Source organism: uncultured Merdimonas sp. (assembly GCF_963929015.1).
GTDB lineage: Bacteria > Bacillota > Clostridia > Lachnospirales > Lachnospiraceae > Merdimonas.
Genome location: NZ_CAWVHE010000018.1, coordinates 169,863 through 227,413, shown reverse-complemented (window position 1 = coordinate 227,413; position 57,551 = coordinate 169,863). Strand labels below are relative to the sequence as shown.

The following is a 57,551-nucleotide window of genomic DNA, read 5'->3' as shown; positions in this document are numbered from 1 at the left end:
CTTTCCGGTTTCTGCTGCTCTTTCCCGGCCGGCATTCCCGGTTTCTCCGGCTCGTCCACTCTTTCCACGCTCTGGCCAAAGCAAAGCTCTGTCCCCGCCTTTCCATAGGCCGTGTCTTCCGCCAGCACCATAGAAGCGGTCCGCACATACTCTCCGGGTTCCTCCGGAAGCACCATATCACAGGGAACTCTGGTCACCTGGCCGGGCGCCCCCTGGAACCGGCAGCTGCCTTTCGCAATGACCTCTCCCTCTTTTTCCAGCTGCCACACAAGGTGGAATCTGCTGCCATCCTCAAACAACTGCAGATTCTCCACCCGGATTTCTTCTGCCTCCGGATACAACCGGAAAGGCTGATAAAGATATTTAACTTCCTGCATTTTAGGAGACGGCGTCCTGTCCCCGCATATTATCCCGTTCGTGCAGAAATTTTCATTGCAGGGGCGGTCGCCAAAATCCCCGCCATAAGCCAGGTACTCCCGGCCTGTGCCATCTTTTTTATAAAGAGACTGATCGATATAGTCCCAGATAAATCCGCCGCAGTACTGAGGATACCGGTCCAAAAGTTCCGTATATTCGTCCAGATTCCCACAGGAATTCCCCATGGCATGGGAATATTCACACAAAAGATACGGCTTTTTCGGATCATTTTTCAAATACTCCTCCGCCTGCGCCGGCGTAGCATACATCCGGCTTTCAAAATCCGTCGTAGCCTCCCAGCGCCTGTCGTGACACACATTTTCATAGTGGACCGGGCGGCTTTGATCCCGATTCCGGAAATACATACTCATGTCATACAGATTCTGGCCGCTCCAGGATTCATTTCCCACGCTCCAGGAGAAAATGCAGGGATGATTTTTGTCCCGTTCCAGCATCGCTTCCGCCCGGCTCATGACCGCTTCATGCCACTTAGGGAAATCTCCCGGCAAAGTGTGATCATATTTCCCCAGATGCCAGGTCCCGTGCGTTTCCAGATTCGTTTCGTCCATCACATAGATCCCAAACCGGTCGCACAGTTCGTACCAGTAACTCTGATTGGGATAATGACTGGTACGGACAGCATTGATATTGTTCCGCTTTAAGAAACGAATGTCCCACTCCATTTCCTCTTTTCCAATGGCCCGGCCTTTTCTTGCAGAAAACTCGTGCCGGTTCACCCCGTTGATCCGAAGCCTTTTCCCATTAAAATATAGAACCGCATCCCGGATCTCCACCTGCTGGAAGCCCACGTTCTGGGCCGCCGACTCCAGGATCCGTCCCTCTTCATCCCGGACAGCGATCACCAGACGGTAAAGCCACGGGATCTCGGCACTCCACGGTTTCACCTCCGGTACGTTCAGGGCAAACTGTACAGTGGCCATAGATTCCGTCATCGAAATCCGTTCCTCCCCGGACAGGATACATTTCTCCTCTGCCGGGGCTTCCATCCGGATCCGTCCGTCATAAAGCTCCCATGAAACTTTTGCCTTTTCTGCCCCCGTCCCGTCGAGAGAAAGCTTCACGCAGGCTGTCCCCGTGGTATACCCCTGTGCCAGCCCCGCCCGGATATCCATATCCCGGATATGAAAATCCGGCAGCGCCCGGACCGTGACATCACGCATAATGCCACCCATTCTCCAGAAATCCTGATCCTCCAGCCAGCTTCCGCTGGAGAACCGATACACTTCCAGGGCAATCTTATTTTCCCCTTCCCGCACCTTCTCTGTAATATCAAAAACCGCCGGCGTATAGCTGTCTTCGCTATATCCCACATAACAACCGTTGATCCAGCAGTGAAACGCCGTCTCCACACCCTCCAGGTGCAGCTGCAGCCGTTTCTCCCTCATATGTTCCGGCAGCCGGAAACTTCTCACATAACAACCGGTAGGATTCGATTCCTCCGGGATCTGATGAGGCGCAACAGCCTCCCGCCCATCCCATGGATAGTCCGTATCCGTATACTGAGGAAAGCCATATCCGGACAACTCCATGTGGGCCGGCACCTGGATCGTGTCCCACCCCAGGCAGGAAAATCCCGGCTGTTCAAAACCTTCCGGCACAGACTCCGGATTCGGCACATATAAAAAACTCCAGGTTCCGGAAAGACTCACAGAAAGCCTCATATCCATCCCCGCCAGAGCCTCCGCCTCCGTCTCGTACCAGAAGTGATCCGAAACCGGAGCCAGCCGGTTCTCCTGGAAAAACTCCGGGTCAGTTAAATGCTGCAAAACAATTTCTCTTTTCATCACGTACTCCTCATTCTGTTGTTTGTTATTATGTTAACATAGGACGTAGACCTTTTGCAAAGGTCTACGTCCCAATTTGCATTTTAGGGTGTACCAAATTGAATTTCAGGGTGTACCCGGTACCGGTTGCTTTCCTCTCCGCCTCATGCTACGCTATACTCAAAAGCAATAAAGAAAGGACGGATTTACTATGAAAATCATTACTACAGACAAAATTGCTGCCTCCAACGGGCCTTACTCACAGGGATATACACATAATGGATTCTTTTTTACTGCCGGCCAGATTGGTGTAGAACCTTCTGACGGGGAGCTTCACGTCCACACCATCGAAGAGCAGACAGACCGGGCCTGCCGTAATATCGGCATCATGCTGGAAGCTGCCGGTACTTCTTTTGACAAAGTTATCAAAGCCAACTGCTTTATTGCTGACATGGATGATTTTGACGCGTTTAACCAGGTATATGCAAAATACTTTATTTCAAAACCGGCCAGAACCTGCGTCGCTGTGAAAACACTGCCCAAGCATGCGTTGTGTGAGATTGAAGTTATTGCTGCACTATAAAATATCTTAGGATATTAAAACATTTCAAAATGTGAACAAAGTGTGAATGGGGACGTAGACCTTTTGCAAAGGTCTACGTCCCCATTCTATTTTTCTATCTCCCACCGGTCCAGTACTTTGCTGATCCGTTTTGCGATCAGTCCTACCAATACGGCCGCCGCCACCGTGCCTTCCCGCACGCCTTCCAGGTGTCCGATAAATACAAACGACAGCACGCATGCCGTAATGACGAGCGTCACATCGAACCCCACCTTCATGTAGCCGAATTTGATCTTTGGAAATGTTTTGCAGATGGCCAGTACCACGCCTTCGCCGGCCAGCACCACCACGCCGGCCTTCACCTCCAGGCTGACGCCAGTGGCTACCAGCAGGATCCCGATGAGGCAGACGATCCACTGCTGCCAATAGGCGGTGCAGCTGATCCCCTGTACAGCCCACACACCAAAATCCGTCAGATATCCAAAGAAAAATGCCACCGGCAGCTGCATCAGCTGGATCGGGTGATACTGTCTCCTCAGAATCAGAATCTGCAGCAGGATAAACACACAGTGTATAAGTATGGTAGCCGTCCCGACCGTCAGCGGGGCAAACAGGCTCACCACATAGGGTACACTGGAGATGGGAGAGGTGCCAAGTTCCGCCTTAATCGAAAACGCCACTCCAAAGGCCATGATAGAAAGGCCCAAAAAAAGAAGCAGATACCGCTTCAGAATGTAAACAGATATACGATTCAAAGTTCTCATCCCTTTCTTCTTCCTTTCTATGATAGCAATCCTCGTTTTCCCTGCGTATTCTCGTTAAAACGTCGGAAATATCATGCTGTCTGTAAAGATCCTCTCGTAATTTTCCGTTTCTGCAAGCTCCATATATTCCATTTCTTCTGCCAGCTTCTCCATCTCCTGCTTCGCCTTTTTGGACATCAGCGCCATGTAGGCTCCTGTCTTGGAAGAGTTGCCCACATACACCAGCTTATCCTTTACCGCATCCGGAAGGATTCCTGTCCCAATCAGAGAATCCTCCGGAAGATGGGCGCCGAACTGGCCGGCGATCATCACCTTATCAAGATCCTCCATGCCGATCTGCGCTTCCCTAAGAAGAGCTGTGAACCCGGACAGGATCGCGCCTTTCGCCAGCTGCACCTGTCGCACGTCTCCCTGGGTCACCAGAATCTGCGGCTTCTCATGAAGGATGAATTCCCGTTTGGTCCCGTTCAGCTGAAGCAGCGGAAACCGGTAATCCTCCGGGGAGAGCTTGTCCTTCTTGATAAAGGCTCCCGTCTTTTTCACCAGTCCGGTACGCAACAGTTCTTTCACCACTGCCAGGATCCCGCTTCCGCAGATGCCTGCCGGCTCCTGTCTGTCGTCCTCCCGGTCGCCGATCACCCGGATCTTCACACCTTCTTCTGTGATCTTCACATCCTCAATGGCGCCCTGCGCCGCCCGCATGCCGGCGCTGATGTTCATGCCCTCCAGGGCCGGTCCTGCCGCGCAGGAACAGCACAGGAGCCGCCCGTTGCTGGCCAGAACGATCTCTCCGTTGGTGCCGATATCAATAAACAACACATGCCCCTTTTCCTTTTGCAGTTCACACACATAGGTTCCCGCCACAATATCTGCCCCGATGTAAGCCGACACCTGGGGAAGACAATAGAGAACCGTATCTTTTCCGGCTTCGATGCCGATCTGGGATGCAGGAAGCTCCTGCGCCTTCGTAAACTTTGGCCGGTACGGGGACCTGCCGATGCCTCTTGCGTCTACTCCCAGCAGCATATGTGTCATGGTACAGTTAGCCGCCACTGCGATTTCCCGGATCTCTTCTCTGGAAACGCCCGCCTCTTCGCAGACCTCCCCGATCATGCCGTTCACGGACTGTACGATTGCTTCCTGAAGATCTTTCACTCCGGTCTCCGGGTGCTCATATTCATAGGTGATCCGGGTCAGCACATCCAGCCCGTAATGCTTCTGGGCATTAATCATGGATGCGCCTGCCAGCTCCTGTCCGGTGGAAAGCTCCACCAGCGCCGTCACCACCGTTGTTGTGCCAATGTCGATCACGATGCCGTATCCTTCGTCAAAATGGTCTTTTTCAAATGCCGGGAGATATCCCTTTGTCAGTACTTCGTGCTTCCGTTCTTTTTTCAGAAGCTCCACTTCCATGGTCCCGTTCACATCGATCATGCAGGACAGGCGGATCCCGGCTTCTATCTCTTCCGGTTTCAGAAGCGCCCGCTCCGTCTCAGACATGGCAGGCAGTTCCCCCTGGCAGATCCGCACTTTACATTTGCCGCAGATTCCCTTGCCGCTGCAGGGATTATCCACAAATGCACCGCCCTCCAGCAGAACGTCCAGGAGATTGGCGCCCTCTTGGCAGGAAATGCTTTTTTCTGTCTGTCTGATCCAAATCCTGGCCATTACTTTTCGCCCTCCTGCATACAGGCAAGGATCGCCTGAATATTTACAAGCGGAGATTTCATCCCAAGGCCGCAGGCCGGGGCGATAATATCCGATCCGCTCTTGATACAGCTCTTTGTCAGCATCTTCACCCGATCCGGATCGCCAAACTCCAGAGCATAGGTGCTGACATTTCCCATCAGCACGCGGTCCGGAAGGTGTTTTCTTGCCTCCTTCATCGGCACGACGGAATCAAAACTTAAGGCGCTGCTCTTTACCTCGTTAATCTCCTGGTATACCGGGCCCATCTGCCCGCAGATATGGACGATGGTCCCCAGCTTTTCCTTCTGAAGTCCCTGAAGCAGCCGGTTGATATAAGTGACCGCAAATTCCTTAAAATATTTCGGCCCCAGAATTTCTCCCGTCCCACTGGGATCGGAGATGGCGATCACATCTGCGCCCGCCTCGATCTGCGCCCGCCCAAAAGCAATCAGCTGATCGGTGATAAATTCCAGATACCGGTGGGCCTCTTCATTCTTTTTCCGCAGCTCTTTGTAGAAATTAACCGGCTCCATCACAGAACTTGCCGTACTCACCGGCCCGGTCAGATTTCCCACGATGGGAACGTCCTTTGTCTCTTCCTTTAAAATGCGGATCGCGTCCGTCACCACTTTGGCACGGCCCCTGGTGACGTCTACCGGCGTCAGCCTGTCCACCTCGCTGACAGAATCGATCACATATTCCACCACATGGGGCTCATAGATGTTGGTGCCCATATCCACTTTCGCGCCCATTTCCCCGGCTTCCACCGTCATGCAGAAGGGAACGCCGACATTTTCAAAGCATCCCTTCTCATAGACAGCCTTTGCAAGATCCGCCATCTTTCTTGCGTCCGTATGGGCCTCCGGCAGATAGACCTGTACTTCTTCCATCAGATCCTTTGTTACCATGTTCATCATGCCTCCGGGACAGATACATGCCGGCCGGTCCGGACGCCCGCCTTCAAAAATGAGTTTTAGTCTTTCTTTTGGTGTCAGCATTTCTCGTTTCTCCTATGCAATCTTCATCAGGCGTTTCGCCAGTTTTACGGCTTCCACCGCATTCTGCGAGTAGCCGTCCGCACCGATCTTATCCGCATATTTCTGGGAAATCGGTCCTCCTCCGATCATGACCTTGACCTGATCGCGGATCCCGGCCTCCTCCAGTAGATGGATCACCGTCTCCATACCGCCCATGGTGGTAGTCATCAAGGTGGACATACATACAATATCTGCATGCTCTTCTTTGGCTGTATCCACAAATTTCTGCAGTTCTACGTCTCTTCCCAGATCAATCATCTCAAAACCGGCGGTTTCCATCATAATCTTCACCAGATTTTTTCCGATATCGTGGGTATCGCCCTCCACTACGCCAATGACGGCCTTCGCTTTGTGGTCGTCCTTCGTTTCCGGCAGATAAGGCCGCAGAATATCCAGGCCCACATACATGGCGTCAGAGCAGAGCAGCACATCGGTTACGAAATATTCCTCCTGCTCATACATCTCACTGGCCCGGTTCATTCCGTCTACCAGTCCGTCCATGATGCCGTCAAAAGCGGGATAACCTGCATCCAGATATTCCCGGGCCGCTTCCGCCACGTCGTCTTCCTCCATCTCAAACACGCCGTCCGACAGCCGTTTCAACAAATCTTCTTTTGAACTCATCGCAGTTCCTCCTGATCCTAGATTAATACAAGTTCTTTAAAAACACCGGTTTCCAGTTTATATCCTACATTTTTGATGCACATCTGGCCTGCGAACTTTGCCTTGCCAGTCATCTGGATGCAGGCCTCGCCGTAGCGGATCCCCGGCGGAACCGGATGCTCTTTCAGTTTCCCGTGTCCGGTTCCCAGTAGTGCAAATGTGGTCTTGGGGCAGAGCAGGATCATGGTATGTTCATCCGCCAGCCTTTCCGCCTGCTTTAAAAATTCATAAGTGAAATCCTCTACCACCTGTCCGGCCATCTTTGGCCCCAGAATATTCACCCCGCCGGTGGAATCTGCGTAACTGATCAGATCCACTCCATATTTTTTCGCTTCTTCCATAAATCTTAGTATTTCTTTTCCCAGTTTCCAGAATACCTCTTTCATCAATTCCGGCTGCTTTCTCATGGCCTTAAAAACATACCGGGCGTCGATCAGTACGTTCAGGATGGTAAATGGACCGGATACCTGCAGCACCACATGCTCGCCCTGCTCCCGGAGCATCCGGCAGGCCAGCAGGACTTCATGGATCCTTCCTTTGCTAAAATCTATGGGCTGCAGCTCCAGCAGTTCTTCCGGCTTCGTGCAGAGATACTCCTTTGCCCGGGGCCCTGTCTTATCATTTCCGTAATTCACCAGGCCTCCCATGGCTTCCGCCTCTACTGTATGGCAAAAAGGCAGTTCACAGAAAGCCGCGCCGTCATGCGCTTTCAGAGCCCTGGACAGTTTCGCCATGGCGTCCGCATGGAGATAGGCATCCGGAAAGGTAAGGCCAAGACCTTTCGTCACCTCAGCGTTTATCCCGGCTGAATTATCATAGGTACAGTTAAAATCTTTGATCTCTCCCAAGGTAAGCCCTCCTTTTTCATCTCCCTATGCCCATGGCAGAAGTATAACACAAAGCAGAGCTTCCGGCTACCTTAACCCGCTTTCTTAATCCAGCGGCAGGGATCCTGCTTCTGAAGTTATAGACATATTCTATTGCTGACTTTGTACATTAGAAAAAGCAATTTGCCATCTAAACGACAAAAGACTATACTGAATAACAGATATGAATAAGGAGGTAATCACCATGTCTATTACTGCAGAAACTGCGAAAGCACATGCAAATGATCCGGCCGTATTGTGCTGCCGCGCGGAAGCCGGCATCACCATCGAAGCTGCCAATCTGGAGGATCCGGCCATCTTTGATGAACTGGTAGATTCCGGGCTCCTTACCCTGGACGGCTGCCTGACGATCGGACAGGTACTGGGCGCAACGTTGACCAGAACCAGCGATTCTTTATCCCCATTAACCCCAGACAATGTTGAAGGATACAAAGATTCCGTACCGGAAGAAGAACCGGAAGCTGATCCTGTCGAATCCTCTCAGCCGGCAGCGGTCAGTGTCTCAGGCGCAGTAGCACAGATCCAGCATGGAAAAGTCGTTATTTCCATCAAAGAAGGAAAGGACATCTATCTGGAGCTTCCGATATAAACAGGACTGATACCTTTTTATGACATATTTTCCCTTTTCAATGAACGCGCAAACGAAAGAGAGACAGCGGCATATGCTGCTGTCTCTCTTTCGTTTGCGTGAAATGGCCAGACTCCTGTATAACATCCGGCCGCCTCGCATGATTGTCTCACAGACTTTCACTTTATAAGATTTTGGATAAAAATTCTTTTAACCGGGGCTCCTTCGGATGAGCGAAAAACTCCTCCGGAGGCGCTTCTTCTTTAATCTGTCCGTCGTCCATGAAAATGACTCTGGACGCCACTTCTCTTGCAAATCCCATCTCATGGGTGACCACCACCATGGTCATTCCATCCCGCGCCAGCTCCTTCATCAGTTCCAGCACCTCTCCTACCATCTCCGGGTCCAGAGCGGAAGTCGGCTCGTCAAACAGGATCACATCCGGATTCATGGCCAGGGAACGGATAATCGCAACCCTCTGCTTCTGTCCGCCGGACAGAGTAGACGGATAAACATCCGCCTTATCGTCCAGGCCGATCCGCCGCAAAAGCTCCATGGCCTGCTCTTTCGTCTCCTTCATGATCTCTTCTTTGGTCGTATCAACCGGCATAAGTTCCAGTTTATCTGCGCCGCGGAATGTATTTTTCAGACGGATCATCCGGTTTTTCCGCTTCGCTTTCTTCAGGTCCTGACATTTCAGGTATGCAGGCGCCAGCATAATGTTCTGCAGCACCGTTTTATTCTGAAAGAGATTAAAATGCTGGAATACCATGCCCATATGGCGGCGGTGCACATTGATATCCACCTTCATATCGGCAATGTCCACGCCATTAAAGATGATGCTTCCGCCGGTCGGGTCTTCCATACAGTTCAGGCACCGGAGAAAGGTACTCTTTCCGGAGCCGGAAGGTCCAAGCACAGCCACGATATCCCCTTTATTGATGGTGATATTGATATCTTTCAGCACATCTGTGCCGTCAAAGCTTTTCCTGAGGTTAATTACTTCGATCACTCTTCTTCAGGCTCCTTTCCAATAATTTGATCAACAGCGTGATGATCAGTACCAGCGCAATGTAGATCAGCGCCATTACCAGATACGGAACCATGAACTCATAGCTGTTGCTTCCAATGTAGTTAAACGCCACATACAGATCCGCCGCTCCGACAAAGCTGACTACGGATGTCTCTTTGATCAATGCGATAAATTCATTTCCCAGCGTAGGCAGGATATTTTTCACCGCCTGGGGGATCACGATCTTCTTCATGGTCGTGCCAAAGCCGAGTCCCACCGCACGGCCTGCCTCCATCTGTCCGGGATCCACCGACTGGATTCCGCTTCGCATGATCTCAGATATGTACGCTCCGCTGTTCAGTCCGAATACCAGCATCGCCACCTGGACTCCCGTGATCTGCCAGCCGATCAGCGGCAGCAGCACATAGTAAAATACCAGCAGCTGAACCACTGTCGGCGTTCCCCGAAACAGCGCCACATAGAAACTGCAGATCCCGTTCAGGATCCGGGGCAGCCGCTTATACTTGGGGATCACCCGCACGGTCGCGATCAAGGTTCCGATCAGGATACCGATCAGCAGGCCAGTAACCGCGATCAGCAACGTATTCTGCAGACCTTCCACAACTCTTACATAGCCGTTCTGGTCCAGAAATATCTCGATAAATCTCTCTACTTTCTGACTAAAATTGCCCATTGCTTTCCCTTCTTAAAAGAAGGAAGGCGCTGTCAGACCAACTGCCGCCTTCCTTTTCATTTTCTTCTTACTGAAACGCTTCTTACTGCACTTCGTTGATAGCTTCTGTGATCGCTGCTGCCGGAGCCGCGTCGATGATCACATACTGGATCTTGCCCTGAAGCATATCCTGCACTGCCAGAGAACCATTCTTATATGGTACACATTTTGCCGGAAGTCCTTCAAAGCCCCAGTCTGCATCGCCTTCTACATAGAACTGTCCGGTAGTTCCCTGCTGTACGCCAACGGAATCGGAAGAGTCAAGCTCTGCAAGCTTTGCTGCCACCGCGTCCGCATCTGCACAGTCATCAAAGGAAGTATCTGTGCTTGGCACGATCAGACGCTGAGATGCCTGATAATAAGAGTCCGTAAAGGTTACCAGTTCTTCTCTTTCCTCATTGATGGTAAGACCGGCCATTGCGATATCACATTTATGCTGTCCGACAGACAGACATACCGCGTCAAAATCCATGTTCTGGATCACCAGTTCCTGTCCAAGCTCTTCTGCAAAAAGGGCTGCCAGTTCCATATCGATCCCGTAATAATTATCGCCCTGTGTATATTCAAAGGGTTCAAAAGCCGCATTGGTAGCTACCACAAGCTGATCCTTGGAAGTATCCAGCTCAGCAGACTGCACTGCTTCCGGCTCGCCGTCGCCAAAATACTTATCGCAGATCTCATCAAAGGTGCCGTCCTCCAGAACCTTTGCGATAAATGCGTTCGCCTGCTCCAGAAGTTCCGGCTGATCTTTGTCCACGCCGAATGCATATTCTTCATCCGTCAGATCAATATCGATCACTTTGGCTGTCGTTGCTCCGCTTTCTGCGCCGTCCTTTCCTTCCTCTGAACTTCCGCCGCATCCGGCAAGTGTCCCACAGGCCAGAACCAGCGCCAGGCCTAATGCTAATTTCTTCTTCATAATTCCTGTCCCTCCATTTTCCTTTCAGATGCATACGGGTGCATAAACATGCAACCGTTCTCATAATTATAACACGTTTTTTTCAAAAAGCAAGACCTAAGCCGCAATCGCCGACACCAGAGACACCAGAAGGATCAGCGCGCCCAGAACAATCCGGTAATAGCCAAAGATCTTAAAGTCGTTTTTCTTGATGTAGCCCATCAGGAATTTGATGGCTACGATGGACAATCCAAAGGAGACCAGACAGCCAAGAAGCAACAGGCCGAATTCCTCCGCCGTAAATGCAAAGCCGAATTTTGCCAGCTTTAACAGGCTTGCGCCAAACATGGCCGGGATCGCCAGAAAGAAGGTAAACTCTGCAGCCACCTCTCTGGACACGCCGATGATCAGCGCTCCTACAATGGTAGCTCCGGACCGGGAGGTGCCGGGGATCAGAGCCAGCATCTGGAAAAAGCCGATCCACAGAAGCATCCGCACCGTCAGCTCCGAGATCTTGGTGACACCGGGCTTTTTCCCTGCATTGTGATTTTCCACAACAATGAACAGGATACCATAGACGATCAGCATCACTGCCACCGGAAGGGGCTTATAAAACAGCCGGTCCAGCACGTCGTCAAAGAGGAGGCCCACTACGCCGGCCGGGACGGACGCGATCAGCACCTTGATCCACATCTGCCAGGTCAGCATTTTCTGCCGCTGCGTCTTTTTTGGTGAAAATGGGTTCAGCTTATGGAAGTACAGAACCACCACCGCCATAATGGCGCCCAGCTGGATCACCACATTGAACATTTCCATAAATGCATCGCTCATGCCGGGGGCCAGGAAATCCCCTACCAGGATCAGGTGACCGGTACTGCTGACCGGAAGCCACTCAGTGATACCTTCTACAATCCCCAGAATGATTACTTTTATAATGTCTAACATTTCTTTTTTTCCTCCGTTATTCTACTCCTCATATACCACTAATTCTCTTCGGTCTGCCAGAAAACAGAACTTCTCCATGCCGATCCGGTCCGCGCTCTGGTCCCAGGCCATCCTGGCATGTTCTTCCATCTTTTCCACTACCTGCGGCTGTCCCGCCGGAGCAAACAGCACCGTATCCTTGGCAGGCAGCATGATCACCAGATCGTCTTTGAGTTTATCTACGCAAACCTGCCAGATATGCTTTAAGCAGATGGCCGTGGCTTCGTTATGACCGTCTGCCAGGATCGCAAAGGCGCCGTACCAGGTATTGCCGATCACAAACTCCACGTCCCGCACCAGATTCTCACAGGCTGTGTGATAAAGCTCCTCGATATCACATCCCGGCGGCAGCATGGAATCCTTCAGCACTTCGTAAGTATCCCCCTGTCGCTTTATTACAAATATAATCTTCAGATCTCCCAGGAATGCCACGACCGGGGCGTCTTTTTCAGAAAAATGCTTCCCTCCCAGCGCATGGGTATCTGTAAGTTCCTTTTTGATCCACGGATAAATCTTCTCGCGGATTTCCTCCCACTGATAGCGGGATTCTTCGTACTTTTTCATACTTTCTCTCCCAATCTTTCTTCTCTTTGCCGCCCGGCGGCACATTTCTTTTCTATTCTAGCAAAAATCTCTTTATAAAGCAATTTAATAATGCTATGATATCTTAAGATATCCGGTTCTGATACCGGAACCGGAAGGTACAGGAAATTATCAGAAGATAAAACACATGGGGGACTATGGTATGAGCACAGAGAGCAGGACTTCGAATCCGATTACCGAAGGCGTGATCTGGAAACAGCTTTTGATTTTTTTCTTCCCGATCATGGTAGGAACGCTGTTCCAACAGCTATATAATACGGTAGACGCCGTGATCGTGGGCCGCTTTGTGGGAAAGCAGGCCCTGGCAAGCGTGGGCGGATCCGCCGCCGTACTTTCCAACTTTGTCATTGGCTTTTTTACCGGCCTGTCCGCCGGAGCCAGTGTGATCATCGCCCAGTTTTACGGCGCAAAAGATGAGAAAAACCTGAATAAAGGTCTGCATACAGCCTATGCCTTTTCCATCGTCGCAAGCATCCTGATCTCCATCATCGGATGGTTTGCCACGCCGGGCCTTTTGCGGCTTCTGAAGACGCCGGAAGATACCATCGCAGATTCCACGCTGTACCTTCGGATCTACTTCCTGGGCATCATTTTTACCCTGATCTACAATATGGGATCTTATATCATGCGGGCTCTGGGAGATTCCAGGCGTCCGCTTTATTACCTGATCATCTGCTGTATTTTAAATATCATCCTGGACCTGGTTGCCGTTGTAGGCCTTGGCATGGGCATTGCAGGCGCCGCTATTGCCACTGTGATCTCCCAGGCAGTAAGCGCGGGGCTAGTGTCCCGGGCTCTGATGAAATCTTACGATATGCTGCGCCTGCGGCTTCGGGCCATCCGGATCCATCCGGATCTTCTCAGGGCAGAATTCCGCATCGGCCTACCGGGCGGGCTCCAGTCCTGCGCATACAGCATCTCCAATATCATCATACAGACCGCCATCAACAACTTTGGAACAGATACGGCGGCGGCCTGGGCGGCGTTTGGAAAGGTAGACGCCATCTTCTGGACCATTACCGGCTCCTTTGGCATCACCATCGCCACCTTCGCCGGCCAGAATTACGGCGCCAGAAAATACGAACGGATCCAGCGAAGTGTACGGGTGTGCCTTGGCATGTCCCTGGCATTGTGCGGCGGACTTCTGGTCTTCCTTTTCGTCTGCTGCCGCCCCCTCTACTATGCCTTTACTACAGATCCCAACGTAGTAGATATCGGAGTATTCATGCTGCGGACCATCGCTCCAAGTTATGTAATCTACATCTTTGTGGAAATTTTCTCCGGCGCTCTTCGCGGCATCGGCGACGTACTGATCCCGGTATGTATTACCATGGGCGGCGTACTGATCATCCGCCTGTCCTGGATCTTGTTCGTCACCCCCATGACCGGAGAATTGTCCACCCTGCTGTACAGCTATCCCCTGGCCTGGGGAGCGACACTGCTTTTGCTGGCGCCTTATTACTGGCGCAGGAAGAACCGGCTCCTTGTCTCAGGTGAAGCGGGCCGATAATTCCCACACTTTCCCCCTGCAAAGATTACGGGGCAGGAAGCGGCTTTTTCCAGTCGCTTCCTGCCCCGTTTCAAATGAGCGGTTTCGCACTTCTAAGATTTAGAATTTCTCGTAATGTACCTTCTCCATCGGCAGCTTGTCAAGCTCATAAGCAGCCGGTTTTGCAGCAGGCATACCAAGAGACAGGATAGCCTGGAGTTTGTAGTTCTCCGGGAATCCAAGTCTTGCGCGTACATACTCCTCTGTAGTCGTATCCGCGTCAGCTTTACGCAGTCTTCCCTGGATCCAGCAGCTTCCCAGTCCCAGATGATCTGCCATCAGATGCATGTTGGTCATAGCTACGGAGCAGTCTTCTACCCATACGTCCTGCTTGTCAGCGTCTCCGATCACAACGATGGCGCATTTTGCTTCTTTGAGCATGGCAACGCCGCCTTCCCGGCATCCGGACAGTTCATCCAGCATAGCCCTGTCTCTTACTACAATAAACTCCCAGGGGCGGATCGCTTTTCCGGATTCTGCAAGAAGACCTGCCTGCAGCACTTTGGTAAGGCTCTCTTCCGGGATATCCTCTTCTGTGTATTTGCGGATGCTTCTGCGGTTTCTCATGATGTCTAATAATTCCATAATGATTCTTCCTTTCTATTGAATATAAATAATTTACTTTCTGACCTTTTCCACGTTCAGAAGGATTGCCGTCATATACAGTATAACAGCAATCCTTCTTTTTTGCATTATATATTATGGGGGGACTACAACTCTAAGTATGCTTTCAGCACCTCATTTAAATCTGCCGCGATTCCATAGTCGGCAATGTTGTAAATCGGCGCATTCTCATCTGTGTTGATGGCAACCATCAGCCTGGTATCCTTGATGCCTTCCGTGTGCTGGATCGCACCGGAAACTCCCAGTGAGATACAGATCTTCGGACGGATGGTAAATCCAGTCTGTCCGATCTGGTTCTGGAATGGGATCTGGCCTGTATCTGCCAGCGGTCTTGTTCCACCGATGGCAGCCCCGATCTTGTCCGCAAATGCTTTCAAAAGTGCAAAGCTTTCCGGCTCTTCGGCCCCTCTTCCGCCTACGACTACCACTTCAGCCGCAAGGATGCTGTCTGTTTCTGCTTCTGCAGGAACTGCTCCGACCACCTCAACCTTGGAAGCCGGAAGTGCGATATCATCAAAATACGTCACTTCTGCAGATCCTTCTCCTTCATAAGGAGTATAAACGCCCGGTCTTACTGTCATCATCTGGGGATAATAACCTTCTTTGGTCACGATGGTAACGAATACATTCTCGCCAAAGGAAGGCTTGTTCTGTTTGATATAGTAAGTGCCGTCTTCTCTCCTGGCCACCAGAAGTTCTGTACAGTCTGCGGTAAGTCCACAGTTCAGCTTCACTGCCACTCTGGAGAAGATGGAGCGTCCCATGGGTGTTGCCGGTACCAGCACGCTGGAAGGATCGATCTTCTTCAGCATATCGGCGATCACCTGGCTTAACGCGTCATCCTGAAATGCACAGTCTCTGTCTGTCTTGACTGCATAAATTTCATCTGCGCCTGACTGTTTTAACTGATCTGTAAGAGCTTCACACTTTTCTCCGGCAACGATCACCTGGATCGGTTCGCCTGTTGTTTCTTTGATGCTGTGTGCTGCGGAGATCAGTTCTGCTGTGACAGGCTCAATTTTTCCATTATAATTTTCTGCGTATACGCAAATTCCCTTAGCCATTACTCTTTTCCTTTCTCCGTCTCAATTAACTCTTTCAGTTTTTCAGCCAGTTCTTTCGGTGTACCCGTCAGGAACTCTGCCTTCCTGTCGCTTTCAGGCTCAAAGGAGTCTGTTACGATGGTCGGAGATCCTTTCAGACCAATTTCCTCAGGATCCATGCCCATCTCAGCATTGGTATAGGTAGCCAGCGGTTTGGACTTTGCCGCACGTTTGGTACGAAGGGTGGCAAGTCTTGGCTCATTGGCTCCGAAGTTTACGCTTACCAGCGCCGGCAGCGCCGCCTTGATGGTCAGATCCAGTCCCTGGAACTTCTTCATAATTGTTACCTTGTCCGGCTCGCTCTCGTCATAAGAAACAGCCTGGATCTCTGTGACATGCGGAATATCGAGGTATTCTGCAACCATGGCTCCTACCTGGCCGGTAGCGCCGTCTGCTGACAGCGCTCCGCCCATGATGAGGTCAAATGTACCATATTTCTTAATTCCTTCTGCCAGAACCTTCGCAGTCGCGATGGTATCTGCACCGCCGAATACACGATCGGTGATCAGGCAGCTCTCGTCACATCCAAGTGCCATAGCGTCTCTTAATGATTTTTCCGCATCCGGAGGTCCCATGGTAAATACCACTACCTTGCCGCCTGTCTGTTCTTTCAGGACAAGCGCCGCCTCGATGGCGTTCAAGTCGGAAGGATTGATCATTCCTTCTGAGCTTGCGCGCACCAGGGCATGTGTTTCGGGATCTACAGACACATCGTTTGAAACCGGAACCTGTTTAATCAGAACTGCTATATTCATATCTATTCTTCTCTCCGTTCCCTTTTACTTATTTCATCAGACGCTTAAATGCCCAGTCCTCCAGAAGTGGAGTAGACTCTCCGCGCATGATCAGTTTCGCAAGGTCTCTGCTGGATGCAGGAGCTTCGATCACGCCGTTTCCGCCGTATCCTGTTGCCAGGTAGTATCCTTCTACCGGAGTCTCGCCCAGGATCGGAAGGAAGTCTTTTGGCTCTGCCCTGTAGGACAGCCAGGAGGAAACCAGTCCGCTGTCTACGATGCCCGGAACCTTTGCTTCCAGCTGGTCTAACAGGAAGTCGATGAAGTAGTCATCGGTTCCGCCTGTTGCCGGCAGCTTGTCCGGATCCCACTGACCTGCATGCATCGGGTTGTTCAGATCCATGGACAGGTGGGACTTGCAGATGAAGATGTTGTCTCCTGCTCTTAAGGCGTAGAACTCAGGATATTTCAGTACCGGGAAGGTGTAGCTTAATTTCTTTCCCGGAGGACACAGGAAGAAGGCTTCTGCCTTGGTATGCCAGATCGGAACATCCAGTCCTACCATATCTCCTGTGAATTTGCTCCACGGTCCTGTACAGTCTACTACAACGTCAAAGTCATAGGTAATGCCTTCGTCTGTCTTCAGGCCTGTAACCTTGTCGCCTTCTTTGATCACTTCGGTTACCTTCACGCCGGTCTTGATCGTGCCGCCGTTTTTCTGCATTTTCTTTGCATAGGTGTTGGAGATCATGGTTCCGTCAAAGTATCCGTCATCCTGTGTGTATCCTGCTCCCAGGATGTTCTCTGTGGAGATATCCGGAAGGATCTCTTTGATGCGGTCTTTGTCAGTGATGTACTCGCCGCTGTAGCCGGCTGCTTTTGCAAGCGCGATCCCGGTCTTGATGGTAGCCTCTACCTTCTCGTTGGTGGCAACAACCAAGGTACCAGTCTTGTCAAATCCTGCGCTTCCTTTTTCCTCTGCTTCCATCTTCAGATAGGACTCAAAGCCGTAAAGTCTTACGTCCCAGTATCTGTTTCTTAAAGAATCATCAAACAGACATACGGTTCCTGCTGATTTTGCTGTGGAAGCTCCGCCGATGGTATCTTTCTCGAATACGATCACCTCTGCGTTATCATAGAGGCTTAAGTGATATCCGAGACATGCTCCTGAGATTCCTCCGCCGATAATACCAATCTTTTTCTTTTCCATACTATTACCTGCCTTTCTTTTTCTTCTTTATTTAACATGGTCATCCATGTTATCTACTTCTAAAATGGTCTGTAAAAGGAGCTGCGCTCCCTGTTCGATATCTGCGTCTTCCGTAAATTCATACCTGGAGTGGCTGATGCCGTCCACGCTTGGCACAAAGATCATGCCGGTAGGAAATACAGCTGTCATAATGAGAGAATCGTGGAAGGCTCCGCTTGGGACTACCTTGTAATCCACGCCCATCTTCTGCACCTCTGTCTCAATCGCGGCTTTTACCCATTCGGACATGGGCGCCGGCTCATGATAGGAGATCTGGGTAAATGTGTACTCCTCGCCCATCTCCTTACATACCTGTTCCAGACATGCTTTCGCATGGTTCTCAATGCACCCGATCACTGCCGCGTCCTGATCGCGGATCTCCAGGTTGAAGGTACAGCTTCCGGGAACCACATTTACGGAGTTTGGCTGGACTTTGATAGTTCCCACGGTTGCCACCGTGTAATCGTTGCCATTTGTCTTTACGATCTCCGGCACTTGTGCGATAAATCTGGAAGCAGCCACCAGCGCGTCTTTCCGGTCCGCCATAATGGTACTTCCTGCATGGTTGGCCTCGCCTGTAATGGTGATCTCATACCGGCTCACACCTGCAATAGACGAGACCACTCCGATGGGAGTCTTGCTTTTATAAAGAGAAGCGCCCTGCTCTACATGAAGCTCGATAAAGCAATGTACATCTTCTGGTCTGATCCTGGCCTTTGGTGCATCTGCCACGGTGATCCCGTAAGACTTGATGACCTCGCCTCTCTCATTTCCATAAAGATCCAGGTCTGTCTCCCGGATGTCCAGATCCTGTCCGCAGATCGCGCCGCTTCCTAAAAGTCCGCTTCCAAAGCGGAATCCTTCTTCATCGGTAAATACGATCACTTCCAGGGGGTGGCGGAGTTTCTTTCCGTTTTCCACCAGAGTTTCCACTGCCTCCAGGCCGGATACACATCCCACCACTCCGTCATACTTTCCGCCGTCCGGAACGGTATCCAGATGGGATCCTGTCAGGATCGCCGGAAGGGACGGGTCCTCTCCTTCCAGTCTGGCGTGGATATTTCCGGCCTCGTCCACTCTTGGTTCGATCCCGAGTTTCCGGAAATAATTCATAAATGTTTCTCTTCCCTTTACATCTTCCGGTGAATACGCCATACGGGTAAAGGTTCCGTCTTCTTTTCTGCCACACTGATAGATTTCTTCCAGCCGGGAGTGGATCCGTTCGATGTTTACTTTCATAGTCACCCTCCATTTTTTAAATTGTTTGAACATTTTGCACAATTCTAACGCTCTATTTCTGGATTTCTTCTCTGTTTTGTCTATTATTATAGATAATAATTTAACAATCCGCATCGGCGGATGGAGATAAAAAAAAGAAAGACAATTTATCTATTTTGGATAAATTATCTTTCTCATTCATATTTATACGCGTTTCTGCGGGATATCAGGATCCGAAAAGCAAAGCGCTGTCTTCGCGCCAGGCTTCCAGGGTTCCTATATAAAGTCCCGGTTATACTTCTCAATCATCTTGTAGACCACCAGGCCGATCCGAAAAGCCAGCACTTCATTGGCATTGCTGAAGTCCACGCCCGTGATCTTTTCAATTTTTTCAATCCGGTAAGAAGCTGTCTTATAATGTACATACAGATCCTGAGCCGTCTTGGACAGATTCTGGTTCCTGTCCAGGTAGGTCTTTAAAGTAACCAGAAGATCGTCTCTTTGCGGCTTCTTGTAGTTATACAGCTTTTGCAGCCCTTCCGGCACATACTCCAGCAGCTGTTCCGGATCGTCCAGCTGGCACAGGAGTTTGAAAATGCCAAGATCGGAAAACAGTGTCACCTGGGTATTACCGTCTTCTGAGATCTCCCCGGCAATATCCACAAATGTGAAGGCTTCCGTTGCCTCTTTAAAACTTTCCGGCAGGTTGATGATCCCTTCCACCACTTTTCCCACACCGGCTTTTATCTGCATCTCTTTGTGCGAGCGGCTCACATAAGCCTGCACTTCCTCCACCACGGCGCGGATCTCTGCCCGGTACTCCTCCTGTGTCTGCTCTCTTGGAACTTCTTTGATCACCACGATCCGATCCAGATCATTGTAGATCTTCACATTTCCTGCCTGACAGGCGATGGCGTCGCTTAGAAGATTCGTCTCGCTGATCTTGGACTTAAAGTCCTTTTTCTCTCTTTCGTCTCCCTTTAATCCAAAAACGATCACCCGGAAACAACCGTTGACAGGCACGCCCAAAAGGCTAGTGTTTTTCTGCAGTTCTGAGACAGAATCAATCTTTCCGTTCAATATATTGTGCATAATATCGTTCTGGAACTTCTTTTCCAGTTCCGCCACCGAATACTGGCGCACCAGTTCAAACTGCAGGGCCCAGATCGCGCTTTCCGCAGCGATGCAGTCCATCACGTCGAGGGGCCGGTTCTGTTCCGTGATCACAAGATACAGCCGTTCCCTGAGATTCAGCTTGACTTTGATGATATACTGGTCTTTGTCCCCGTCCCCGCTTTTTTGGATCAGATATTCATAATTCGAGTAAATATCCGGCTGATAGGGTCTTGCCTCCCTTAAGATCTCAACCTCCCGGTCCGCCCCGTCAGAGGCTCCGATGCAGTTAAGCTGCCGGTTAAAGGCAGCTACGGGATTGCCGATCAGCTTGGCCAGCACCTCCAGAATGTGGTCAATCGCCACGTCCACATTCTCCGAATTCAGCACCAGGGCCGAAAAGTTGTCGTGAGTCGTCTTAAAATACTTCAGCTGGGTAACTTCTTCGTTGAAGAGCCGCTCCATCAGCCAGCTCATCACATCCCGGAAGGAAATCTCAAAAGGCATCTCCAGCACAGGGATCTGGTGTTTTCTGGAAAATTCCAGCAGATATCCGATCTTTTCCTCCGCTCCTTCTACCGGTTTACCCCGCTTCAGGATCAGGGCGCTGATCTTTTTATTTTCCAGCTCGTCGATATAGCTTTGAAACTCTTCCATCGTGCAGAAGCGAAAGGCATAAAGACCCGTCAGAAGCACCTCGCCTCCGTTGATCCACTTTACAATGTCCGGAGCTTCTATGATGGTTACGCCTTTGATCTCATTATCCAGTCCTTCTTCCCCGCTGATCAGCCGTGCTCCGTTGATCGCTTCTTCCTTTAACAGGTCTTTTACATACAACGCCATTCTTTGTCTCACCGCCATTTTTCTAAAACTCCCTTACCGATTACTTATCCATTATAACATAAAAAACGTGCGGCCGTACAGTACAAAACCGTACGACCGCTCCAGCTGTGTCTCATGTAACGCCGATTCCCGGATTCCCGGAATCCGGCGTCAGATCCGGTCCGTCTTATTTCTCCAGATAGTGCTTCGCAAGATCCTTCATGATCACAGACGCCTTGGCAAACTCACTGTATTTGGTAAACTCTACCGGGCAGTGGCTTCTGCCGTCTTTGCTTGGCGTAAAGATCATAACAGTCGGAATGCTCTGACCGATTTCCAGAGAGTCATGTCCGGCTCCGCTTGGCATTCTGCGGTATGTATAGCCTCTCTCCTTGCAGTCTTCTTCCATAAAGTCCAGCATCTCGGCAGACAGGTGTACCGGCGTGATGGTCAGTTTGTTGTCCATCTCATAGCTTCCGCCGTACTCTGCCACTTCTTTGTCCAGAGCCTTGCGGATCCGGTTGGTGATATCGTTGATGTTGTCGTTGTTCATGGAACGAATGTCAACGGTAAATTCCACCTTCTCTGCCACAATGTTCATTCCGCCCGGAACAGTGTTGATATACCCCACTGTAGAAACGGTTCCGTCCGCTTTCTCTCTTGCCCAGTCGGCGATCTTGGAAATCACCTTTGTGGCTGCGTCTACGGCGTCCATTCTCATATCCATGGGTGTGGTTCCCGCATGGTCCGCTCTTCCGTGAACGGTTACCATGTATCTCTGGATCCCGACGATCCCTTCTACCAGGCCAAGCTCTGTGCCTTCTGCGTCCAGCACCGGTCCCTGCTCAATGTGCGCTTCCAGGAAGTGCCCGATGGATCCTTCCTTCCATGCAGCCTCGCCGATCTTTTCCGGATCCAGGCCATAGCCCTTCATGGCCTCATAAATGGTCACGCCGTCGGTATCTGCAAATTTCTTAGTGTACTCTACGTCTCTGTGTCCCAGCATTGCTCCGGATCCGAAGTATCCGGTTCCGAAACGCATACCTTCCTCGTCGCAGAAGCCAACCACAACAAAGTTTCTCTTCGGAACAAATCCTTCTTCTTTTAAGATTCTTGCCACTTCAATGGCGCAGATCACACCGGCGATGCCGTCATAGTCTCCGCCGTTTACAACAGAATCATAATGAGATCCCATCATAACGCAGGGAGCGTCCGGATCCTCCCCTTTGAGGGTTCCGATCACATTGCCTGCCGCATCTTCCGTAACTTCCAGACCTGCTTCTGTCATCAGTTCCTTCAGATAGTTCACAGCGTCTCTTGCTTCTTTGGTAAACGGCAGTCTCGTACAGCCATTGCCCGGAGTTGCCGTGTACTGTTTTAAATGCTCCAGATCTCTTGCAATTCTTCCGGTTACATCTTCAATTCCCATATGCTACCTTCCTTTCCCGCAAAGGTTCCGCTCCTTTTGCGGTTCTTATTTTTTTCTGTCTATGATAAACACCTTGACCGGTGAATATAACATAGAAATGATCACCAGAACAAGTCCCAGATACGCCAGTCCGTTCATGCCTGCGGCAAGTCCGCCCTGGATCAGGAAGAAGGATATCATGATGATGATAAATGCGATCGTAAGTCCGCCTTCTTTTGTTTTAAAAAAACTGTTTTTCACCTTATCTGCCTCCTTTTATCCTGCTATCCTTATAATACCGCTGTGGCAAATACCACCAGACCGATCACGATCGTCGTCCCGATGGAAATGGGCATCAGCTTTTTCAGTACTTCGCCTTCTCTTCCCAGGATCCCCGCTGTCGTTGTACCCAGAATGATCTTGCTGGGGCTGATGGCCGCGCCGATGGCGCCGCCTGCGGTCTGCGCTCCCAGAACTGCCGCCTCGTTCAGTCCCAGAAGTCCCGCAGTCGTAGACTGGAATGCGCCAAAGAGGATGTTAGAGGACATGTTGCTGGCTGTCATAAAGGTTCCGATCAGTCCCACTACCGGTGACAAGATCGCATAAGCCTTGCCCAGCACACGGGAGATCCCGTCCGCCAGGACGTCCGTCTGTCCGGTGCCGCCCATGATCCTGGACATGATCACCAGTCCGATGACTGCGATGCCTGACGGCATGGTCATTGCCACGGATTTTGCAAACACACGCCCTGTGCCGCCCTTTTTGATCCATCCGTGGCTGCCGTAATAGATGAGTCCGATGATGGAGGACAGGAACAAAAACATGCTTGCATGGGTAAACGGAACCAGCGGAGAAAAGCTCTCCACCGCCTGATTGACAAATCCGTAACCTGTGGAGGTCTCCGCAAAGGAAAATCCGATGGAGAACTGTCCCAGGAACTCATTGATGGGTTTTACCACCAGGACAATAATGGTCAGGGCTGTCAGGATAAAGTAGGGAACAAATGCCTGAAGAAGGGACATATCGGAGGGACCCTCTTCTTCTTTGGCAGTGGTTCCGGCCCGGTTCATGATCGGGCTGTCTTCCAGTTTCCACTCCTCGCGGTACATTTTCATTCTTCCGATCAGGAATAATGCCACCAGAGATACGCAGGACGGGATAAAGCAGGAAAGTGTAGTATTTACCTGGCTTAACAGAAGTTCTCCGCCGCCCTGAATCACTGCAAGGATCAGAACTGCTGGAAGACCTTTCTTCACGCCCGCGCCTTTTCCGTAGAACCAGCACATGATGAGGCCTGTGATCACATCCCATACAAACAGGAAGGCGCTGGCCCACAGAGCCGCAGCAAAATATTCCGGACTTCCTGTTGTTAGGCCGGAGGTGGAAGCAAGAGAATCCCATGCCGCCGCCAGTGTTCCAAATGTATTACCCCAGGACTGTCCCAGAAGGGGCAGGATCACCGCCCACATAGGGTGCATACCGATCCCGATCAGAAGCGGGGCGCCTACAGCAACCGGTACTCCAAATCCAGTAATGCCCTGCAGGAAACTTTCCAGGATCCAGCCAAGTGCCAGCACCAGCAAAAGCTCATTGGGAAGAAGCTTTCGCATGCCGTTCCGGATCACCAGAAAGGCTTTGGCTTCATCCGCCACCTGGTACAAAAGGATGGCCGTCCAGACGATCAAAAGGATCGGAAGCGCGCTCCAGATCCCCTTTGCTGTCTCGGACGCCAGCAGGGTAAAGTCCGCCTTATAAAAAGCCACCGCTGTAATGATCGTGATCAAAAGCCCAATAGGGGCGGCCTCAGTGGCGCCCCATTGGAACTTGATCAAAAGGAGTAATAGTACGATAATCGGCAGACAGGCCATTATCCACATAAACAGATTTGTTGGTACGTTCATTTTCTCTCTCCTAAACTACTTGTGTATTACCGTTCCGGTCTCACCGGCGATTCCGGCCGCAGCTTTGTCGAGAAGGGTGATCAGCGTACGTCTTCCCTCTCCAGACTCTGCGAAGCGGATCGCTGCTTCGATCTTCGGAAGCATGGAGCCTTTGGCAAACTGTTCCTGTGCGATGTATTCTTTCGCCTGGTCAACGGTAAGATCACTTAACCATTCCTGGTTCTCTTTCCCGAAGTTGATCGCCACCTTCTCCACGGCTGTCAGTATGATGAGGTAATCCGCGCCAAGTTCAGCGGCCAGCAGGCTGCTGGCATTATCCTTATCAATGACTGCATTGACGCCGGATAATTTTCCGTCCTCATCTACAACGGGGATGCCCCCGCCTCCGCAGGTGATCACGATATGTCCCGCGTCCACCAGCGTCTTAATGGTCAGAAGCTCCCGGATCTTCTTTGGCATCGGGGAGGCAACCACCACGCGGTATCCTCTGCCTGCGTCTTCCATGCAGGGAATACCGTTCTCCTGGTTTCTCTTTGCCTCTTCCTCGGTCAGGAACCGTCCGATGGGTTTGGTCGGATTCCGGAAAGCTTCGTCGTTTTTGTCCACCTCTACCTGGGACAGGATCGTAGAAACTTTTACGTCCATCCCTCTGCGGTGTAATTCATATTTGATCGCATTCTGCAGATCGATACCGATATATCCCTGGCTCATGGCCACACAGGTAGGAAGCGGAGTCTCCATATAATTATCGGTATAATTGGTAGCCAGCTCGTCCATCGCCTTCTGGATCATGCCCACCTGGGGGCCGTTGCCGTGGGTTACCACAAGCTCCAGCCCCTGGGCTGCCAGGTCGACGATCACCTGCGCTGTCTTTGCTACCGCCTCTTTCTGCTCCTGGATATTATTTCCCAGAGCATTTCCGCCTAATGCAATGACAACTTTCTTTTTTTCCATAACCTTGTCCTCCGTCACTCTCTATTCGGGATCGTAGCCAAGCTTCTTTGCGTATGCTGTGATCGCTTTCTCGAAGCACTCGATCGGAGGATGAACCGTACCTGCGCCGATCTGTCCGTATCCGGCGATCTTGTGCGCGATACCGGTGTTGATCACAGGCGTGATGCCTTTCTCTACCACTTTTCTTGCGTCGATGCCAAGGCAGATTCCCTGGAAGTTCCAGGTCGGAACCGTAAAGTTCGGGTTTCTGTCGATGACGATCTCCATCATCTCGTTGCTGGTACGAAGTGCATCTTCATATCCGCCTGCTCCTACGAATCTGGTAACAGCCGGAGCCGCGATCATAGCCATACCGCCGACGCCAAAGGTCTCGGTGATGGCGCTGTCGCCCATATCCGGGCAGGCGTCCTCGCCGTCATATCCGGTAAAATAAAGTCCCTGCGGAGTATTAACAGGACCTGTGAACCACTCGTCGCCCATACCTGCGATACGGATACCGAACTCATAACCATTTCTGCACATAGCGGTTACAACGGTACCATCGGTTCCGGTACGTGCGTCGTCCATTACTGCCTTGCCGGTAGCCATCATGATATTTAAGAAGAACTGATCGGTATCAGCCAGGAACTTGATCACGTCGTAACGGTCTTTTTCGTCCATATCCATCTTGGTGATGATCGGAGCCATCTCTTTTAAGAATGCAAGAGAAGCTGCGATATTTCTCTGATGGAACTCATCGCCCATGGCAACAGCCTTGGCGATCAGCGGGTTGATGGCAAGTCCGTTCTCCATGGAACGAAGGGCTTTGCCAAGTGTCGGTCCAAGGACGTCTCTCATCCAGCGCAGACGATCGATAACTTCTTCAGAATATGCACCGAAACGGAGCACTTTTCCGATCCCTTCGTTCATGGTACAGTAAGCGCGGTTTCCGCCGGTTACATTTTCTACAACAAAGACTGCCATATTCGGAGAAGTGATACCGCCCATCGGTCCTACCGCATTGACATGGTGGCAGGGGATGAATTTGATCTCGCCGTTCTCCAGCATCCTTCTTGCGTCTGCTTCATTGTCTGCCCATTCCTCGAAAAGGACTGCGCCTACACAGGAGCCCTGCATGGGATCCGGCATGTTCTTGTACTCTACCGGAGGACCTGCGTGAAGGATGACTTTTCCTTCATTGAGTTCCGGAATGACTTCTTTTGCACGGACATTGTCTCTTAAGATCGGCTGGCTTGCAACCACCTTTGCGATCACTTCCTGGTTCTTCTCGTCGATTCCCTCGTAGTTTCTCAGGAAATTCAGAACCTTGATCAGCTTCACATCTCCACCTGCCGGCGGCATCCAGTCATACTGAACCACCTCGCAGCCAAACTGCTCTACCACTTCTGCAAAGCTCTTCAGACCGATGTTGATGATCTTCGGCTTCTCGCTTAAGAGCTGACGAAGCTTCTCGGACGGAGCAGCCTTCGGGAAATCTACCACCTGTTTCGGGCGGATCTCCTTTGCAGGCTCATTAAAGTCTCTGCCGATGGCACGGATCGCGGTGCGGCATGCCAGTTTATTATTTTCACATACGATCACGCCTGCTTCTTTTAATTTATTGACAGCGTCATCGTATCCCTGGAAGTCTCTTCTGGTTCCACAGACGGTAGCGACAAAGAATACCTTTCTTCCCTGTCCCTCTGCCTTTGCCATCAGTTCCTTGATGGTCGGGAGCAGCGCGCCTGCCATATCTGCGTGTGAACCGTATCCTAACATAATGTCAAAGAGAACGGCTCCTGTAGACTCGTCGTCTACTGCTTCCTGCATACACTCAATTCGTTTTGCAGGGTCGATCATCGGGTGCGGTTTGCCCTGTGTATAAGCGTCGTCGCCCAGGTCCACAACCACGTTGCCGTCCAGCTGCAGCATATAGCCTTCAATATCTTCCGGCGGAACTTTTACGTCCATGGCGTCTTTGATCAGCATAGCCGCCTCATTTGCCAGTGTACCGCCTGAATAATATGCCTTGATGGTCTTCTTGTCTTCTGCCTTGTAGAAGGAAGACTCGTCTACTTCTACGGAAGCCTCCGGGATCTCTTCGCCTCTTACCAGGCCCACTGCCAGGCGGGCAGCCTCGTCCAGTGTATAAGCATGATAGAAGTTCTCCTCGTGATATTCCGGCTTCTCTCCAACGAACAGGGTTACGATCGGTTTGCTGAAATTGCTTAAGCGGGCCGCGATCTTATCCCGTACTTCTTTTGCCGGCGGCTTGGAAACGATCACCAGTACCTTCACTGCGTCGTCGTCTTCCATTGCGTCGATCATGTCCATCATGGTAATTCCGCCAACAGCCGCGTTCAGGTCACGTCCGCCGATTCCAATGGCGTTGGTCACGCCTTCGCCCAGTCTGTCGATGATCGTTGTCAGTTCCTGGATACCCGTACCGGAAGCCCCGATGATTCCGATCGAGCCCGGAGCCACATTATTGGTAAATGCGATCGGCACACTCTGGATAATGCCGGTACCGCAGTCCGGTCCCATCACAGCCAGTCCTTTTTCGTGTGCTTTGTTTTTCAGTTTTACTTCGTCCTCCAGCGTTACGTTATCGCTGAACATAAATACATTTAATCCCTCGTCCAGCGCGCGGTCTGCTTCCAGAGCCGCATATGCGCCAGGGATAGAGATCACTGCCAGATTCGCATCCGGCTGTTTTGCAAGAGCCTTCTCCCAGGATTTTACGCTCTCTGCGCCTTTCTTATCAGCGCTTTCGGTAGACTGCTTCTTAAAGAACTCTTCCATCTCCGCTTCGATAGTGTCAAGAAGGCTGTCATCGTCGATATCCGCAACGATAACCAGGTCGTTTGCAGATGCGGCCTCCAGTTCTTCGGTAGCCAGTCCGCTCTGTCTGTAAATATCTTTATTTGCCGGTGTCGCCATCATGATGGATACTTTCTTAACGCCCTCGATCGTAGAAATCTGGTTGGTCAGAAGCATCAGAACAACAGAATCATGATAGCTGCCCTTTTTCACAACTGTTTTTAACATAGGTTCTCCTTCCTGAATCTTCCTGATCTATTCAGCGAAACGATTCTTATGGTCGTAGCGGTCAAAATGAATATCATCGCTCTTCAGATACTCATAGATCTCATCTACGATCTCCACGCCGCCGGTCGCATATGCTTTTTCTTTTCTCAGCATTGCACGCTCGCCCGGATAGTAAACTTTGTCGTATCCTTCAGCAGTCGGCATCTCGCCCAGTTCGTCGATGGATGCAGACATAGCTTTCTTGAATTCCTCTGCTCCCACGAAACGGGCCGGATCGATCACGATGTGCATCTGTCCCAGTTCTCTTCCCTTGGAAAGGTCATGATACATGGAGCTTACGTGTTTTCCAAACGGTACGCCAAGAAGGATACCGGAGAATACGTCTACCATCATCATCAGGCCGTATCCCTTTGCTCCCGCGATCGGAAGCAGCGCATTTACATGGTTGGGGTCTGTGACCGGATTGCCCTTCTCATCTACTGCCCAGCTGTCCGGGATGCTCTCATGTCTGGAACGCTTGTCCAGGATCTTGCCCCATGCCTGTACCGTGGTAGCCATGTCAAAGACAACGGTTCTGTCGTCTGCTGTCGGCGCCGCAAAGGAAATGGGGTTGGTTCCGTAGTAGGGTTCTGTTCCGCCTACCGGAACTGCCATCGGGTCAGACTGGCAGAAGGAGATTGCAAGAAGTCCCTGCTCTGCTGCCATCTCTGTATAATATCCGATGGATCCGCTGTGGGACATATTTTTCATACCCACAACAGCGATCCCGTTCTTCTTTGCCATCTCGATGGCTTTGTCCATGCCGTATTTTGCAACCGCATATCCGCACCCGTTGTCTCCTTCGAACACGCCGGAGCAGGGGCCGGTCTCTTCCCATTCAAATTTCGGATCTGCAGTGATACCGCCTTTTGCGATACGCTCTGCATAGTATTCTACGCGGACCGCGCCGTGAGAGTGGTATCCTCTCTCGTCAGACCAGGTCATAACTTCTGCCGCGATGTCTGCGTGATCCTCATTCAGACCAGCTTTCATCAGCTTATTTTTCATCAAATTCTTTAACTCGTCATGTGAAAGCTTCATTTCAAATTTCCACCCTTTACTCTTTTTTATAACTGAACGTCTCTGTTGCAGTCTTTGGAATAAATATAAGCAAAATCTTCTTCACGTCCTATTGCGTAGCAGGCCTGCGGAACATATGCATCCAGGAATACATAGTCGCCTTTCTTCACCGGAACCCACTCGTCATCCAGTCTGTACATACCTTTACCGGACAGGAAGTACATGCCGTGCTCCTGGATGTGTGTCTCAATATATCCGTGGGAAGCGCCCAGTTTGAACTTCAGGATGTGCATGTTCATGTCAAATCCGAAATCGCCTGCTGCCGGCAGAAGGTCTTTGATATGGCAGTTGTTCATTCCTTCGTACTCTACCCACTCCATATCGTTGACATTGTTCACTACTGTGTGTGCACTATAGCCCTCGATACGGTCGTATCTTCTCTTGTAAACATACAGTTTTGCGTCTGCTCCGCTCTTGTTCTCAAATGTGATCGCATTGCTCTCAGGCGAGAAGATGTATCCGCCCTCTGTAAGCGTTGCTTCCTGATCATCATTTTTAACGGTAACTTCACCGGAAATCACATACAGGAAGGACTCGATCCCTTCTCCGCCGATGCCGGTGTTCTTGCCGCCTGCTTTTGCAGTTACCAGATAATCTGCGAAAGTTGCTCCCATGGAAGGAGATCCAAGGATCGTTACGTCGCAGTTCTCATATCCCGGTACCGCGTTCTTTACCAGTCCGTCTGGCTCAAGGAGAACATAGTTCTCTTTCTTCACAACAGAACGTGTCATCAAAAGTTCATCACGATAGCCTACCTGATTGTTTAAATAACTCATACTAAAATCTCTCCTTTTCTTATGGCTGGTCGACCATTTACTCTATTATTCATTATGACAATGAAACTGCTTTTTTTCAATTAATATTTTAGACAAAACATAGAAAATATTTTTATCCACTTTCACCCCTGATGTTAATTTTTTCACATCACACCTTTCCGTTTGTCTATGTTATAATAGATTTTGTGTATAGTATATATTTCGGGAGGTAATCAGATGTTTGAGCAAAAAACCATACCCATCGCAGACGCATCCTATGATAAATCAGCTATTATCTATTATGACCAAAAAATCACCCCAAAAGCATGTATCCTGTATTTCCATGGAGGGGGACTTTTATACGGTCACAAAGAGGACCTGCCGGAAGGGCATCTTATAAAACTGACCGAGGCGGGATATGTTATCGTTGCCTATGATTATCCCCTGGCCCCGACCGCAAAACTTCCCATGATCCTGGATGATGTGCGGGATTCTATCCATCACTATATTGACCACGCCGAAGACTACTGTGGGCAGAAGCTTCCCTACTTTCTCTGGGGACGTTCCGCCGGCGCTTACCTGTGCCTGATCGCAGCCGCCTACGGCTACTTTGAGACGCCGCCCGCGGGGATCCTGTCTTATTATGGTTACGGCTTCCTCTGCGACCACTGGTTCCAGACTCCCAGCGCCTATTATAAGACCCTGCCCCCGGTGGACGCTTCCTGTCTTGGCCGCCTGCCCTCCGGCTACGAGACAAACGGCGATCTTAACACCCACTACAGCATCTACGTCTACGCAAGGCAGACCGGCAAATGGTTCTCCCTTCTCTACGAAGGACGGGAAAAATACTTCTATCTGGACTACACCCTGCGGACCTGCCAGAGCCTGCCATGTCCACTGTTCGCTGCCCATGCCACCAACGATACCGACGTCCCCTTTGATGAATTCCGGGAACTGATCACCCGTTACAATCCCAGGACCTTTATCGCAGCCTGCAATGTCCATGACTTCGACCGGGAAGCAGACAACCAGTTCACCCCCAGGCTTCTGGACGCCACCGTTGATTTCCTGGACAAACACCTGTAACCCTTCCGGGTGCAGGGAACTGATAGCACGGCGCTCCATAAGTCCGGCAAAAAACGGCTGTTTCAGAATCTCTTACATCTGAAACAGCCGTTTTTTCAGGAATCTCCGTGTCTTTTGGTTCCCTTTCTGCTTAATACAAGCCTCTGCTTTTATTCTACTCTATAGGACGGCCGGAAGATTTCCTCTTCAGGCAGGTGCTGGTAATCTCTTTCCATATATCCATATTTCATCTTGTCATAATAAGCCTGTCCCTTTGCTTTTAATTCCGCAAGGTCGACTCCTTCCAGCTTCCGGTCCTTCATGACGGTCCGTCCGTTAATGACAGACATTTTCACATCGGTTCCATTGCCGCACATGAAAATAGTCCGTATCGGGTCGTCCACTGCGCCCATATGGAACGCATCCAGATCCACCACGATCATATCTGCTTTTGCGCCTTTGCACAGGCGTCCCAGATCCGGTCTTCCAAGCATCTTCGCCCCGCCTAAGGTAACCGCACGGTAAATATCTGCGTATGTAGATCCTTCTGCCGTTCCTTCCTGCATCCTGGAGTACATACTGGCAGTACGGATCACACCGAAAAAGTCGGGCGGGAAGGTGTCTGTTCCGATCGCTACGTTTACATTTCTCTGACAATAACGGCGGAACGTGTTCAGATGACGTCCGGTTCTTCCGATAATGATCGGGCAGTGGATCACAGTTGTTCCGTGTTTCGCCAGTATAGCGAGATCGTCTCCCTCATCCTGCACCCACTTGGTCCCCTTCAGCATAAAGGCATGCGGAATCCCTACGTCTGCGCCCAGAAATCCGATGCTCTCCAGGTATTCTACCGGTGATTTTCCTGTTCTCTCTTTGATATAATCATACTCAAATGGATTCTGCGCCGCATGAAGCTTTAACGGAACCCCAAGCTCTGTTGCATACTTGCGCGTATGGATCAGATTTTCTTCTGTCTGCATCTCTATTCGTTCCGGTTTCAGACAGCCTCGGATCAGTCCATCGTAAGCTCCGTCATATTTCTTCACAAATTTTACCGCACGTTCCAGTCCTTTTTCCCCTTCTCCCTCTTTAAACCGAACGGTCAGATTGCCGTCCGGTTTTGTGCAGGTTAATCCGCACTGATAACTGGGAGACATATAGAGGCGCAGCCCCAGATCGCCGGCATGTTCTACTGCAGCTTCCGCCTCTTCGTAAGTCTCTGCCCAACCTTTATAAAAGACAGATGTAATCGGCAACGCAGTTGTGACTCCATTCATGATCAACTGTGCATAGGCGAACCGGGACTTAAAAGCCTCCTCTTCCGGCGTCATCTTCTCATATGTCCCTTTCAGCACATACTCTTCCGATGGCCACAGACTGTTCAGTACATGATCATAGGCTTCAAAATGAATGATGTCATGGTCAATGTCGCCCAGGGCGTTCAGATCAATAAAACCTGGCATGATCACAGAATTTCCAACGTCTTCTGTCATGTCTACGTCGCCGTCATAATTTTTTCCCACATAAATAATCTCATTCCCGTCATATACTACTTCTCCATCACGAATAATCACATGATCCGTTCCGTCAAATCCGATCACAAATCTGCCTTTTAGTTTTTTCTTCATTCGTCGTGCACCTCATTTCTGTCATAATAGCCAGGAAGGGGAGAGGGAGATATCTCTCCGCTCTCCCCTTGTTCCCTCAAGAAAAACGTACCGTTTATTTGTCGAGCGTCGTTCCGGCTCTAAACGGAGCCGCGCTCTTCATGTATTTCATACAGAAGTAGAAAATCAATCCTGTCGGGATGGTTGCTGTAAAGAAGGAAATATCTACATTCACCAGTCCGATTACCACGCCAACGCACATTGCGATGATCGCTGCCCAGTTAATGCCTGCATGTTTTCCCTTTGGATCATACAGATCTTTCAATGCAGCTTCGCTGAATTTTCTTCTATGTAAAATGAAGAAGTCTGTGATCAAAATCGCAAAGATTGGTCCGAAGAATGCGGTGTAAATCTTGGTAAACAGCGCAAGTCCTGCTGCAGAGCTGTCGTCTGTCAGGATCCACGGACAGGTACATACTGCCAGGATACCGATCAGGATAACTGCTGTTCTGTGTTTCATCTTGAAAGCATCCATAAAGGCGTATGCAGGCGGGATGACGTTACTTGCCAGGTTGGTGGTCAGCTGTGCGAAGATAATAAATCCTAACGTAACAATCATAACAATCTTGTTATCAACCATCTGTGCAAATGCGTTGATCGGGTTTGCAAGACCGGTTGCCGTAGAAGCCATTGCACCGATAATACCAAGCAGCACCGTTGCCGGAACCATTGCCAGGAAGTAAGAAACTCCACGCTTAAAGCTTGACATTCCATCTTTCATCTCACGGGAATAGTCGCCGGCATTTAACATAACCGGTGTACTGTTTCCAAAGAAGGCAATAACAGCCGCTATGAACGGCATGCCCCAGGTACCGGACTTCTGCATAAGATTTTCGTTTACCACATCGCCATACTGCGTAATACACAGGTACAGCAGGTAGATCATTGCAATGGAGATTACCACGCCGCCGATATTTCCAACCCACTTTGCTCCCTGGAATCCCTTGATAGACAGAAGGATCTGAACGATCTGGAATACGATGAACCAAAGCCAGATGTTGTCAAATCCAAAGAGGGCGATGGAAATGTTGTTGATCGCAGCGCCTCCAAGCCAGGTCTGATAGCCGTACCACACGATCGCCGGCACGCCCCGGATCAGACTGGGAACAATATTACCTTTGGTACCAAACGCGCTCCGAAGCTGTACTGCATAAGGCGCGCCGGTTTTGTAACTGAACTGGTCGTTTAAGGCAATCCCGATAACCAGAATGACGGTTCCGATGGTAACTGCCATAAACAACTGGAACAGGTTCAGGCCCGCTTCCAGCTGTGCAGATCCCTGTGCCAGGGTACCAATGGAAATACATCCTCCCAGCCAGAGCATGGTATTGGATCCCCATCCCATAATTCGCTTATCCTTGGAAATCGGTTCCAGAGAAGCGCCTGACTGCTGTGTTTTTTCGTTTGTGTTTACTTCACTCATCTCTTTACTCCTTCCTTTGATGTATTGCTATTTTACCGGGGTGATATACTCACCATATCCGATAGCATCCTCTTTGTAAGTCTCTCCGTCAGCAACAACTTTTCCACGGATCACGGTGCAGACCGGAGCGCCTTTGCCTTCCAGCCCGTCGAAGCAGGATACATGACCTTTGGTCAGAAGCTTCGTCTGGTCGCACTTCCATGCCTTTTCAGGATCAACGATCACGATATCACCGTCAAATCCCAGCTCAAACGCGCCTTTTCTTCCGTACAGCCCGAAAATCTTCGCCGGATTGTAATCCATAACTTTTGCGATCAGGCTGGGGCTTAAGCCCTTCTGATTCACAACCATATCAAACATCATCGGCAGGAAGAACTGAATAGAGTTCAGGCCGCCCCATGCATGCCAGATATCCTTGGTCGCATTGTCTTTCTCTTCGTCAGCTGCCGGTGAATGGTCGCTGCCTACGCAGGAGAGTGTGCCATCCAGCACGTAATCCCACAGCTTCTCCATGGCTTCTTTGTCTCTCATCGGAGGCGTACATTTTGCCGGAGCTCCCTTTTCAAATACAAAATCTTCTGTAAATCCAAGGTAATGTGGGCAGGTCTCTGCTGTGATCGGAAGGCCTTCATGGATCGCGTCTTTGACAACCTGCGCTACCATCGGATGGCTGACATGGCAGATATGCACGCGTCCGCCGGTGGCTCTTGCCATATCAATGACATTTTTGGTAGCCACATACTCGGTCCATACATCATGGGAATCCAGAAAATCCCGGATCTTTTCCTCATTTGTCCGGCCTTCTTTGGCTTTTGCTTCTTTTTCTCTCTCCAGAACCTGTCCATACTCCTCGCAGTGGAATCCGCAGAGTGCATTGTACGGTTTCAGGGTCTCCAGCGCTTTCCGCACATTTCCAAGATTCACGGTGGGGAAGAGATCACCGTTGGGACAGGTAAAGCCCTTAAATGCTGCAACGCCGCAGTTATGAAGATCTACCAGATCGTTCATGTTATTTTTGACAGAACCCGGCTTGTCGTCAAAATCGCCGACCAGGCCGCCCCACAGAGCGTAATCTACCAGGGAGTGTCTGCTGATCTTGCTCATCTTCAGATCAAAGATCTCTTTGTTCATCAGAGACGGATCGTTGTTCAGAGGCATGTCGATCAGACAGGTGCATCCGGCAACCACCGCAGCTCTTGAACCGGTCTCAAAATCTTCACGATACTCAAATCCGGGCTCATTGAGATGAGCATGGCAGTCAATGATGCCAGGGAACACATAATTTCCTTTGGCATCGATGACTTCTTTTGCTTCCGCTTCCGTTCCTTTAGCAAGAAAAGCCGCGTACTTTCCATCCTGGATGGCGATGTCTGCTTCATAGATGCGGTCAGGAGTAACGAGTTTACCATTTCTTACCAACAAATCATACATAAAAAACTTTCCTCCTATTAAATTTTCTGAAATTTAGTTTAACACAAATTAAACTATTAAAAAACAGGTCGACCAAACCATTTTTATAAAAAATATTCTATGCTAAATTAAAGCGAAAAACAATGGAATAAAAAAGGGAAAAAATAAAATTTTTTTGTCTAATATGTATAAATTTATTTTTTTATTTCTCCGTTTATTGTAAAAAATCGCCTTTTTGTAAATGCCTTTGTATTTTTGTTTTTTTCCTGCTAAAATGTGTATGCAGGAGATCTTCTCCTTTCGTTTACGGAATTATTATACAAGATTATGAATAAGGAGCATTCGTTTATGCAGATTATGATCACAGACCTTTCCCTATACGCAAAAACGATCCTGGAGCAGCACTTCTCCTGGGCCATCCATTCTGTCTACCGGAAAACCATCAATCTGCAGTCCGGGGATTTCCTTCTGGCTCTCCAGACAGCCGGTTCCCCGCTTTCCCCCATCAGCCTGATCACAGATCTTTCTGAAGCCGGAATGGACGCGCAAAAAGCCGTGCCCGGGATGGAGATTCCTTCCTCTGCCCTTCAGACGGACCAGGCAGATGTCCGGAATCTGTTCCTGCCCCCCTTCTCCGGCAGTTTCGGGGAATTGTCCGCCTCTATCCATCAGGCGCTCTGCCAGGCAGATGACCAGGGCTTCCGGCTCCTGTTCCTTCCAGACCGGCAGGAAAATGCTTCCCTTATCATGGAAGCAGCCAAAAAAAGCCTGACAGACTGCAGGCTTTTCCTTCAAAAACAGGAGGAGGAAGCCGCGGCTGCGGCTCTTGTACGTCTGACCGGGCTTGGTATCGGTCTGACCCCTTCCGGCGACGACTTCCTCTGTGGCATGCTGGCAGGGCTGATCCTTACAAATAGTTGGGATCTCCCCTTCACCACAGCTCTCCGGCAGGAAATTTGTGCCCATCTGCATGATACCAACGACATCAGCCGGACATTTCTTTCCTGCGCGCTGGAGCGGCAGTTCAGCCTGCCCGTCGTGTCCCTTGGAAAAGCTTCCGGCGCGGTTTCTTCCCGTGAGATCCTGACCTCATTTTCAGAGATCGGACACTCCTCCGGGATCGACACTCTGTGCGGGATCTATTACGCACTGCGGTCTTTCCCCGAAGCTCTTCCTCTCATTCCCCACTAATACTTAAACATTTCAATTTTCACGCATCCCGGCATGCTGTACATCATCGTTACGATCTTCTCATCCCCGTTCTGACGCTGTATACACTGCCACTCTCCATCCCGGAATGTTCCGGTTTCTTTTGTCAGAAAATCCGATTTCCTGTGGTCTCCGGGCTTTGTATGAAACTTCACACTGCACATCATTCCGATGATTAGAAAACGGTTTTCATCCAACTCAAAAACTGCACCTGCGGATACCGGCAGCTTCCCGCCGGGATTATACGCCCCCAGCAGTACATCCGCCACAGCCTGTGCCCCGGACTCGGCCGGACTCGGAGATGGCTGCCTGGAACGGCTTCCCGTATATCTCTTACTTTACTGATTTTATTTCTTTTTGTAAAAAGCAGAAGATAATCGGTCACGCTGACGAAACCAAAGTTCAGATTATGATGTCGTCTATGGATATCGCATAGCGGCGAGGAATTATAGGACACCCCTGTAAATAACGGGGTGTCCCATTTTTTTGCACTCTTTTAGATTATTTCAGGCTTTGCTTGGAGATCAGATTGCACCAATGAGGAAAATGAGGCGAGTAACGCCGATTTTCATAATTGGTCTATTGCGCTACTTCTGACATAGATGTTTCTCCTCGCACCGTTTTTTCTTAGAGGTGACACGAGTGTTTTTGCACAATAGAAAAGCACCATATCCGTTTCTGAGCAAGATGGATATGGCGCTTTATGGACTTCATCTTCGGTTATGAAAATTTCTGCTGTCTGGCAATAGCGTGGGGCGTCAGCACAAAGCGGCGTTCATTTTACCATTGATTAACTCGGCTGACTTTGCTATTTATCAACTTTGCGTAGCAATATGCCACATACACAAATAGCCAAAATAAGAATTACTACCAGCGGCAACAAATTTTCAAGCTGAAATACGCTGTCTGTCATTACTTTGTACCCCCATGTGGCTGGAAAAATCTTCCCTATTGCCTCAAATGCCTTTGGCAGCAATTCAATCGGAAACATAATTCCAGAAAGCATGATAGAAGGCAGAAAAATGATGATAGAAACCATTGAAGTTTTTGCCTGGTCTTTTACTACTAAGCCAATTATGCTGGCAATACTAAGGGATACAGCAATAAAAATAGCAAGACTGGCAAAGTACAACGCCGGATTTTCTGGTATCTCAGCATTAAAAGCAATCGGTGCGGCAATGTATAGAATTATACTCATAATAAACAGGTGTATATATGCGGAAATATTCGTCAAAACAAGACCAAGATATAGTGGCACACCATTTGCCTTATAAACTTTTTTAATATCGCTGCTGTAAATTTCAACAAGAGAGGGCGGCAAGCCAATTAACGCACCCATTGTTACTCCGAAAACGGTCATAGACTGAATGAGTGTGTATCTTGCTTCCGGCATAACAGATGTAAATATCCCACCCATAATCGCAAAAAACAGGAGAGGAACAATATAGCAGGTTATAAGTAGTGTTTTGCTCCGTATATCTAACTTCCATTGCAGGAAAATCCCGTATAAAAAAGCACCCATCTATTATTCTCCTTTTGTAATCTTCATAAAATGTTGTTCCAGAGTACCGCGGTTTATCTGTATATCTACAATAGATTCTCCATTTTCTTTATACTGTGTAAGCAACGACAGCAATGTTTCTCCGATATTATCAGATTCGTATTTTTTGGTGCTGTTTTCTGTTTGAATTATGATGTTATAATGCCTTCCTACGGTTTCCCCCAATTGTCCAACGGTTCCAATAAAAACAATCTTCCCCTCGGACAAAATAGCAATCCGGTCACATAAATTCTCTACTTCAGCCATGTCATGGCTTGTCAATATGATTGTTTTCCCCATTGCCTTTAATTGTCGAATTTGTTTGTGTAAAGAAAGCCGTCCTTCCACATCAAGACCAGCTGTTGGCTCATCCAGAAAAAGAATGTCTGGATTTCGCGTTAGAGCGAGTGCTAAATGAAGTCGCCGCTTCTGACCTGTCGATAATTGATAATACTGTTTCTTCGCAAGGTTATAAATGCCGAGAGCCTCAAGCATTGCTTTATCAAGGGGATTTTTGTTCCATTTAGCAAACAATTTAGCCGCTTCCAATGGTTTAATATGTTCCGGCAAAGAAGCTGACTGTAATTGGATGCCTATTCTACCGTGGATTGTAATGTTTCCACTATCATATTTTCTTAGACCTTCGATACATTCAAGAGAGGTAGTTTTTCCTACGCCATTTACACCGAGCAGCGCGAAAATCTCCCCTTGCCGTACACAAAAATCCAAACCGTTCAACACAACATGGGCTCCGTAGCTTTTCTTTAAACCACTGACTTTTATAGCCTCATTCATTTCGTTCCCTCCTGAAACGGGTCAACTCCTGATTTAGAAAAATAGAAGCCCAATGCTTGCTCAACATAGCTGTTGGCAATACTTTGCTTTTCTTTCCATTCCTGCTTGGCATTTTGAAATTGCCCTAATTCAATGAGTTTAGGGAGCATACTCATATCTCCACCAGTGAAATCATTTATCATATTCCAATAGGCTTTTGCAAAATTCTGTCCCTCATCACTGTCTGCGGGAACACCTGCATTTTGAAGCCTTATCGCGTCGTCTTGAAGCTGCAAAAAAGTGTCCATAAATGCCTTTCCGCTGTCTTTGTCAAAATGGCTGCGGATATGGTCAAGGGTCTGGTCATCGAAATGCTTGATAAGCCAGTAGAAATCATTTTTCATCTGCAAATTAACAATAATGTCAGCGTATTTTTTGAAGTCAACGGACTGCATTTGAAGGACTTCCTCACGCAACGCTTCCAGTTCTCTCAACGATTCGGACAGGCTATCTATTTTTTCTTTAATGGTTGCGGCCTGTTCCGCTAGAGCAGCAGCAATTTCAGCCGGCGTGTCTAGAGGAATAAGCCGATTCTTAATATCGTTCAGGGAAAAACCTAAATGTTTGAGGGACAAAATCTGATGAAGTTTAACGATGTCTTTATCCGTATATAACCTACGCCCTCCTTCGCTTATAGCCGAGGGAGAAAGCAAGCCTTCTCTATCGTAATGTTGTAATGTCCGTACAGTGACATCCATTTTCTTTGCTACTTCGCCAACTGTCATATAGCCCTGTGGTATAGCCTTATGTTTATCCATATCGCACCTCCTGCTTATAGTATATCTTATTACGTTGCGTCACAAGCAAGTGTTTTTTGAAAAAACTCCAAGAAAAAACCATGGAACAGTGGGGCCGCCTATAAATTTTTTCATGTCACTTTACGGCACATGAATGTTTTGCTGTGATATATTAATGGCCTTAGAGTGTAACCTTCACAATCCTGTCATCCGTTAAGGCGAAGATCAGGTGGCCGCCCCGGCAGACCTTAACGGACTCTACTAGCTCAGTCCATTTCTCGTCGGTATAGACCGGATTTGGGTCGCCACACTTTTGCAGCGTTTTCTCAAAGGCCGCCTTCGTCTGGACTGATGCTGTGCATTGCCTGTTTCGCCGCAGCAATCTTTTCATCGCTTCGTTCCCGGTTCATTTCAATCATCCTGTCGTATTTGTTCATATTCTTCACCCCATCCATCTAAATTTGCCAGTAGGATTCTGGTCTGTTGCTCCCGTGCCTTCCGGGTTTCTTCGGCAAGGAGTTGGTTGCTCATTTTTCTGTAATGCTTTACTGCGCTGATATTTTTATGCCCCAGGAGCTTTGCTATCGTCCAGTCATCCAAATGCAGTTCTGTCAGCTTAACTCCGTAAGACCGCCGGAACATATGGGAGCTGAATTTGAACAGTTTCCCCTCATCATCCCGCAGATCTTCGCTTTTTATCAGTCGCAGCACCTTATGCTTTATGGTTGTATATTGAAGCGGGCGGCTGGGATCTTTGGCATCCACGAAGATGTATTCCGTTTTGGGATGCTTACTTTTGGGGACCTTTTGTGATACTTTCATTTTACTGAAAACAATCTAACGGATGAGGACAGGCCTCTGTTTGGTTGGTTTTTATGAAAGAAAAAACCAAAAATAGACGAGATTTGTTGTTGTTTCATTTCAGACTTTTGTTGTTGTTTCATTTCAGACTTCTCATTGACAAACAGTGAAACAGATGTTATAATAACATCATTATCGATTATGCCGTTATCGTAATTTGGGGAGGTCAACACATGGCCAATAGGGATCACTCCCTGGATGATGGGATCATTCAGGCTGCTTATTCGGAATTTCTTGCTTACGGCTTTCAGAAAGCCTCTCTGCACAAGATCGCCGAAAAAGCCGGTGTTACTACGGGGGCAATCTACACAAGATACAAGAATAAAGACGCGTTGTTTGCCAGTCTGCTTCAGGATTTTTTTGAGACGATGCAGGTTCTCTTTACCCCCGTTGCGGAAGAATACGAAAAAGCAAAGTTCAGCGCACAACCGGAAGATATCCTCCGCGCTATAAACGCCGAGGAACAAGTATATTTTCGGCTCCTGACCGATCACCATGACGACTGCACTTTATTTTTCTGCCGCAGCGATGGCAGCTCCATTGAAACCGTGCTGCATGAACTGATGAACCGTAAAGCGGAACAAACGGTAGAGTTCTTTTCACATATCTATGGAAAAGTGCCAAATGCCGATGCGATACGTCTTTTGATGGGCTCACAGTTCTGGTACTTCCGCCAGCTGCTGGATCAGCATATGGAGGAAGGCAGAATGCTTACCTGCTTACAGACAGTCCTTGATTTCACCAACGCTGGCTGGCGGCAGCTATGCGATACCTTGCAATAAATCCGAAAAGTTGATTCGGACGGTCCATCCGTCCGTTTCTTACGACTGTTGGTTAGAGACGGCTAACTAATAAGAAAAGAGTTTGCGATGATAGATTTTGAATTTGAATTCCAATATGCGGAGGCAAAGCTGCCCATCCTCCGACAGGTCGGCGGCGGCATCCCGGCGGGACGCTGCGTGGTGCTCTGCGGAGGCAGCGGATGCGGAAAATCCACGCTGCTGCGGTGCATCAACGGACTAATCCCACAATTTTACGAGGGAGAGCTGAAGGGCTTCTGCCGCCTGAACGGGCAGGACACCGCCGGGATGCGTATCGGCGAGATCGGTGAGCTGGCAGCATCGGTATTTCAGGATCCGCGAAGTCAGTTTTTTACCGTGAACAGTTCCAATGAAGTGGCCTTCGGTCTTGAAAATCACGGTCTGCCGCAAGATAAAATCCGACGGCGGGTAGATGAGGCCTTCCGGATCTTTCATCTGGAGCGGCTGAAGGATCGCAATGTCTACGAGTTGTCCAGCGGTGAACGGCAGCTCATCTCCATCTTGTCCGCGTGGGCAATGGACACAGATATTTTTCTGCTGGACGAGCCCACGGCCAATCTGGACTTCGCAGCCACGCAGCAGTTAAAAGAGATTCTGCTTGCCCTGAAAAAGCAGGGCAAAACGCTGCTGCTCAGTGAGCATCGACTCTATTATCTTGCGGATATTGCCGATGAATATTGGGTCATGGCAGACGGCGAGATCAAAGGAAAATACACTGCCGCAGAGACAAAGGCGTTCTCGGCGGAGCGGAGACAAACACTTTCTCTGCGCACGCTCGACCTTGCGGAGATCACCGTGCCGGAGAAAGAGCTGCTGCCGAAAACCGCGCCGACGGCGCTTGCCGTCTCAGATGTCCGCTATACATACGGCAGGAAGGCCGGAGATACCCTCTCTGGTGTCAGCTTTTCCGTCCATGAGCATGAGATCGTCGGCCTTGTGGGCGCAAACGGCTGCGGCAAAACGACCATCGGTAAGCTGATCGCAGGGCTTTACCGCCCCTCCGGCGGCAGGATAATGCTTTTCGGAAAGCCGCAAAATCTAAAGCAGCTGCAAAAGCAAGTGCTGTTCATCCTACAGGAGGCGGAGTTCCAGTTCTTCACAGGCTCCGTCTTGCACGAGCTGCAATATGGACACAAGGTTACGCCGAAATTTGAGCAGAAGACGGATGCGCTTCTCAAACGCATGGATATGTGGGACTGCCGCGACCGGCATCCCTTCTCCCTCTCTGGCGGGCAGATGCAGCGTCTGACGCTGATGATGGCGTATTTATCCGACAAGTCAATCGTCATACTGGACGAGCCGACAGCAGGACAGGACGCGGAAAGTCTGGAGCGGTGCGCGGAACTGATCCGGGAGATGCGGAAGGAAAAGACTGTTCTCATCATCACCCACGACCCTGAGCTAATTGCAGGTGCGTGTGACCGCTGCATTGGGCTGTCGGATGGGCATGCAGAAATAGAATTACCCGTTCATTCGGAACGAGATTTGCAAGCAGCCCAGCGATATATGGAGGGCTTTCATCCTTCCGATGCTCCGGCGAATAAACAGCATAAAGAACGATTCCACCCGGCGACGAAGCTGCTTTACTGGCTGGCCCTGCTGGTCGTGATCTCCATGTCCAACAACCACTTAGTTTATGCCGCATATGCGGCACTGATCCTGCTGACCGCAGCGGACGGCTGGTTCGGAACGGCGCTGGCAGGCGGGATGAGCTTTGGGCTGCTGTGGGCGGCAAACGCTCTGCTGCCGGGCACGGTGTTTTCCTTTATGTTAGTGCTGTTCCCGCGCATCATCGCCATCGGCATTTCCATGCGGACGCTGATTGGACGAAATGAAGCCAGCCGCACCCTGGCAGCGCTGCGCAATCTGCACCTGCCGGAGCGATTTATCATGATCGTGGCAGTGATCTTCCGCTTTTTTCCGGTGTTGTCCGGGGATATGAAGCTGCTGCGGCAATCCATCCGCACCCGGGGCGTGTTCACATCGCCGCTTCAGAAACTGCGAGCACTGTCATCCTATATCGAAATACTGACCGTGCCGATGGCTTTGCGCGTTATCCGCATCGCCGAGACGCTGTCTGCCTCCGCCGAAACACGGGGCATCGACTTAACCCGCCGCAAAAGCAACTATCTGTCGCTTCGGTTTTCTGCGTGGGATGTTGTGTTCTGCGTCCTGCTGGCAGCATCGATCGCCGCCGGCCTTATCCTGTGATCGCCGTCTCTGCGATGTTCAACCATATTTCATTCAAAAAGGAGTCTTTACCATGAGTACTGCAAACCCCAATAAACTGAAAGTCAAGGACATCATCACCGTTGTCCTGCTGGCTCTGATCAATGTGGTCATTTTCTTCGCCAGCTCCGTCCTGTACGCAACGCCCATTACCATCATTCTGATGCCGGTATTTTTCGCCCTGCTGGAGGGCATCGTCTACTTCATCATCGGTACGAAGGTGAAAAAGCCCGGTGCGATCCTGATTTACAGTATCGTCCGTGCCATTATGGGCGGATACCTGCCGTACATCATCCTCTTTATTCTCTCCGGTGTCATTGCCGAGCTGCTGCTGTGGAAGATGGGCTACGGCAATGCGAAGGCGCTGACCGTCAGTTATATCATCAATCAGGTGCTGGCCGCATTCGGCAGCACCATCATTCCCTACGCCATCGCAGCCAAGGCTATGGCGGATCAGATGGTCACCGATGGCCGTCAGGACGCCATCCTTGCCGCATCCCAGATGCTGCAGTCCTGGGTGTCTGTGGCGCTGGTGGCCGGCGTGATCGTGGCGGCCTTTATCGGCGCAATGATCGGCAAGCGGATCGTGAAAAAGCATCTTGCTGCGTAATGCAGCCGAAAGGAGTTCACCATGAAAGAAATTGAGCCAAAGCGCTCTGCCGCCTCGTGGCTGGCAGAGCTGGCAAAAGGGCGGTACGGCGAGTACGCTTTGAGCGTCCTTACGGCGCTGCTGGGCGTCGCCTGCTCGCTTATTCCGTATTTCATCATCATCCGGCTTATCACCGCACTGGTAGACGGCACGGCGGAGCTGATGTACTGCCTGACGCTCTGCGCGTGGATGGCGGGCTTCTGGGTGCTGCGCTATTTGCTGCACAGCGTGTCCACCTCGCTTTCCCACCATGCGACGTTCCATGTGCTGGCCAATACCCGCGTCCGGCTGCTGGACAAGCTGGCGACGCTGCCGCTGGGTACGGTGCTGGATCGTTCCTCCGGCTCGTATAAGAACATCATCGTTGAGCGGGTGGATTCCATCGAGACCACCTTGGCCCACTTGCTGCCGGAAATGACTGCCAACATTGTGGGCGCGCTGGCGGTGCTGGTGCTGTTGTTCCTCGAGGACTGGCGCATGGGGCTTTCCATGCTGATCGTCGTGCCGCTGGGCATTATCTGCTTTATGTCCATGTTCAGCGGCTATCACGAGAAGTTTCAGCGCACGGTCACCGCGACAAAGGCGCTGAACGACACGGCTGTGGAATACATCAGCGGCATTGAGGTCATCAAGGCCTTCGGTCAGTCCAAAACCAGCTACGCAAAGTTTGTCTCCGCCGCAAAGGAGGGCGCAGACTGCTTTATTGACTGGATGCGGGGCAGTTTGTTCGGCCAGGTGGCGGGCATGGCGATATTTCCCTCTACGCTGCTGGGCATTCTGCCGGTGGGGTGCATGCTCTATATGCACGGCACACTGCCGGCAGAGACATTCCTGTCGATCATTGTCCTCTCCTTTGGTGTTATGCAGCCGCTGATCACCGCCTTTTCCTACACAGACGACATCGCCCAGGTAACGACCATCATCGGCGAGGTGGCGGAGGTGCTGTCCGGTGAGGATATGCATCGCCCGGAAAGCGCGGAAAAGCTGCCGGCCGATAACGCCATCCAACTGAAGGATGTCCGCTTTGCCTATCACGACAAGGAGATACTGCACGGAATCGATCTGCACATTGCCCCGGGGACAGTCAATGCTCTTGTGGGCCCCTCCGGCAGCGGAAAGTCCACCATCGCCCGGCTTATCGCCTCCCTGTGGGATGTAAAGGACGGAGAAATCGACCTGGGCGGCGTGGACATTCGCACGCTGCCGCTGGCGGAGTGCACGAAGCACATCGCCTATGTGTCGCAGGACAACTACCTCTTTGACCTTTCTGTCATGGACAATATCCGCATGGGCAGAAAGGGTGCGACCGATGCGGAGGTCATTGACGCCGCGAAGAAATGCGGCTGCCACGAGTTCATAATGGGGCTGGAGAACGGCTATCAGACCGTATGCGGTGCATCCGGCGGTCACCTGTCCGGCGGTGAGCGGCAGCGCATCTCCATTGCCCGTGCCATGCTGAAGGACGCGCCGATCGTCATTCTCGACGAGGCAACGTCCTATACAGACCCGGAAAACGAGGCGGTCATCCAGTCGGCACTGGGAAGGCTGGTGCGGGGCAAGACGCTGCTGGTCATTGCCCACCGGCTGTCCACCATTGCGGACGCCGATCAGATCATTGTTGTCAATCAAGGCAAGATCGAAGCGACCGGCACGCAGGCGGAGCTTCTTGCGTCCTGCCCCCTTTATCAAACCATGTGGGAGGCCCACATCAGCGTCAAAGACGACGGGGAGGTGGCGTAATGCTCAAGACACTGAAAAAATTTTTTGCCTTCTGCGGGGTGGACAACCGCAGGCTGTTTATAACATCTATCTGGCTGGGCGTGGTCAGCGCCATTTGCTCCGCCATGCGTATTCCTGCCGCTGCCATCGTCATTCAGGCACTGCTGCAAAAGAATGTCACCGTGGCGACACTCTGGACGAGCCTTGGAATCATCGTCGCTTCTCTGATCGTGACCATCGCCATCAACATGAAGGCCACCATGCTCCAGACCCGTGCGGGCTACCGCGCCTGCGCCAACAAACGCATCGAGATCGCCGAGCACCTGCGCTACCTGCCTATGGGCTGGTTCAATGACAACAGCCTCGGCGAGGTCACGTCCGTCACCACCAACACCATGGAAAACATGGCGAATGTGGCTACCCGCGTCGTCATGGTCACGACCCGCGGCTTTCTGACCTCCGGCATCATCGCAGCGATGATGTTCCTCTTTGACTGGCGCATGGGGCTGATCACACTGACGGGACTGGTGCTGTTCTTTGCCGTCAACGCCGCCATGCAGCGGGCGGAGCAGACCCTTTCCCAGCGGAAGTTCAATGCCGATGAGCGCCTTGTGTCCAAGGTGCTGGAATATGTGCAGGGCATCGCCGAGGTCAAGAATTTCGACCTGACCCACGACTCTGCCACGCAGGTACACGGCGCTGTGGAGGAAGCCCGCAGGGCGTCCTTTGCTATGGAGATCCCGTCGGTGCTCTATATGCTGGGGCAGTTCATCGTCAACAAGCTCACCGGCGTTGCCGTCTGCACCGCCGCTATCGTCTTTTACTTCAGCGGCACCATGGAGCTGACAAACTGCCTTTTGATGCTGATCTGCTCGTTCATCCTCTTTGAGCAGCTGGACAGCGCCGGAAGCTTTTCGGCTTTGTTCCGCTCCATCGACATCGGCGTAGATAAGGCAAGCGCAATTCTGCGCGTAGAACCCATGGACATTGACGGGGAGGAGCTTTCGCCGGAACGGGAGGACATCACCCTGTCCCATGTAGATTTCTCCTATGACAGCAAGCCCATCCTGCACGATGTGTCCCTGACCATCCCGGAGAAAACGACTGTCGCCATCGTCGGTCCCTCTGGCAGCGGCAAGACCACTCTGTGCAATCTCATGGCGCGGTTCTGGGATGTGCAGTCCGGCAGCGTGCGCCTCGGCGGACACGATGTGCGGGAATACAGCTACGACAGCCTCATCCGCAATTTCTCCTTCGTGTTTCAGCGGGTTTATCTGTTCTCGGACACCATTGCCAACAATATCCGCTTCGGCAAGCCCGACGCCTCCATGGAGGAGGTGCAGGCCGCAGCGAAAAAAGCCCGGTGCTACGACTTTATCATGGCGATGCCGGACGGCTTTGAAACTGTTATCGGTGAGGGCGGCGCGACCCTTTCCGGCGGCGAGCGGCAGCGCATCTCCATCGCCCGGGCGATTATGAAGGACGCACCTGTCATCATTCTTGACGAAGCCACAGCCAACGTAGACCCGGAGAACGAAAAGGAGCTGATGGAGGCTGTCTCGGCGCTGACCCACGATAAGACGGTCATCATGATTGCCCACCGGCTGAAAACCGTGCGCCATGCCGACCAAATTTTTGTGGTCGATCACGGTGAGATCGTCCAGCAAGGCACCCACGACGAGCTGGTGGCCGCGGACGGCCTCTACCGCCGTTTTTTAGTGGAGCGCAAGCAGGCTGCCGGGTGGAAGGTCTGACAACTTCTGTCTATAGGATAGAAAAGAACTCGTATCAGCACTTTGCCGATACGAGTTCTTTTACGCTCAGTTTGTTTTCTGACTCCGGTGATGAAGTGATTAGCCGTCGCTCACAGTGTAAGGACATCAGTTTGGGCAGCGGTACGTGTCCGCATATTTGTCATTCCTGTATACGCTTCTTCTCATAAACCGCAGCCGCGATGCACCAGATCACGGTGGCGGTATTGGTACTGCTCTGGCTCATTACGGACATCCATGTGGCTGTCGGCACCTGCATGGCCTGTGCAATATCAGGAACAGCAACCAGCAGAATGTTCCATGTGACCGGATGGAAAGCGAGTATCCATCTGGGATACCGGGTTTTACCGGCAAGCAGCATCACGAAATGGATGCCGAAAACCAATAGCATCGGAACATACATGGGAATGCCCGGTAATATCTGCCGTTTGAGGTGGTATTGCTTCTCCTTGCTTGCATCTGCATTTTCAGCCAGCAGCACACTCAACCGCGCATCAAAAAATGCATTAAGCTCCTTGGCCTGCGAGGGAAAGCACTGTGCCGCAGTCTCCCGAAAATCACGGGATAGATAGGTTTCCTTCATCGTCCTGCCTCCGTCCCAGCTTTCACGAAGCCCTTCTTTTTATACCCGCAGTCGCAGTATGGGCCGCCGGAGGCGAGAGTGTACTGCCGCACAAAGTCGGTCACGCCGCCCGCCTCGCTCATGGTGTAGTCCAGACGGCACAGCGCGGGAGTGAGGTCATATAGCCCCAGCTTTTTCATTAGCACGCAGATGCCGCATTTGGTGAAGCGTCCCTCGTAGCCGCTGCCGTCGGGATATTCGTAAAACTCCATGTTCCACGAATATGGGTTGCGGTCGGCGGCTTTCAAGGTGGCGGTCGCCTTCATGCCGGAAATATCTTTGGGGGTAAACTTGTTTTTTCCGCTCTTGCGGCAAAACCATTTCAGCGGCTTTGTCATCATGGATTTTGCATAATACTCCGTCAGCCGCTCCACATCCGGGCGCTCCGGCATGGAGAGAATAAACGCACCGATCATCGCGCAGTTGACGAGGTTCATCTTGAACCGGTCGCCTTTTTCAAATTCAGGCAGCTCGGAGATGATCTCCCTGTATTTCGGCTTTGCTTTTTTTGTGATGGCTTTTGCCGTATTCGTACCGTAGCCGAACACCGCTGTCAGCTGGTTTCGGAAGGACGGCGCAAACAGCGTCCACATGCCGAAAGGCATTCCGGCGTATTTCATCGTAAGTATCTCCCGGCCTCCGCCTCCAGCGCCTGCCACACGGGATAAGCCGCGCCGTTCTCATCAAAGAACTGCTTGATATCCCGATTCAGGGCGCTCATTTCGTCTATGGCGTTCATGGCGTGGTCGGAGGCACATAGTTTGCCCAGTGAGGTGGCGCACATGAGTTTAAAGAAGCGCAGACAGGCCTTGCGGTACTTTTCGCTCTCAAAGTCTGCATCCGTCTTTGGCAAAATGTCGTGTCCCGCATTGCGTATGGCACGGTAGCCTTCAATATTGGCATCGATCACCCGTCCAAGGTACACCGTATTTCTCCTAAGCTTTTTCAGGTCGCCGTCTGTTTTATAGCAGGCGAAGGCCGCAGGCATCACAAAGGCCGCATGGCAGAGCAGATAGTCCTCCATATTCGGCTCATAGACGACCTTGTATTTGGTACCGCCGAAAATCTCTCCGATCAGTTCCGCATTGGAGACCGCCCCACGCAGCTGCCCAATGGTGATTTTTTTCAGGTCGATAGAAACGACCCGGTCAGGTTCCCGATGCCCGGCAGAGAGCGCAAAGGCAAACAAGACATTTTTCTCCGGCAGTGCCGCCGCCAGCGCTCTTGCCTGCACATTGTTACCCACAAAAACGATGTTCTTCGTCCGGTTCGTTCGTAGCGTGTCCAGAACGGAATCCAACTGTGTATAGCGCAGAACCACAAAAATCACATCGTATGCTGCATCCGGTGCAAGCGTGGTCACCACCGGAATGCGGCTGACCGATGTGCGGAGGGAGAATTGATCCTTGATCCGCAGTCCGTTCTTCCTGATTTCCTCTGCCCAGTTTCCCCGGGCAAGCAGGGTCACATCCTTTCCGGCGTGAAACAGATTCCTTGCCAGATTGCACCCTAAAACACCTGCACCATATACCAGAATTTTCATTGCTTGCCTCCAAATCTGATCTTTACAATCTGCATCTTCATCATTCCGTCACCGACCCTGGCGAGAAAACGGAAAAAGCCGCTGACGGATGGGTCTTTCAAATCGGTGTAGCCCAGCATATAGCCCCGGCTGGAGACCTGCAAACGGCTGTCCCACGCACCGATCTCTTTGGGAGCGTCGGAAACCGCGAAATACGCGCCCACATCCCTGATCTTCGCACTCTTGAGCCATGTTTTTGCAATCATCTTCACCGCCGCCCGATTTGCAGTGTCAAACACTAGCACGCTGCCCGGAAAAGCGTCTGCCATTTGCTGTACCAGCGCCTTGACCTGCTCCGTCAAAAAGTAGTAGAACACCCCGGAGGCAAAGAACACCGCACCGCCCGATGCATCGATTTTTGCAAACCACTCAGTATTATTCAAATCGCAGGGGATATTTTCCTCACGCTCCCCGGCGGGCAAAAGCTCGTTACGCACGGCTATGACATCGGGAAAGTCCAGATTGTAAATTTTACAGCTGCCGTTGTCGCAGCTTCTTCCAGTGCTGTCCAGCCCGCAGCCCAGATTGACCACCGCCGCATTGGGGTGAGATTTCAGATACTCCCGCACCTCAAAAGCAAGGTCATTCTGCCGCATGGCCACCTCCAGTGAACCGAAACGCTGCATCAGGCTGCGGGAGTTTTTCTCCGCCTCTGAAAAATCGTAGTCGATCTCGTCAATCAGGCGAACCGCTGTTTCGTCCCGGTAGAGATTCGGGTATAGTTCTGAGCAGATCTTCCGCGCATACAGCGGAATGATCAGCGTTTCCTGTACGGTGTTTTTCTCGATTTTGTATTTCACGGGTATCACTCACTTTCTGATAAATGGCAGTTCCGGCATACAGTCACGCTTGGCGATGTGTGCCAGCATTTCGGCGAACCCCTTTGGATCGCGAATCTGATATTGCATGTGATCGTATCCCTCAAACACGGGATAATGGCCGCAGGGGTAGGCTTCCATCACTGCTTGACGGTATTTGAAATGATCTTCTATACTGCCAAACTCGAAATAGGTATGTTTTTGCAATTCTTTTGAAAGCGGCGGAAAGGGTTTATCCTCCAGGCTGTCCGAAATCTGCCGCCGCAGATTTGTATAGGTCAGATTTTCGCCTGCGGCTATAAAATACGGCTTTATGGAGTCATCGTCACACCACAAAATCTTTTTCAGTGTGCCGCCCTTTGACCAATACAGGCCCTTGATGGCCAGATACAAAAAAAGTCCTCCACCTGCCGTATTTCGTCCAGCTTGCTGACATATTTCTGCCCCTCGCAGTAAACGGTGGAGGTGGGCAGAATGCAGAAATACCGATCCTGCAAATATTTCACAACCGGTTCGCTGCTTGCGCCTGTCACGCCCATAGCATGAAAGAACAGCACGGCAGGATGATTCCTGTCGCCATATGTTTGAAACAGCATTTCTATCGCCTCAGCTTTCCATAAAAAGCATCATAATCGCCGCCAGTGCTGCCGAAATGACCGCCATACCAATTGTGCCGAACAGCCACTTTTTGCCCTTATCCTTGGCTGTAATGTAGGGTTTCAGGTCTTCTGTTCCCGGAATTTCCCATGCGTTCGTATGTCCTACCCAATAGCCGTCAACCCAAAATCGGTCTATGAGATTCATAACGGACAGTATGACCAGCAGCTGCCAGAAGCCCGCAAGAAAACCCCGCGCGCCGTTCACCGCATAGACGCACACCAGCACATAGGCAATATAGCCGGGAACGCAGATGGCTTTGAACAGCAGGGCGTTTCGCTTGATTTTCGCGTGTGTTGTAAGTCCCAGCGTTACGCACCGCTCCTGCACCTCCTGGCTGTAAAGATGCACCATGTCCACCGCGCCCTTGCGGATACCGATGGCGCAAACCAAAATGAGCAGAACGCCAAGTCCTATGCCTTCTAAAATCACCTGTAAAATCATCATTTACTTCCTTATCCCAGCGCCACATCCAGCACCATCATCACGCTGAAGCCTACCGCAAAGAACACCGTTCCAAGATTCGAGTGCCGCCCCTGCGACATTTCCGGAATCAACTCCTCTACCACCACATAGAGCATGGCGCCCGCTGCAAAACTCAGCAGATACGGCAGTGCCGGGATCACAAGCTGCGCCGCGAGAAGCGTCAGCACCGCGCCGATAGGCTCGACAACGCCGGAAAGCACACCGCCGAGAAACGCTCGGCCCTTGCGTTCCCCCTCCGCCCGGAGCGGCATGGAGATGATCGCGCCCTCGGGAAAATTCTGAATGGCTATGCCAAGGGACAGGACAAGTGCGCTTGCCGCCGTAATTTGCGTATTTCCCGAAAGGAAGCCTGCATACACCACGCCGACTGCCATTCCCTCCGGGATGTTATGTAAGGTAACAGCCAGCACCATCATGGTGGTGCGCCCGAGCTTGCTTTTCGGACCCTCGGCCTGTTCACTTCCCACATGAAGATGGGGAATCAAACGGTCAAGCAGGAGCAAAAACAGCACGCCGCTCCAAAAGCCGATAAAGGCGGGGAGAAAGGACAGCTTCCCCATATCCTCCGACTGCTCAATGGCGGGGATCAGCAAGCTCCAGATGGATGCTGCCACCATCACACCGGCGGCAAAACCCGCAAGGGAGCGCTGCACCAGATCGCCAAGGGATTTTTTCATAAAGAACACGCAGGCCGAGCCCAGTGTTGTACCCAAGAAAGGGATCATGATTCCGATAAAGGTTTTCATTTGTCTCACCGCCTTTGCATTGCGTTTTTATTTGTTTCTTCTGAAGCCCGCCTCATCCCGATATTCGGGATGTTCCTTTAAGTATGGGTCTTTATCGCCGCAGATGGTATAATCGCATCGGCAGCCATCCACGCAGGTAGTCGTCCGCACCAGCCTTGCGTGGAGCAGCTCCATAGATGCGTAGTCCACATTGCACAAGGCGGGCATAATATCCGTAAGACCGTGCTTGATAGCAAACTCCGCTGCCGGGCACGCCGTAAATTCATAATAAATAGGCTTGTCGGTTTCATAAGGCGCAATCGACATCTCGTAATCGTGCCATTTATCGCAGCCGCTTTTCGCACGAACAAACGCCTTGTACATCAGCTTCCTCCAGAACGGCTTGTTGCAATCCACAAATTTCAGCTTGCGGAAAGTCGGAAGAATCAGTTTTTCCTCCATCTCTTCGATCTCACGGAACAATGTGACGGCTTTGCAGACCGCGTAATAGCTCATAATGGCGATGCAGTCGTAGGTGCCGCCTACGCCGTTGTGGAAGTTCCGCTTGCCGCCCAAATCGGTACGCCAGTCGGAGAGAAATTCCGCATACCGCCGCTGCACTTTTTCCCAAACCGCCTCCCGCTCTACTGCAGGATAGTGCAGAGCGATCTTCGCCCGTATCTCCTTCTTGCAGGGGCGGGAATACAGCACATGGCATTTGCGGTCGAATAGGAGCTTCTTGTCTTTCATCTGTTTGTTTTCGTCCTTGCTTTCTGTTTTGCGCACGAAATCGTTTAGTCCGCTTTTCGGCAGACAAACCATGCCATGCTTTTCAGGTTTCCCATGTCCACATCCGTATACATTCCATCCAGCCGTGCTTTCAGACTGGAAACCGTCTCATAGGGCGGCGTGAAGAATCCCGCCTTTTCATAAACGTGCCGGACAAACCAATCCGTCCGCTTGTGCTCGCCCTTCACATAAAAGCAGCCGCAGAATGTCCCGCCGGGTCTCAAGACCCGGAAAATCTCCCGATAAGCTGCCTCCTTGTCCGGGAAAGCGTGAAAGCCGTTCAGCGACAGAACAATGTCAAAAGAGCCGTCTGCATAGGGAAGCGCACCCACATCGCCCTGCTGAAAGGTTATGTTGTTCAGATTCAGTCGGTTCGCTTTTTCCTGCGCCTGCCCCATCATATCCGCCGAGTAATCGAGGCAAGTGATGTCCGCCTCCGGCATAGTCTGATAAACCGGCATGGTCAGAATCCCTGTTCCCACCGGCACTTCCAGCAGCTTGCCGGAGAAATGCTCCGGAATACCGGACATTGCCTTTTCCAGATAGGCGTCGTTTTCTGCCTTGTTCATTGCCCACACCAAGCGGCACACCGCTTTCCCGCTCAGGGTGGAGCAGGTGATCATGCCGTCATAAAAACTGTTTCCGCCCGTCATTCGGTACGCACCGCGAATGGCTTCTTTTCGTTCCATGGCCTTCCCTCCGTGTTTCAATCATCACGCGCCCGTTTCCAGTCTCATCTCTTCAAAAAATCCACGATCTTTGCGAAGTCCTCCTTCGCTTCCTGAAAGATCGGCAGCATACAGTAGCAATGCACCATCTTCGGGCGGGCGGACACCGTATAGGGGACATTTGCCCGTTTGCAGGCTTCCTCAAAGTCCGGCAATGCGCCGTAGAGCACCTCGTCGGCAGAATAGAAGAAGTGAATATCGCCTACGCCGGTAAAATCTCCCCGTGAGCCGGAGAGCATATAGTCCGGCACATTCTCGCAGCCATGCCGCATGAACTTTTCCACCGTCACCATAAAGGCATAGTCGATGGAAACGTCCCGTTTATTGAGTGCCTGCATCCGCGCCCTTTCCGCATCGTTCCACGGCACCTCGCCGGGGGATACGGCGACAATGTGCCTCGGTTGCGGCAGTGGCTCTGGCTGGGCGTTGTTATGCGCCGCAATGCCAAGCGCCAGCGCACCGCCGGAGGAAAAGCCGCAGGTACTGACATTTCCGCCGCCGTACAGCGTAATCATTTTTCGATAACATTCGTACACCATCGCGTAGGTTTCAGTAATGCAGTGTTCCATGCAGAGCGGGTAAAACGGAAACCACACATCACAGCCGGTCTCGCGGCAGAGCTTGCGCATCACAGGAAGGTCGCCCTTATCGGGGCCGATCACCATGCCGCCGCCAAAGAAATAGAGAATTGCGCGCTCGGACGGCTTCGGATGCTCTCGCACGATCAGGCAGGGAAAGCCGTTCACTGTGATCGTCTCATAATGTGCTTTGTGGTCGGTGGGCGTAAAAACGCCACGATGCTGGTTCTGCTTTTCAATTTCCTTTCGCAGTGCATCCTCCGGCAAGGCGAACGCCTTTTTCGCGCCGGAGAGCTTGTATACGCTGCGTAAGATAGATGCAAAGATACTCATGATTTAGCCCCCTCATTTCCGCGCCGTGATGCACAGCCAGCTTTTCTTTTTGCGTATCTGCACATCGTGAAAGCCCGCCTGCTCCAGATACGTCTTCAGCTCGGCATCCTTGTAGATGGTCATGCCGCCGATGATTTCCGTCCACTTCTTGTCCTTGTCCGTATCGCCGTTGCTTTCGTTGCAGATGAGTAATGTCCCGCCGGGCTTCAGCACCCGGTAAACCTCCCGGAAGCACTGCGGCAGATCGGGCCAGAAATAGACGGTTTCAAAGGCCGTTACCGCATCGAACCAGTCGCCTGCAAAGATCATATTCGCCACGCTGCCTTGCAGAACGGTGCAGCGGCCCACCGCTATGGCGGCCTCGTTGACCTTTTTGGATTTCTCCACACTGACGGGGGAATAGTCAATGCCCTTGACAATACCCTCCGGGCATTTTTTCAGAAGTCTCTTGATGTTCGCCCCTCCGCCGCAGCCGCAGTCCAGCACCTTGGCGTCCAGAGTAAGCTCCAAAAAGTGAAGTCCCCACCGTGCCACAGGACTGTGCCCCAGGTTCATCATGGCGACCATGATTTTCCCGCCAAGCCCCACAGGCTTTCTGGTGTTCTCAAAAAATGACATCTTATCACACCTCCGATTTCACACATTCCGCATAAGTCAGCGGGAAGGATGCCTTCAGAACAGCGCTTTTCCGCACCGCCCAGCCGTTTTGCCGTAGGAAGCGCAGGTATTCCTCGCTCGTCCATCTGCTGTGGAGAGGGAAGCCTGCCAGCTTCATGAAAAAGGCTTTGACCTTGCCGGGAAACGAATTTCCCGCGTGGGTAAAGGTGGGCGCGATGAGCACACCGTCGTCCTTCAGCACCCGGCGGATCTCGGCAAGGGCTTTCTCCGGCTGCGGCACAATGTGCAGCGCGTTGGACACGATCACCACGTCGAAGGACTCCTCCACATAGGGCAGACGGAACATATCCTGCACCGAAAAGTGCAGCTTCGCCGATCGGTTGTCCCGTTTTGCCTCGGCAATCATCTCCGGGGAGGCATCCGTCGCCTCAATGTGCGCCGCCGCGTTCACGATGTTTTTTGCAATCAACCCTGTGCCGGTGGCCAACTCCAGCACCGTCTTGGCTTTCACCTCCGGTCGGATCAGTTCATACATCTCGTCATATGCTGCCCGGTCCTTTCGCATAAAGCGGTCATACCGACCGGCATTTTTATCCCAGAAATTCTTGTGTTTTCGCATCGCTATCATTCCTTTCGACGTTAGATTCATCTAACCGATATGTGCGGTTGTTCGGTTAGATGATGCTAACCGTTGTGCCTTGGAAAAGCCGCATTTCTGCGGCCTTTCGCTTATTCAAATAACTCCCTGCAAGCACCGTACACCAGCGTTTCCAGCACCTGCGGGTACAATTCTCCGATTTGCTCCTTGTGGGAGACGGTCAAGATCAGTCCCCGTACCGTGGCGGCAGCCAAAGAGATGCCGCGATTCGGCACAAGGTCATATTTCTCCAAAAGCAGACGGATATGCGTTTCGTCATCGTGGTAATGGACATTTTTGACGCCCTCCGGCAGTCTCTGCAAAAGCAGCTTCGCATCGTTTTCAATGAAAACCATGTCGCCAGTATCAGACAGCCTCCGGCAGACGGCAAGAACCGCCTTTGCCGCACGCTCCGACGGCGGCAAGCCGTCAGTTTCGCTCAGTGCATGGTCGGCTACCCCGTAAAGCTCGGCATGGATGCCCTCTAAAACCGCAAAGAAAAGCATTTCCTTGGATTCGTAGAATTTATAGAACGAGCCCTTTGCAATGCCGACCGCCTTCGTCAGCTGCTCTACGGAGGTTTTCTTCATCCCCAGCGTGACAGCACAATGTCTCGTTTCCTTCAGCAACGCCTTGCGGAGCTGCTCAGTCTCGTAATCGGTAAAAGCCAAGGTCGCACCCTCCTTAAATATGACCATTTCGGTTCTTCTGGTCATATTATACCGCGCTTTTTTCTGGTTTGCAAGGGATGTAGAGAAAACATACGCATTTTAACAAAAAATTATTTTCCCTTAACACATTATTTCATGAAGGCGCTCCTCTTCCTTTGGCAAAGTACTGCACCCCTCTAAAATCAAAAATGCAC

Annotated in this window: 57 protein-coding genes (2 of these 57 cut by a window edge); 10 read left to right on the top strand and 47 right to left on the bottom strand. The window is 51.0% G+C overall.

Going from position 1 to position 57,551, the window contains the following annotated elements; all coding sequences use genetic code 11:
• Positions 1-2,222: the 5' portion of a glycoside hydrolase family 2 TIM barrel-domain containing protein gene (locus ABGT54_RS12195; RefSeq protein WP_346664315.1), read on the bottom strand. The gene continues 859 nt to the left of window position 1, outside the view; only the first 2,222 of its 3,081 coding nucleotides appear in the window; it begins with the start codon at positions 2,220-2,222; its stop codon lies off the left edge, out of view.
• Positions 2,223-2,412: 190 nt separating this feature from the next.
• On the opposite strand from ABGT54_RS12195, the gene ABGT54_RS12190 reads away from it, so the two are divergent.
• The gene (locus tag ABGT54_RS12190) at positions 2,413-2,784 is read left to right on the top strand and encodes a Rid family detoxifying hydrolase (RefSeq protein WP_346664314.1); all 372 of its coding nucleotides are present in this window, start codon (positions 2,413-2,415) and stop codon (positions 2,782-2,784) included.
• Positions 2,785-2,870: 86 nt separating this feature from the next.
• On the opposite strand, the gene ABGT54_RS12185 is transcribed toward ABGT54_RS12190, so the two are convergent.
• Genes ABGT54_RS12185 through ABGT54_RS12165 form a run of 5 tightly spaced genes read right to left on the bottom strand, consistent with a single transcriptional unit; the run spans position 2,871 to position 7,764 of the window.
• Positions 2,871-3,527 (bottom strand): DUF6198 family protein, encoded by a 657-nt coding sequence (locus tag ABGT54_RS12185; RefSeq protein WP_346664313.1) that lies wholly within the window; start codon positions 3,525-3,527, stop codon positions 2,871-2,873.
• A 54-nt stretch (positions 3,528-3,581) separates the two neighbouring features.
• Positions 3,582-5,195, bottom strand: coding sequence for an ASKHA domain-containing protein (locus tag ABGT54_RS12180; protein ID WP_346664312.1), 1,614 nt, complete (start codon positions 5,193-5,195; stop codon positions 3,582-3,584).
• On the bottom strand, positions 5,195-6,214 hold the full coding sequence (locus tag ABGT54_RS12175; RefSeq protein WP_346664311.1) for a methylcobamide:CoM methyltransferase MtbA: 1,020 nt from the start codon (positions 6,212-6,214) through the stop codon (positions 5,195-5,197). Before ABGT54_RS12175 ends, ABGT54_RS12180 begins: the two co-directional genes overlap by 1 nt.
• A gap of 12 nt (positions 6,215-6,226) precedes the next feature.
• A complete protein-coding gene (locus ABGT54_RS12170; RefSeq protein ID WP_346664310.1) occupies positions 6,227-6,877 on the bottom strand; it encodes a corrinoid protein in 651 nt (216 codons plus the stop codon).
• A gap of 17 nt (positions 6,878-6,894) precedes the next feature.
• The gene (locus ABGT54_RS12165; protein ID WP_346664309.1) at positions 6,895-7,764 is read right to left on the bottom strand and encodes a uroporphyrinogen decarboxylase family protein; all 870 of its coding nucleotides are present in this window, start codon (positions 7,762-7,764) and stop codon (positions 6,895-6,897) included.
• Between the two features lie 223 nt (positions 7,765-7,987).
• Between ABGT54_RS12165 and ABGT54_RS12160 the strand changes: the two genes are divergently transcribed.
• A complete protein-coding gene (locus ABGT54_RS12160; RefSeq protein ID WP_346664308.1) occupies positions 7,988-8,392 on the top strand; it encodes a sugar transporter in 405 nt (134 codons plus the stop codon).
• Positions 8,393-8,555: 163 nt separating this feature from the next.
• On the opposite strand, the gene ABGT54_RS12155 is transcribed toward ABGT54_RS12160, so the two are convergent.
• The 5 genes from ABGT54_RS12155 to ABGT54_RS12135 all read right to left on the bottom strand — a co-directional run bounded on the left by ABGT54_RS12155 (position 8,556) and on the right by ABGT54_RS12135 (position 12,562).
• Positions 8,556-9,383, bottom strand: coding sequence for an amino acid ABC transporter ATP-binding protein (locus tag ABGT54_RS12155; protein WP_346664307.1), 828 nt, complete (start codon positions 9,381-9,383; stop codon positions 8,556-8,558).
• Positions 9,367-10,077 carry an amino acid ABC transporter permease gene (locus tag ABGT54_RS12150; protein ID WP_204908416.1) on the bottom strand — a complete coding sequence of 237 codons (711 nt, stop codon included), beginning with the start codon at positions 10,075-10,077 and terminating at the stop codon, positions 9,367-9,369. The genes ABGT54_RS12155 and ABGT54_RS12150 overlap by 17 nt, the downstream gene beginning before the upstream one ends.
• Before the next feature lie 82 nt (positions 10,078-10,159).
• A complete protein-coding gene (locus tag ABGT54_RS12145; protein WP_346664306.1) occupies positions 10,160-11,035 on the bottom strand; it encodes a transporter substrate-binding domain-containing protein in 876 nt (291 codons plus the stop codon).
• A 96-nt stretch (positions 11,036-11,131) separates the two neighbouring features.
• A complete protein-coding gene (locus ABGT54_RS12140; protein WP_346664305.1) occupies positions 11,132-11,959 on the bottom strand; it encodes an undecaprenyl-diphosphate phosphatase in 828 nt (275 codons plus the stop codon).
• 21 nt (positions 11,960-11,980) lie between these two features.
• Positions 11,981-12,562 (bottom strand): hypothetical protein, encoded by a 582-nt coding sequence (locus ABGT54_RS12135; protein ID WP_346664304.1) that lies wholly within the window; start codon positions 12,560-12,562, stop codon positions 11,981-11,983.
• 181 nt (positions 12,563-12,743) lie between these two features.
• Here ABGT54_RS12135 and ABGT54_RS12130 point away from each other — a divergent pair, with 181 nt between their 5' ends.
• Positions 12,744-14,111: an MATE family efflux transporter gene (locus ABGT54_RS12130; protein ID WP_346664303.1), complete on the top strand. Its 1,368-nt coding sequence runs from the start codon at positions 12,744-12,746 to the stop codon at positions 14,109-14,111.
• 99 nt (positions 14,112-14,210) lie between these two features.
• Here ABGT54_RS12130 and ABGT54_RS12125 read toward each other — a convergent pair whose 3' ends face one another.
• The 13 genes from ABGT54_RS12125 to allE all read right to left on the bottom strand — a co-directional run bounded on the left by ABGT54_RS12125 (position 14,211) and on the right by allE (position 30,198).
• A complete protein-coding gene (locus tag ABGT54_RS12125; RefSeq protein WP_204932174.1) occupies positions 14,211-14,735 on the bottom strand; it encodes a nitroreductase family protein in 525 nt (174 codons plus the stop codon).
• A 125-nt stretch (positions 14,736-14,860) separates the two neighbouring features.
• A complete protein-coding gene (locus ABGT54_RS12120) occupies positions 14,861-15,838 on the bottom strand; it encodes an electron transfer flavoprotein subunit alpha/FixB family protein (RefSeq protein WP_346664302.1) in 978 nt (325 codons plus the stop codon).
• On the bottom strand, positions 15,838-16,632 hold the full coding sequence (locus ABGT54_RS12115) for an electron transfer flavoprotein subunit beta/FixA family protein (RefSeq protein ID WP_346664301.1): 795 nt from the start codon (positions 16,630-16,632) through the stop codon (positions 15,838-15,840). Before ABGT54_RS12115 ends, ABGT54_RS12120 begins: the two co-directional genes overlap by 1 nt.
• A gap of 28 nt (positions 16,633-16,660) precedes the next feature.
• The gene (locus ABGT54_RS12110; protein WP_346664300.1) at positions 16,661-17,821 is read right to left on the bottom strand and encodes an FAD-dependent oxidoreductase; all 1,161 of its coding nucleotides are present in this window, start codon (positions 17,819-17,821) and stop codon (positions 16,661-16,663) included.
• A gap of 27 nt (positions 17,822-17,848) precedes the next feature.
• Positions 17,849-19,099 carry a Zn-dependent hydrolase gene (locus ABGT54_RS12105; protein WP_346664299.1) on the bottom strand — a complete coding sequence of 417 codons (1,251 nt, stop codon included), beginning with the start codon at positions 19,097-19,099 and terminating at the stop codon, positions 17,849-17,851.
• 255 nt (positions 19,100-19,354) lie between these two features.
• Positions 19,355-21,052, bottom strand: coding sequence for a PucR family transcriptional regulator ligand-binding domain-containing protein (locus ABGT54_RS12100; RefSeq protein WP_346664298.1), 1,698 nt, complete (start codon positions 21,050-21,052; stop codon positions 19,355-19,357).
• 148 nt (positions 21,053-21,200) lie between these two features.
• A complete protein-coding gene (locus tag ABGT54_RS12095) occupies positions 21,201-22,442 on the bottom strand; it encodes a M20 family metallo-hydrolase (RefSeq protein WP_346664297.1) in 1,242 nt (413 codons plus the stop codon).
• Positions 22,443-22,487: 45 nt separating this feature from the next.
• A complete protein-coding gene (locus ABGT54_RS12090; RefSeq protein WP_346664296.1) occupies positions 22,488-22,682 on the bottom strand; it encodes a hypothetical protein in 195 nt (64 codons plus the stop codon).
• Positions 22,683-22,711: 29 nt separating this feature from the next.
• Positions 22,712-24,322 (bottom strand): L-lactate permease, encoded by a 1,611-nt coding sequence (locus tag ABGT54_RS12085; protein ID WP_346664295.1) that lies wholly within the window; start codon positions 24,320-24,322, stop codon positions 22,712-22,714.
• Between the two features lie 15 nt (positions 24,323-24,337).
• Positions 24,338-25,276, bottom strand: a complete 939-nt coding sequence (gene arcC / locus ABGT54_RS12080; protein ID WP_204909603.1) for a carbamate kinase — start codon at positions 25,274-25,276, stop codon at positions 24,338-24,340.
• Positions 25,277-25,297: 21 nt separating this feature from the next.
• Positions 25,298-28,303 carry an acyl-CoA synthetase FdrA gene (fdrA, locus tag ABGT54_RS12075; protein WP_346664294.1) on the bottom strand — a complete coding sequence of 1,002 codons (3,006 nt, stop codon included), beginning with the start codon at positions 28,301-28,303 and terminating at the stop codon, positions 25,298-25,300.
• 27 nt (positions 28,304-28,330) lie between these two features.
• Positions 28,331-29,383, bottom strand: a complete 1,053-nt coding sequence (gene allD, locus ABGT54_RS12070; RefSeq protein WP_277258068.1) for an ureidoglycolate dehydrogenase — start codon at positions 29,381-29,383, stop codon at positions 28,331-28,333.
• A gap of 26 nt (positions 29,384-29,409) precedes the next feature.
• Positions 29,410-30,198: a (S)-ureidoglycine aminohydrolase gene (gene allE, locus ABGT54_RS12065; protein ID WP_270644689.1), complete on the bottom strand. Its 789-nt coding sequence runs from the start codon at positions 30,196-30,198 to the stop codon at positions 29,410-29,412.
• 216 nt (positions 30,199-30,414) lie between these two features.
• On the opposite strand from allE, the gene ABGT54_RS12060 reads away from it, so the two are divergent.
• Entirely contained in the window at positions 30,415-31,263 is an 849-nt protein-coding gene (locus tag ABGT54_RS12060; RefSeq protein ID WP_346664293.1) for an alpha/beta hydrolase, read from the top strand.
• Positions 31,264-31,412: 149 nt separating this feature from the next.
• Here ABGT54_RS12060 and ABGT54_RS12055 read toward each other — a convergent pair whose 3' ends face one another.
• The 3 genes from ABGT54_RS12055 to allB form a co-directional block, all read right to left on the bottom strand.
• The gene (locus tag ABGT54_RS12055; RefSeq protein ID WP_346664292.1) at positions 31,413-32,870 is read right to left on the bottom strand and encodes a chlorohydrolase family protein; all 1,458 of its coding nucleotides are present in this window, start codon (positions 32,868-32,870) and stop codon (positions 31,413-31,415) included.
• Positions 32,871-32,964: 94 nt separating this feature from the next.
• Positions 32,965-34,332, bottom strand: coding sequence for an NCS1 family transporter (locus ABGT54_RS12050; protein WP_346664291.1), 1,368 nt, complete (start codon positions 34,330-34,332; stop codon positions 32,965-32,967).
• Between the two features lie 27 nt (positions 34,333-34,359).
• Positions 34,360-35,763 (bottom strand): allantoinase AllB, encoded by a 1,404-nt coding sequence (gene allB / locus ABGT54_RS12045; protein ID WP_346664290.1) that lies wholly within the window; start codon positions 35,761-35,763, stop codon positions 34,360-34,362.
• 327 nt (positions 35,764-36,090) lie between these two features.
• Between allB and ABGT54_RS12040 the strand changes: the two genes are divergently transcribed.
• The gene (locus ABGT54_RS12040) at positions 36,091-36,933 is read left to right on the top strand and encodes a DUF2877 domain-containing protein (RefSeq protein WP_346664289.1); all 843 of its coding nucleotides are present in this window, start codon (positions 36,091-36,093) and stop codon (positions 36,931-36,933) included.
• On the opposite strand, the gene ABGT54_RS12035 is transcribed toward ABGT54_RS12040, so the two are convergent.
• The 5 genes from ABGT54_RS12035 to ABGT54_RS12015 all read right to left on the bottom strand — a co-directional run bounded on the left by ABGT54_RS12035 (position 36,930) and on the right by ABGT54_RS12015 (position 40,884).
• Entirely contained in the window at positions 36,930-37,220 is a 291-nt protein-coding gene (locus tag ABGT54_RS12035; RefSeq protein WP_346664288.1) for a DUF5597 domain-containing protein, read from the bottom strand. The genes ABGT54_RS12040 and ABGT54_RS12035 overlap by 4 nt on opposite strands.
• A 539-nt stretch (positions 37,221-37,759) precedes the next feature.
• Positions 37,760-38,473: an ABC transporter permease gene (locus ABGT54_RS12030; protein ID WP_346664287.1), complete on the bottom strand. Its 714-nt coding sequence runs from the start codon at positions 38,471-38,473 to the stop codon at positions 37,760-37,762.
• Between the two features lie 3 nt (positions 38,474-38,476).
• Complete coding sequence (locus ABGT54_RS12025; RefSeq protein ID WP_204907125.1) at positions 38,477-39,286, bottom strand: ABC transporter ATP-binding protein; 810 nt, start codon at positions 39,284-39,286, stop codon at positions 38,477-38,479.
• Positions 39,283-40,083 carry a MerR family transcriptional regulator gene (locus ABGT54_RS12020; RefSeq protein ID WP_346664286.1) on the bottom strand — a complete coding sequence of 267 codons (801 nt, stop codon included), beginning with the start codon at positions 40,081-40,083 and terminating at the stop codon, positions 39,283-39,285. Before ABGT54_RS12020 ends, ABGT54_RS12025 begins: the two co-directional genes overlap by 4 nt.
• Positions 40,084-40,473: 390 nt before the next feature.
• The gene (locus ABGT54_RS12015) at positions 40,474-40,884 is read right to left on the bottom strand and encodes a tyrosine-type recombinase/integrase (RefSeq protein WP_346664285.1); all 411 of its coding nucleotides are present in this window, start codon (positions 40,882-40,884) and stop codon (positions 40,474-40,476) included.
• A gap of 212 nt (positions 40,885-41,096) precedes the next feature.
• Between ABGT54_RS12015 and ABGT54_RS12010 the strand changes: the two genes are divergently transcribed.
• From ABGT54_RS12010 to ABGT54_RS11990, 5 genes are all read left to right on the top strand, one after another.
• The gene (locus ABGT54_RS12010; RefSeq protein ID WP_346664284.1) at positions 41,097-41,705 is read left to right on the top strand and encodes a TetR/AcrR family transcriptional regulator; all 609 of its coding nucleotides are present in this window, start codon (positions 41,097-41,099) and stop codon (positions 41,703-41,705) included.
• An 87-nt stretch (positions 41,706-41,792) separates the two neighbouring features.
• Positions 41,793-43,955 carry an ATP-binding cassette domain-containing protein gene (locus ABGT54_RS12005; protein WP_346664283.1) on the top strand — a complete coding sequence of 721 codons (2,163 nt, stop codon included), beginning with the start codon at positions 41,793-41,795 and terminating at the stop codon, positions 43,953-43,955.
• Positions 43,956-44,007: 52 nt separating this feature from the next.
• Complete coding sequence (locus tag ABGT54_RS12000; RefSeq protein ID WP_281844892.1) at positions 44,008-44,583, top strand: MptD family putative ECF transporter S component; 576 nt, start codon at positions 44,008-44,010, stop codon at positions 44,581-44,583.
• A gap of 21 nt (positions 44,584-44,604) precedes the next feature.
• Positions 44,605-46,362: an ABC transporter ATP-binding protein gene (locus ABGT54_RS11995; protein WP_346664282.1), complete on the top strand. Its 1,758-nt coding sequence runs from the start codon at positions 44,605-44,607 to the stop codon at positions 46,360-46,362.
• Positions 46,362-48,095: an ABC transporter ATP-binding protein gene (locus ABGT54_RS11990; RefSeq protein ID WP_346664281.1), complete on the top strand. Its 1,734-nt coding sequence runs from the start codon at positions 46,362-46,364 to the stop codon at positions 48,093-48,095. The genes ABGT54_RS11995 and ABGT54_RS11990 overlap by 1 nt, the downstream gene beginning before the upstream one ends.
• A gap of 160 nt (positions 48,096-48,255) precedes the next feature.
• Here the strand turns inward: ABGT54_RS11990 and ABGT54_RS11985 are convergent, their stop codons facing one another.
• From ABGT54_RS11985 to ABGT54_RS11915, 15 genes are all read right to left on the bottom strand, one after another.
• A complete protein-coding gene (locus ABGT54_RS11985; RefSeq protein ID WP_346664280.1) occupies positions 48,256-48,696 on the bottom strand; it encodes a hypothetical protein in 441 nt (146 codons plus the stop codon).
• Positions 48,693-49,355, bottom strand: a complete 663-nt coding sequence (locus ABGT54_RS11980; RefSeq protein WP_281844904.1) for an L-2-amino-thiazoline-4-carboxylic acid hydrolase — start codon at positions 49,353-49,355, stop codon at positions 48,693-48,695. Before ABGT54_RS11980 ends, ABGT54_RS11985 begins: the two co-directional genes overlap by 4 nt.
• Entirely contained in the window at positions 49,352-50,278 is a 927-nt protein-coding gene (locus tag ABGT54_RS11975; protein WP_281844906.1) for a 2-dehydropantoate 2-reductase N-terminal domain-containing protein, read from the bottom strand. Before ABGT54_RS11975 ends, ABGT54_RS11980 begins: the two co-directional genes overlap by 4 nt.
• Positions 50,275-51,117 (bottom strand): class I SAM-dependent methyltransferase, encoded by an 843-nt coding sequence (locus ABGT54_RS11970; RefSeq protein WP_346664279.1) that lies wholly within the window; start codon positions 51,115-51,117, stop codon positions 50,275-50,277. The genes ABGT54_RS11975 and ABGT54_RS11970 overlap by 4 nt, the downstream gene beginning before the upstream one ends.
• 9 nt (positions 51,118-51,126) lie before the next feature.
• Entirely contained in the window at positions 51,127-51,528 is a 402-nt protein-coding gene (locus ABGT54_RS11965) for a hypothetical protein (protein WP_346664278.1), read from the bottom strand.
• Positions 51,480-51,731, bottom strand: a complete 252-nt coding sequence (locus tag ABGT54_RS11960) for a hypothetical protein (RefSeq protein WP_346664277.1) — start codon at positions 51,729-51,731, stop codon at positions 51,480-51,482. Before ABGT54_RS11960 ends, ABGT54_RS11965 begins: the two co-directional genes overlap by 49 nt.
• Before the next feature lie 10 nt (positions 51,732-51,741).
• Entirely contained in the window at positions 51,742-52,239 is a 498-nt protein-coding gene (locus tag ABGT54_RS11955; RefSeq protein ID WP_281844913.1) for a hypothetical protein, read from the bottom strand.
• 8 nt (positions 52,240-52,247) lie between these two features.
• Positions 52,248-53,024: a ZIP family metal transporter gene (locus ABGT54_RS11950; protein ID WP_281844915.1), complete on the bottom strand. Its 777-nt coding sequence runs from the start codon at positions 53,022-53,024 to the stop codon at positions 52,248-52,250.
• Between the two features lie 27 nt (positions 53,025-53,051).
• Positions 53,052-53,753: an L-2-amino-thiazoline-4-carboxylic acid hydrolase gene (locus ABGT54_RS11945; RefSeq protein ID WP_281844925.1), complete on the bottom strand. Its 702-nt coding sequence runs from the start codon at positions 53,751-53,753 to the stop codon at positions 53,052-53,054.
• A 44-nt stretch (positions 53,754-53,797) separates the two neighbouring features.
• Entirely contained in the window at positions 53,798-54,481 is a 684-nt protein-coding gene (locus tag ABGT54_RS11940; RefSeq protein ID WP_346664276.1) for a class I SAM-dependent methyltransferase, read from the bottom strand.
• Between the two features lie 44 nt (positions 54,482-54,525).
• Positions 54,526-55,431 carry an alpha/beta hydrolase gene (locus tag ABGT54_RS11935; protein WP_072524335.1) on the bottom strand — a complete coding sequence of 302 codons (906 nt, stop codon included), beginning with the start codon at positions 55,429-55,431 and terminating at the stop codon, positions 54,526-54,528.
• Positions 55,432-55,443: 12 nt separating this feature from the next.
• The gene (locus tag ABGT54_RS11930; protein WP_346664275.1) at positions 55,444-56,049 is read right to left on the bottom strand and encodes a class I SAM-dependent methyltransferase; all 606 of its coding nucleotides are present in this window, start codon (positions 56,047-56,049) and stop codon (positions 55,444-55,446) included.
• 4 nt (positions 56,050-56,053) lie between these two features.
• Positions 56,054-56,668: a class I SAM-dependent methyltransferase gene (locus tag ABGT54_RS11925; protein ID WP_346664274.1), complete on the bottom strand. Its 615-nt coding sequence runs from the start codon at positions 56,666-56,668 to the stop codon at positions 56,054-56,056.
• A 110-nt stretch (positions 56,669-56,778) separates the two neighbouring features.
• Complete coding sequence (locus tag ABGT54_RS11920; RefSeq protein ID WP_346664273.1) at positions 56,779-57,357, bottom strand: TetR/AcrR family transcriptional regulator; 579 nt, start codon at positions 57,355-57,357, stop codon at positions 56,779-56,781.
• A gap of 182 nt (positions 57,358-57,539) precedes the next feature.
• On the bottom strand, positions 57,540-57,551 hold the end of the coding sequence (locus tag ABGT54_RS11915) for a hypothetical protein (protein WP_346664272.1). Its footprint extends 744 nt past the window's final position; the window shows 12 of its 756 coding nt (coding positions 745-756); its start codon lies beyond the right edge, outside the window — the gene reads right to left on this strand; the stop codon is at positions 57,540-57,542.

Coding starts and splice junctions, on each gene's coding strand:
- ABGT54_RS12190 (WP_346664314.1), top strand. CDS start 2,413: ATGAAAATCATTACTACAGACAAAATTGCTGCCTCCAACGGGCCTTAC.
- ABGT54_RS12185 (WP_346664313.1), bottom strand. CDS start 3,527: ATGAGAACTTTGAATCGTATATCTGTTTACATTCTGAAGCGGTATCTG.
- ABGT54_RS12180 (WP_346664312.1), bottom strand. CDS start 5,195: ATGGCCAGGATTTGGATCAGACAGACAGAAAAAAGCATTTCCTGCCAA.
- ABGT54_RS12175 (WP_346664311.1), bottom strand. CDS start 6,214: ATGCTGACACCAAAAGAAAGACTAAAACTCATTTTTGAAGGCGGGCGT.
- ABGT54_RS12170 (WP_346664310.1), bottom strand. CDS start 6,877: ATGAGTTCAAAAGAAGATTTGTTGAAACGGCTGTCGGACGGCGTGTTT.
- ABGT54_RS12160 (WP_346664308.1), top strand. CDS start 7,988: ATGTCTATTACTGCAGAAACTGCGAAAGCACATGCAAATGATCCGGCC.
- ABGT54_RS12150 (WP_204908416.1), bottom strand. CDS start 10,077: ATGGGCAATTTTAGTCAGAAAGTAGAGAGATTTATCGAGATATTTCTG.
- ABGT54_RS12145 (WP_346664306.1), bottom strand. CDS start 11,035: ATGAAGAAGAAATTAGCATTAGGCCTGGCGCTGGTTCTGGCCTGTGGG.
- ABGT54_RS12140 (WP_346664305.1), bottom strand. CDS start 11,959: ATGTTAGACATTATAAAAGTAATCATTCTGGGGATTGTAGAAGGTATC.
- ABGT54_RS12135 (WP_346664304.1), bottom strand. CDS start 12,562: ATGAAAAAGTACGAAGAATCCCGCTATCAGTGGGAGGAAATCCGCGAG.
- ABGT54_RS12130 (WP_346664303.1), top strand. CDS start 12,744: ATGAGCACAGAGAGCAGGACTTCGAATCCGATTACCGAAGGCGTGATC.
- ABGT54_RS12125 (WP_204932174.1), bottom strand. CDS start 14,735: ATGGAATTATTAGACATCATGAGAAACCGCAGAAGCATCCGCAAATAC.
- ABGT54_RS12120 (WP_346664302.1), bottom strand. CDS start 15,838: ATGGCTAAGGGAATTTGCGTATACGCAGAAAATTATAATGGAAAAATT.
- ABGT54_RS12115 (WP_346664301.1), bottom strand. CDS start 16,632: ATGAATATAGCAGTTCTGATTAAACAGGTTCCGGTTTCAAACGATGTG.
- ABGT54_RS12110 (WP_346664300.1), bottom strand. CDS start 17,821: ATGGAAAAGAAAAAGATTGGTATTATCGGCGGAGGAATCTCAGGAGCA.
- ABGT54_RS12105 (WP_346664299.1), bottom strand. CDS start 19,099: ATGAAAGTAAACATCGAACGGATCCACTCCCGGCTGGAAGAAATCTAT.
- ABGT54_RS12100 (WP_346664298.1), bottom strand. CDS start 21,052: ATGGCGGTGAGACAAAGAATGGCGTTGTATGTAAAAGACCTGTTAAAG.
- ABGT54_RS12095 (WP_346664297.1), bottom strand. CDS start 22,442: ATGGGAATTGAAGATGTAACCGGAAGAATTGCAAGAGATCTGGAGCAT.
- ABGT54_RS12085 (WP_346664295.1), bottom strand. CDS start 24,322: ATGAACGTACCAACAAATCTGTTTATGTGGATAATGGCCTGTCTGCCG.
- arcC (WP_204909603.1), bottom strand. CDS start 25,276: ATGGAAAAAAAGAAAGTTGTCATTGCATTAGGCGGAAATGCTCTGGGA.
- fdrA (WP_346664294.1), bottom strand. CDS start 28,303: ATGTTAAAAACAGTTGTGAAAAAGGGCAGCTATCATGATTCTGTTGTT.
- allD (WP_277258068.1), bottom strand. CDS start 29,383: ATGAAGCTTTCACATGACGAGTTAAAGAATTTGATGAAAAATAAGCTG.
- allE (WP_270644689.1), bottom strand. CDS start 30,198: ATGAGTTATTTAAACAATCAGGTAGGCTATCGTGATGAACTTTTGATG.
- ABGT54_RS12060 (WP_346664293.1), top strand. CDS start 30,415: ATGTTTGAGCAAAAAACCATACCCATCGCAGACGCATCCTATGATAAA.
- ABGT54_RS12055 (WP_346664292.1), bottom strand. CDS start 32,870: ATGAAGAAAAAACTAAAAGGCAGATTTGTGATCGGATTTGACGGAACG.
- ABGT54_RS12050 (WP_346664291.1), bottom strand. CDS start 34,332: ATGAGTGAAGTAAACACAAACGAAAAAACACAGCAGTCAGGCGCTTCT.
- allB (WP_346664290.1), bottom strand. CDS start 35,763: ATGTATGATTTGTTGGTAAGAAATGGTAAACTCGTTACTCCTGACCGC.
- ABGT54_RS12040 (WP_346664289.1), top strand. CDS start 36,091: ATGCAGATTATGATCACAGACCTTTCCCTATACGCAAAAACGATCCTG.
- ABGT54_RS12030 (WP_346664287.1), bottom strand. CDS start 38,473: ATGGGTGCTTTTTTATACGGGATTTTCCTGCAATGGAAGTTAGATATA.
- ABGT54_RS12025 (WP_204907125.1), bottom strand. CDS start 39,286: ATGAATGAGGCTATAAAAGTCAGTGGTTTAAAGAAAAGCTACGGAGCC.
- ABGT54_RS12020 (WP_346664286.1), bottom strand. CDS start 40,083: ATGGATAAACATAAGGCTATACCACAGGGCTATATGACAGTTGGCGAA.
- ABGT54_RS12015 (WP_346664285.1), bottom strand. CDS start 40,884: ATGAAAGTATCACAAAAGGTCCCCAAAAGTAAGCATCCCAAAACGGAA.
- ABGT54_RS12010 (WP_346664284.1), top strand. CDS start 41,097: ATGGCCAATAGGGATCACTCCCTGGATGATGGGATCATTCAGGCTGCT.
- ABGT54_RS12005 (WP_346664283.1), top strand. CDS start 41,793: ATGATAGATTTTGAATTTGAATTCCAATATGCGGAGGCAAAGCTGCCC.
- ABGT54_RS12000 (WP_281844892.1), top strand. CDS start 44,008: ATGAGTACTGCAAACCCCAATAAACTGAAAGTCAAGGACATCATCACC.
- ABGT54_RS11995 (WP_346664282.1), top strand. CDS start 44,605: ATGAAAGAAATTGAGCCAAAGCGCTCTGCCGCCTCGTGGCTGGCAGAG.
- ABGT54_RS11990 (WP_346664281.1), top strand. CDS start 46,362: ATGCTCAAGACACTGAAAAAATTTTTTGCCTTCTGCGGGGTGGACAAC.
- ABGT54_RS11985 (WP_346664280.1), bottom strand. CDS start 48,696: ATGAAGGAAACCTATCTATCCCGTGATTTTCGGGAGACTGCGGCACAG.
- ABGT54_RS11980 (WP_281844904.1), bottom strand. CDS start 49,355: ATGAAATACGCCGGAATGCCTTTCGGCATGTGGACGCTGTTTGCGCCG.
- ABGT54_RS11975 (WP_281844906.1), bottom strand. CDS start 50,278: ATGAAAATTCTGGTATATGGTGCAGGTGTTTTAGGGTGCAATCTGGCA.
- ABGT54_RS11960 (WP_346664277.1), bottom strand. CDS start 51,731: ATGCTGTTTCAAACATATGGCGACAGGAATCATCCTGCCGTGCTGTTC.
- ABGT54_RS11955 (WP_281844913.1), bottom strand. CDS start 52,239: ATGATGATTTTACAGGTGATTTTAGAAGGCATAGGACTTGGCGTTCTG.
- ABGT54_RS11950 (WP_281844915.1), bottom strand. CDS start 53,024: ATGAAAACCTTTATCGGAATCATGATCCCTTTCTTGGGTACAACACTG.
- ABGT54_RS11945 (WP_281844925.1), bottom strand. CDS start 53,753: ATGAAAGACAAGAAGCTCCTATTCGACCGCAAATGCCATGTGCTGTAT.
- ABGT54_RS11940 (WP_346664276.1), bottom strand. CDS start 54,481: ATGGAACGAAAAGAAGCCATTCGCGGTGCGTACCGAATGACGGGCGGA.
- ABGT54_RS11935 (WP_072524335.1), bottom strand. CDS start 55,431: ATGAGTATCTTTGCATCTATCTTACGCAGCGTATACAAGCTCTCCGGC.
- ABGT54_RS11930 (WP_346664275.1), bottom strand. CDS start 56,049: ATGTCATTTTTTGAGAACACCAGAAAGCCTGTGGGGCTTGGCGGGAAA.
- ABGT54_RS11925 (WP_346664274.1), bottom strand. CDS start 56,668: ATGCGAAAACACAAGAATTTCTGGGATAAAAATGCCGGTCGGTATGAC.